51 protein-coding genes and 1 pseudogene (1 of these 52 running past the window's edge) are annotated in these 57,671 nt (G+C 73.8%); 34 read left to right on the top strand and 18 right to left on the bottom strand.

What is annotated here, in order from left to right:
• From GD970_RS11890 to nadC, 6 genes are all read left to right on the top strand, one after another.
• Positions 1–622, top strand: partial view of an MFS transporter gene (locus GD970_RS11890; RefSeq protein WP_170297184.1) — the final stretch only. 800 nt of this gene lie to the left of the window's left edge; 622 of the gene's 1,422 nt are visible here — the last part of the coding sequence; its start codon lies off the left edge, out of view; the stop codon is at positions 620–622.
• Positions 623–960: 338 nt separating this feature from the next.
• Complete coding sequence (locus GD970_RS11885; RefSeq protein WP_226925305.1) at positions 961–1,929, top strand: nucleoside hydrolase; 969 nt, start codon at positions 961–963, stop codon at positions 1,927–1,929.
• Positions 1,930–3,002: 1,073 nt separating this feature from the next.
• A complete protein-coding gene (locus tag GD970_RS11880) occupies positions 3,003–3,899 on the top strand; it encodes an NUDIX hydrolase (RefSeq protein WP_152203108.1) in 897 nt (298 codons plus the stop codon).
• A gap of 129 nt (positions 3,900–4,028) precedes the next feature.
• Positions 4,029–5,003, top strand: a complete 975-nt coding sequence (gene nadA, locus GD970_RS11875) for a quinolinate synthase NadA (RefSeq protein ID WP_152203107.1) — start codon at positions 4,029–4,031, stop codon at positions 5,001–5,003.
• Positions 5,003–6,538, top strand: coding sequence for an L-aspartate oxidase (locus GD970_RS11870; RefSeq protein ID WP_152203106.1), 1,536 nt, complete (start codon positions 5,003–5,005; stop codon positions 6,536–6,538). The genes nadA and GD970_RS11870 overlap by 1 nt, the downstream gene beginning before the upstream one ends.
• Complete coding sequence (gene nadC, locus GD970_RS11865; RefSeq protein WP_152203105.1) at positions 6,535–7,380, top strand: carboxylating nicotinate-nucleotide diphosphorylase; 846 nt, start codon at positions 6,535–6,537, stop codon at positions 7,378–7,380. Before GD970_RS11870 ends, nadC begins: the two co-directional genes overlap by 4 nt.
• A gap of 59 nt (positions 7,381–7,439) precedes the next feature.
• Here nadC and GD970_RS22225 read toward each other — a convergent pair.
• Positions 7,440–7,607 (bottom strand): annotated as a pseudogene (locus tag GD970_RS22225) (aminotransferase class IV); the annotation flags it as partial.
• A 560-nt stretch (positions 7,608–8,167) separates the two neighbouring features.
• On the opposite strand from GD970_RS22225, the gene pcaH reads away from it, so the two are divergent.
• From pcaH to GD970_RS11820, 8 genes are all read left to right on the top strand, one after another.
• The gene (pcaH, locus tag GD970_RS11855; RefSeq protein ID WP_152203104.1) at positions 8,168–8,914 is read left to right on the top strand and encodes a protocatechuate 3,4-dioxygenase subunit beta; all 747 of its coding nucleotides are present in this window, start codon (positions 8,168–8,170) and stop codon (positions 8,912–8,914) included.
• Positions 8,914–9,609: a protocatechuate 3,4-dioxygenase subunit alpha gene (gene pcaG / locus GD970_RS11850; RefSeq protein WP_152203103.1), complete on the top strand. Its 696-nt coding sequence runs from the start codon at positions 8,914–8,916 to the stop codon at positions 9,607–9,609. The genes pcaH and pcaG overlap by 1 nt, the downstream gene beginning before the upstream one ends.
• Positions 9,610–9,677: 68 nt before the next feature.
• Positions 9,678–10,658 (top strand): ABC transporter substrate-binding protein, encoded by a 981-nt coding sequence (locus GD970_RS11845; protein WP_170297185.1) that lies wholly within the window; start codon positions 9,678–9,680, stop codon positions 10,656–10,658.
• Complete coding sequence (locus GD970_RS11840) at positions 10,655–11,479, top strand: ABC transporter permease (protein WP_226925304.1); 825 nt, start codon at positions 10,655–10,657, stop codon at positions 11,477–11,479. Before GD970_RS11845 ends, GD970_RS11840 begins: the two co-directional genes overlap by 4 nt.
• Positions 11,479–12,357 carry an ABC transporter permease gene (locus tag GD970_RS11835; RefSeq protein ID WP_152203101.1) on the top strand — a complete coding sequence of 293 codons (879 nt, stop codon included), beginning with the start codon at positions 11,479–11,481 and terminating at the stop codon, positions 12,355–12,357. The genes GD970_RS11840 and GD970_RS11835 overlap by 1 nt, the downstream gene beginning before the upstream one ends.
• A 5-nt stretch (positions 12,358–12,362) precedes the next feature.
• Entirely contained in the window at positions 12,363–13,205 is an 843-nt protein-coding gene (locus tag GD970_RS11830) for an ABC transporter ATP-binding protein (protein WP_152203100.1), read from the top strand.
• Between the two features lie 34 nt (positions 13,206–13,239).
• On the top strand, positions 13,240–14,598 hold the full coding sequence (locus GD970_RS11825; RefSeq protein WP_152203099.1) for a class-II fumarase/aspartase family protein: 1,359 nt from the start codon (positions 13,240–13,242) through the stop codon (positions 14,596–14,598).
• Positions 14,592–15,440 carry a cyclase family protein gene (locus GD970_RS11820; RefSeq protein ID WP_152203098.1) on the top strand — a complete coding sequence of 283 codons (849 nt, stop codon included), beginning with the start codon at positions 14,592–14,594 and terminating at the stop codon, positions 15,438–15,440. The genes GD970_RS11825 and GD970_RS11820 overlap by 7 nt, the downstream gene beginning before the upstream one ends.
• On the opposite strand, the gene GD970_RS11815 is transcribed toward GD970_RS11820, so the two are convergent.
• Positions 15,437–16,345 carry a LysR family transcriptional regulator gene (locus GD970_RS11815; RefSeq protein WP_152203097.1) on the bottom strand — a complete coding sequence of 303 codons (909 nt, stop codon included), beginning with the start codon at positions 16,343–16,345 and terminating at the stop codon, positions 15,437–15,439. The genes GD970_RS11820 and GD970_RS11815 overlap by 4 nt on opposite strands.
• Before the next feature lie 87 nt (positions 16,346–16,432).
• On the opposite strand from GD970_RS11815, the gene GD970_RS11810 reads away from it, so the two are divergent.
• Both GD970_RS11810 and GD970_RS11805 read left to right on the top strand, forming a co-directional pair.
• Complete coding sequence (locus tag GD970_RS11810) at positions 16,433–17,518, top strand: maleylacetate reductase (RefSeq protein ID WP_152203096.1); 1,086 nt, start codon at positions 16,433–16,435, stop codon at positions 17,516–17,518.
• A gap of 136 nt (positions 17,519–17,654) precedes the next feature.
• Positions 17,655–18,539, top strand: coding sequence for a sulfite exporter TauE/SafE family protein (locus tag GD970_RS11805; RefSeq protein WP_152203095.1), 885 nt, complete (start codon positions 17,655–17,657; stop codon positions 18,537–18,539).
• Between the two features lie 137 nt (positions 18,540–18,676).
• Here GD970_RS11805 and GD970_RS21660 read toward each other — a convergent pair whose 3' ends face one another.
• From GD970_RS21660 to GD970_RS11785, 6 genes are all read right to left on the bottom strand, one after another.
• On the bottom strand, positions 18,677–19,018 hold the full coding sequence (locus tag GD970_RS21660) for a DsrE family protein (RefSeq protein ID WP_170297186.1): 342 nt from the start codon (positions 19,016–19,018) through the stop codon (positions 18,677–18,679).
• A 203-nt stretch (positions 19,019–19,221) separates the two neighbouring features.
• A complete protein-coding gene (locus GD970_RS21655) occupies positions 19,222–19,557 on the bottom strand; it encodes a hypothetical protein (protein WP_170297187.1) in 336 nt (111 codons plus the stop codon).
• A gap of 128 nt (positions 19,558–19,685) precedes the next feature.
• The gene (locus GD970_RS11795; RefSeq protein WP_152203093.1) at positions 19,686–20,015 is read right to left on the bottom strand and encodes a metal-sensitive transcriptional regulator; all 330 of its coding nucleotides are present in this window, start codon (positions 20,013–20,015) and stop codon (positions 19,686–19,688) included.
• A gap of 141 nt (positions 20,016–20,156) precedes the next feature.
• Entirely contained in the window at positions 20,157–22,481 is a 2,325-nt protein-coding gene (locus tag GD970_RS11790) for a heavy metal translocating P-type ATPase (RefSeq protein ID WP_152203092.1), read from the bottom strand.
• Positions 22,482–22,545: 64 nt separating this feature from the next.
• Positions 22,546–22,698 carry a hypothetical protein gene (locus GD970_RS21650; protein WP_155524108.1) on the bottom strand — a complete coding sequence of 51 codons (153 nt, stop codon included), beginning with the start codon at positions 22,696–22,698 and terminating at the stop codon, positions 22,546–22,548.
• Positions 22,698–22,913 (bottom strand): heavy-metal-associated domain-containing protein, encoded by a 216-nt coding sequence (locus GD970_RS11785; RefSeq protein ID WP_152203091.1) that lies wholly within the window; start codon positions 22,911–22,913, stop codon positions 22,698–22,700. Before GD970_RS11785 ends, GD970_RS21650 begins: the two co-directional genes overlap by 1 nt.
• Positions 22,914–23,253: 340 nt before the next feature.
• Here GD970_RS11785 and GD970_RS11780 point away from each other — a divergent pair, with 340 nt between their 5' ends.
• The gene (locus GD970_RS11780) at positions 23,254–25,521 is read left to right on the top strand and encodes a heavy metal translocating P-type ATPase (protein ID WP_211489687.1); all 2,268 of its coding nucleotides are present in this window, start codon (positions 23,254–23,256) and stop codon (positions 25,519–25,521) included.
• Positions 25,522–25,576: 55 nt separating this feature from the next.
• On the opposite strand, the gene GD970_RS11775 is transcribed toward GD970_RS11780, so the two are convergent.
• The 3 genes from GD970_RS11775 to GD970_RS11765 all read right to left on the bottom strand — a co-directional run bounded on the left by GD970_RS11775 (position 25,577) and on the right by GD970_RS11765 (position 28,191).
• Positions 25,577–26,308 (bottom strand): sulfite exporter TauE/SafE family protein, encoded by a 732-nt coding sequence (locus tag GD970_RS11775; protein ID WP_152203090.1) that lies wholly within the window; start codon positions 26,306–26,308, stop codon positions 25,577–25,579.
• 120 nt (positions 26,309–26,428) lie between these two features.
• Positions 26,429–27,118 carry an ABC transporter ATP-binding protein gene (locus tag GD970_RS11770; protein ID WP_152203089.1) on the bottom strand — a complete coding sequence of 230 codons (690 nt, stop codon included), beginning with the start codon at positions 27,116–27,118 and terminating at the stop codon, positions 26,429–26,431.
• Complete coding sequence (locus GD970_RS11765) at positions 27,115–28,191, bottom strand: ABC transporter permease (RefSeq protein ID WP_152203088.1); 1,077 nt, start codon at positions 28,189–28,191, stop codon at positions 27,115–27,117. The genes GD970_RS11770 and GD970_RS11765 overlap by 4 nt, the downstream gene beginning before the upstream one ends.
• A gap of 191 nt (positions 28,192–28,382) precedes the next feature.
• On the opposite strand from GD970_RS11765, the gene GD970_RS11760 reads away from it, so the two are divergent.
• The 6 genes from GD970_RS11760 to GD970_RS11735 all read left to right on the top strand — a co-directional run bounded on the left by GD970_RS11760 (position 28,383) and on the right by GD970_RS11735 (position 34,016).
• Positions 28,383–29,576 (top strand): sensor histidine kinase, encoded by a 1,194-nt coding sequence (locus GD970_RS11760; RefSeq protein WP_226925302.1) that lies wholly within the window; start codon positions 28,383–28,385, stop codon positions 29,574–29,576.
• Positions 29,573–30,205, top strand: coding sequence for a response regulator (locus tag GD970_RS11755; protein ID WP_152203086.1), 633 nt, complete (start codon positions 29,573–29,575; stop codon positions 30,203–30,205). The genes GD970_RS11760 and GD970_RS11755 overlap by 4 nt, the downstream gene beginning before the upstream one ends.
• Positions 30,206–30,411: 206 nt before the next feature.
• Entirely contained in the window at positions 30,412–31,053 is a 642-nt protein-coding gene (locus tag GD970_RS11750; protein WP_152203085.1) for an ABC transporter permease, read from the top strand.
• Positions 31,046–32,209 (top strand): ABC transporter ATP-binding protein, encoded by a 1,164-nt coding sequence (locus GD970_RS11745; protein WP_152203084.1) that lies wholly within the window; start codon positions 31,046–31,048, stop codon positions 32,207–32,209. Before GD970_RS11750 ends, GD970_RS11745 begins: the two co-directional genes overlap by 8 nt.
• Positions 32,206–33,030, top strand: a complete 825-nt coding sequence (locus tag GD970_RS11740) for an ABC transporter permease (RefSeq protein ID WP_152203083.1) — start codon at positions 32,206–32,208, stop codon at positions 33,028–33,030. Before GD970_RS11745 ends, GD970_RS11740 begins: the two co-directional genes overlap by 4 nt.
• Positions 33,030–34,016, top strand: coding sequence for a glycine betaine ABC transporter substrate-binding protein (locus GD970_RS11735; protein WP_152203082.1), 987 nt, complete (start codon positions 33,030–33,032; stop codon positions 34,014–34,016). The genes GD970_RS11740 and GD970_RS11735 overlap by 1 nt, the downstream gene beginning before the upstream one ends.
• A 77-nt stretch (positions 34,017–34,093) precedes the next feature.
• Here the strand turns inward: GD970_RS11735 and GD970_RS11730 are convergent, their stop codons facing one another.
• Positions 34,094–35,284, bottom strand: coding sequence for an MFS transporter (locus GD970_RS11730; RefSeq protein ID WP_152203081.1), 1,191 nt, complete (start codon positions 35,282–35,284; stop codon positions 34,094–34,096).
• 179 nt (positions 35,285–35,463) lie between these two features.
• On the opposite strand from GD970_RS11730, the gene GD970_RS11725 reads away from it, so the two are divergent.
• A complete protein-coding gene (locus tag GD970_RS11725) occupies positions 35,464–36,954 on the top strand; it encodes an NAD-dependent succinate-semialdehyde dehydrogenase (RefSeq protein ID WP_152203080.1) in 1,491 nt (496 codons plus the stop codon).
• 10 nt (positions 36,955–36,964) lie between these two features.
• On the opposite strand, the gene GD970_RS11720 is transcribed toward GD970_RS11725, so the two are convergent.
• A complete protein-coding gene (locus tag GD970_RS11720) occupies positions 36,965–38,200 on the bottom strand; it encodes an Nramp family divalent metal transporter (protein WP_152203079.1) in 1,236 nt (411 codons plus the stop codon).
• 123 nt (positions 38,201–38,323) lie between these two features.
• Between GD970_RS11720 and GD970_RS11715 the strand changes: the two genes are divergently transcribed.
• Positions 38,324–38,992, top strand: coding sequence for a metal-dependent transcriptional regulator (locus GD970_RS11715; RefSeq protein WP_282958492.1), 669 nt, complete (start codon positions 38,324–38,326; stop codon positions 38,990–38,992).
• A gap of 62 nt (positions 38,993–39,054) precedes the next feature.
• Here GD970_RS11715 and GD970_RS11710 read toward each other — a convergent pair whose 3' ends face one another.
• Positions 39,055–39,876: an SDR family NAD(P)-dependent oxidoreductase gene (locus GD970_RS11710; protein WP_152203077.1), complete on the bottom strand. Its 822-nt coding sequence runs from the start codon at positions 39,874–39,876 to the stop codon at positions 39,055–39,057.
• Positions 39,877–39,946: 70 nt separating this feature from the next.
• On the bottom strand, positions 39,947–42,046 hold the full coding sequence (locus tag GD970_RS11705) for a dolichyl-phosphate-mannose--protein mannosyltransferase (protein WP_152203076.1): 2,100 nt from the start codon (positions 42,044–42,046) through the stop codon (positions 39,947–39,949).
• A 267-nt stretch (positions 42,047–42,313) separates the two neighbouring features.
• On the opposite strand from GD970_RS11705, the gene GD970_RS11700 reads away from it, so the two are divergent.
• Both GD970_RS11700 and rsmI read left to right on the top strand, forming a co-directional pair.
• A complete protein-coding gene (locus tag GD970_RS11700; protein WP_226925301.1) occupies positions 42,314–43,636 on the top strand; it encodes a S8 family serine peptidase in 1,323 nt (440 codons plus the stop codon).
• 221 nt (positions 43,637–43,857) lie between these two features.
• Positions 43,858–44,691: a 16S rRNA (cytidine(1402)-2'-O)-methyltransferase gene (gene rsmI, locus GD970_RS11695; protein WP_152203123.1), complete on the top strand. Its 834-nt coding sequence runs from the start codon at positions 43,858–43,860 to the stop codon at positions 44,689–44,691.
• Positions 44,692–44,724: 33 nt separating this feature from the next.
• Here the strand turns inward: rsmI and GD970_RS11690 are convergent, their stop codons facing one another.
• Positions 44,725–45,318, bottom strand: coding sequence for an isochorismatase family protein (locus tag GD970_RS11690; protein ID WP_152203122.1), 594 nt, complete (start codon positions 45,316–45,318; stop codon positions 44,725–44,727).
• A 288-nt stretch (positions 45,319–45,606) separates the two neighbouring features.
• Here GD970_RS11690 and GD970_RS11685 point away from each other — a divergent pair, with 288 nt between their 5' ends.
• A complete protein-coding gene (locus GD970_RS11685; RefSeq protein WP_152203074.1) occupies positions 45,607–47,064 on the top strand; it encodes an MDR family MFS transporter in 1,458 nt (485 codons plus the stop codon).
• On the opposite strand, the gene GD970_RS11680 is transcribed toward GD970_RS11685, so the two are convergent.
• Both GD970_RS11680 and GD970_RS11675 read right to left on the bottom strand, forming a co-directional pair.
• Complete coding sequence (locus tag GD970_RS11680) at positions 47,027–48,004, bottom strand: glycosyltransferase family 9 protein (protein WP_152203073.1); 978 nt, start codon at positions 48,002–48,004, stop codon at positions 47,027–47,029. The two genes, GD970_RS11685 and GD970_RS11680, sit on opposite strands and share 38 nt — an antisense overlap.
• Positions 48,001–49,158, bottom strand: a complete 1,158-nt coding sequence (locus GD970_RS11675) for a glycosyltransferase family 9 protein (RefSeq protein WP_152203072.1) — start codon at positions 49,156–49,158, stop codon at positions 48,001–48,003. The genes GD970_RS11680 and GD970_RS11675 overlap by 4 nt, the downstream gene beginning before the upstream one ends.
• A gap of 169 nt (positions 49,159–49,327) precedes the next feature.
• On the opposite strand from GD970_RS11675, the gene rfaE2 reads away from it, so the two are divergent.
• The 6 genes from rfaE2 to GD970_RS11645 all read left to right on the top strand — a co-directional run.
• Positions 49,328–50,809, top strand: coding sequence for a D-glycero-beta-D-manno-heptose 1-phosphate adenylyltransferase (rfaE2, locus tag GD970_RS11670; protein WP_152203071.1), 1,482 nt, complete (start codon positions 49,328–49,330; stop codon positions 50,807–50,809).
• Positions 50,810–50,852: 43 nt separating this feature from the next.
• On the top strand, positions 50,853–51,866 hold the full coding sequence (locus tag GD970_RS11665; RefSeq protein WP_211489688.1) for a glycosyltransferase family 2 protein: 1,014 nt from the start codon (positions 50,853–50,855) through the stop codon (positions 51,864–51,866).
• A 228-nt stretch (positions 51,867–52,094) separates the two neighbouring features.
• A complete protein-coding gene (metG, locus tag GD970_RS11660) occupies positions 52,095–53,900 on the top strand; it encodes a methionine--tRNA ligase (protein ID WP_152203070.1) in 1,806 nt (601 codons plus the stop codon).
• A complete protein-coding gene (locus tag GD970_RS11655; protein WP_152203069.1) occupies positions 53,900–54,841 on the top strand; it encodes a TatD family hydrolase in 942 nt (313 codons plus the stop codon). Before metG ends, GD970_RS11655 begins: the two co-directional genes overlap by 1 nt.
• A gap of 277 nt (positions 54,842–55,118) precedes the next feature.
• Positions 55,119–56,144: an aggregation-promoting factor C-terminal-like domain-containing protein gene (locus GD970_RS11650; RefSeq protein WP_152203068.1), complete on the top strand. Its 1,026-nt coding sequence runs from the start codon at positions 55,119–55,121 to the stop codon at positions 56,142–56,144.
• A gap of 561 nt (positions 56,145–56,705) precedes the next feature.
• Positions 56,706–57,671 (top strand): G5 domain-containing protein (locus tag GD970_RS11645; RefSeq protein ID WP_152203067.1); only part of this gene is annotated, 966 nt, incomplete at its 3' end.

Below are 57,671 nucleotides of genomic sequence, written 5' to 3'. Positions count from 1 at the left end.
GACGACCCCGCTGATCGCGGTGCACCACCTGAAGTCCCGCCAGGTCTGGCCGGTCGTGCTCACCACCACCCTCACCCTGGCCAGCGTGTTCGCGGTCATCAACTTCACCGTCGTGCTACTGAGTCAGAACACCGACTTCGGCTACGGGCTCGACGCGGCCACCGCCGCCTTGCGATACCTGTTGCCCCCCGCGATCATCGGCGTTCTCGCGGCTCCGTTCGCCGGATGGTTCGCGGCGAAGTTCGGGTGGCTCAAGGCCGTCCGCATCGGCATGGTGCTCAGCATCGCGGCCGTGGCGACGATCGCTCTCCTTCCCACCGAGCAAGGGATCGTCCTCGCCTGCATCGCCCTGCTCGGCATCAGCTACAACGGCTTCCTCCTGACCACCGCCAACGGGCTGGGCGTGATTCTCTCCCCGCCGGAAGCCCCCTCGGCCCTGCCAGGCATCAACGGCGCAGGCTTCGGGATCGGCGTCGGTCTTGGCATCGGCATCGTGGCACCGTTCGCCGGCAACGGGACGATCGAAGGAATCCAGACCGCCCTCTTCATCTCGCTGGGAATCACGATCCTCGCCTTCATCGCGAGCATGTTCATCAAGGGCCGCCCCGGCGTGAAGCTCTGAGCGCCACGGACCCCACACCCGGCGGGGCCTGATGGCCCCACACGGGAACCCCGAGCAGGGTTGCCGAGGGCGCTCCAGCGTTGTGCTGGACGCCCTCGGCACTCTCGCTGTTCGGCACTCGACGCTCGACACCGCCCGGGAATCCGAACGCCGTGACCAAGGCCGGGACGCTCGCGGCGGCCCGGAATCACTCTGGCGGCCTGGGTGAGCCGTTCCCGACACTCCGACGGCGCTCATGTGGACTTGCATGCCACCGCCTCGGTTCCAGGGGAGGCGGGCCGGCTCGTCGAGCGGCCCCATGCACAGATCTGACCACAACGACTCGTAAGGAATAGCGCGTGAAGACCACAGCGGCGGTCCGCCCCGTCTACTTCGACTGCGACACAGGCATCGACGACTCCATGGCCCTCGGCTACCTCGTGAGCTCTCCGGAGATCACCCTGGTAGGGATCGGCACCGTCAGTGGGAACACTTCAGCCGAGCAGGCCGCCGAGAACACCCTGCGCCTGTTGTCCCTGACAGATCAGCCCGATATCCCCGTCGCCATAGGAGGCCACGACTTCCGCGCGACGCCATTCACTGGAGGCCCCACGCACATTCACGGCTCAAACGGCATCGGAAATGTCATCTTGCCCGAATGCCCCGCACGGCCGGCCGATCCCACCGCGGCCGAACTGCTCGTCCAGCTTTCCCATGAGCACGCCGGGCAGCTCGAAATCGTCACGGTGGGCCCAACCACCAACATCGCGGCTGCCCTCGACCTAGATCCCACCCTTCCCAGCCGCGTCCGTCGGGTGACGTCCATGGGCGGCGCAGCGCTCGTGCCCGGCAACGCATCCCCGGTCGGGGAAGCCAACATCTGGAACGATCCAGAAGCCGCGGCGCTGGTTCTGAGCGCCGACTGGCCCGTCACTCTGGTCCCCCTGGACGTTACGCTGGCCAACAACTTCGAGGAGTCACACCGCAAGGCGCTACTCGACTCGCAACGGCCACTCGCCCGGACCATCGGGCAGATGCTGGACCTCTACTTTGATTTCTATGTGCCTGAGTTCGGCCGCCGATGCAGCGCCCTGCACGATCCACTGGCCGCAGCCATCGCCGTCGGGGGAATCCGCCCCACCATCGCCCCGGCGGTGGACGTCACGGTCGATGACACCTTAGGTCCTGGGCGCGGCCAGACGATCTGCGACCTGCGCGGCCAGCGTCTGGGACCTGTGGACCAGCCGAAACGGCATGTACGTGTCGTGCTCGACACCGATCGCCCACTGGCAGAGCACCTCCTGGAACGGCTCGTCGGCGTGCACTGAGAGGGAATTGAGCACGCCCTCTCCTTAGCTCGGTGGATACCGGTGCTTGTGGGCCGCCCCGATCCGGCATCGGTGGGGAAGGCGCCGGCGGGGAAGGTGTCGCAGCCCTCGAGCGGGAGTCGAGAGCGGTGCCGGCCGCTGCTCCTGGGGCCCTTCGGAGAAGAACACGGACCTCGGGTGTCCGGGGAGTCCGAGACCTCCCGTTGCTGCGGATGGCCCGGACCTCGGTGAAATTTCCGGATGGTCGGTCCTTGCCCACCCGAGATCAACACCTGACCGCGATGGTCTTTCTCCGGGCGGGGGAGCGCGCACGCAATCTTATTCTCTCATGGTTCCGCCATCGGCTCACGGCAAATCTCCAGGTCAGGGGCAACTTCGAAAAGTTCAACGTCTGACTCGCTTGGGGGAGGGCTTCGCGCGGGGTGGATTCCACGGAAGTTCCACGCGTGAGCCCGGATTCCACGCGAGTTCCACGCATCTGTGGCTGTCGGATGACCACCGTTGACGACGCCGAGAAGCGGTGCGACCCTGGTGTCCGCTCGCTCGGAACCGCTGATTTGCCGCCGTTCCTCCAGGTTGCGACGTCTCTGCGAGCGTTCGTGACAACGGACTCCGGGGAGTGCCGGGGGTTGTGAACCGGCCGGAGAAGGTCGGGGTTTGAATCCCCTAGCTCCACCCGGTGAAGGCCGCTGAACCGCACGAAAGTGCAGGTCAGCGGCTTTTACTTTCCAGCCAGGGCGCCGACATCGAGGGCGGTGACCTGCCAATGCCACGCTTTGTGTCACGGAATGGTCTGCGCCTGGGGCACGAGAGAACGGGCTTGTTCCGCCGGATATCCACGCACGCCTGACGGCTATGAACGAGTAGAGCCGGACCTAACTGGGCCGCGCGCCGACGTGCACCTCAATGGCGTGCGCGCGGGGGTCCACAGAGCGCCGGCACCGCTTACACGGGCCGCCAGGGGGCGCCGCTCCCGAGCCGTACCGTGGCAGCGGTCACACGACCAGGTGCGAGCCGACGCGCCGATCGCGGCATGATGGGTCCGAAGAACAGGACCGGCACGGGAGGGATACGTGGGGGAGCCCGCGCAGGACGACCGTGTCTCGGCCGAGCTCGTCGCCGTGATCTCCGCCGTCCATGACGGCGTCCCGCTCGTGCTGACGACCGGTGACGGGCGTCGTCTGCCCTCCGGCCCCTTGCAGTCGGGGCACCGGTCGATGCAGGCGGGACTGCGTTCCTGGGTGGTCCAGCAGACCGGGTACGACCTGGGCTACGTCGAGCAGCTCTATACCTTCGCCGATCGTGACCGCGGCATGAGTCCGGTGCTGGAGGTTTCCTACCTCGGCCTGACCACCGTGCCGACCGTCGGCGCGGGGTGGCGCAACTGGTTCGAGTACTTCCCCTGGGAGGACCGGCGCGACGGCGACGCGCTCGTGACCGAGACCCTCGCGCCGGCCCTGGAGCGATGGGCCAGCTCCGGCCGGCCGGAAGTCCGGGACCGTCGCTGGCGGCGCTGCGCCGTCACCTTCGGCCTGGACGGGCACCCGTGGCTGCCCGGGATGGCCCTCCAGCGCTATGAGCTGCTCTACGAGGCCGCCCTGGTGCCGGAGGCGCACGGGGGGTCGGGCGAGGCAGGGGGGTGCCCGATGGACCGGCACCACCGGCGCATCCTTGCCACCGCGATCGGACGTCTGCGCGCCAAGATCCAGTACCGACCCGTGGTCTTCGAGCTCCTCCCGCCCGAGTTCACCCTCGGTCGGCTCCAGCAGACGGTCGAGGCTATCGCCGGCCAGCACGTGCACAAGCAGAACTTCCGCCGCCTGGTGGAGCAGCAGGAGCTCGTCGAGGAGACCGGCGAGGTCGACCACTCCACCGGCGGGCGGCCTGCCAGGCTCTTCCGGTTCCGCCGGGAGGTCCTGGACGAGCGGGACGTCGCGGGCACGAAGCTGCCGGTCCCGCGACCCAACTGACCGCGGCGCGTCAGCCGTGGCCCTTCCGTGCCGACACCTCCATCGGTTATGCTCATCACCAGCATATGAAATGCTCAGCGTCAGCATAAGTCTGATGTCCGACCACCCGGCGCCCCCGAGAGGCCCACCATGACCGCACCGACCATCAGCACCGACGCCCTCTACGAGCGGATCCGTACCGTCGTCCCCCGCGTGGAGTGGGCGACCATGGAGGACGATGTCGCGGCGATCTGGCGCCTCAAGCGCGAGCGCAACGCCGTGATCCTGGCGCACAACTACCAGACGCCGGAGATCTTCCACGGGGTGGCGGACATCGTCGGGGACTCCCTGGCGCTGGCCCGCGAGGCCCAGCACGTCGAGGCGGACGTCATCGTCCTGGCCGGCGTGCACTTCATGGCCGAGACCGCCAAGCTCCTCAACCCGGCCAAGACGGTCCTGATCCCCGACCTTCGTTCGGGCTGCTCGCTGGCGGAGTCCATCACCGCGGCGGACGTGCGGGCGCTGCGCGCGGCGCATCCCGGCGTCCCGGTCGTCACCTACGTCAACACCTCCGCCGCGGTGAAGGCGGAGTCGGACGTGTGCTGCACCTCCGGGAACGCCGTGAAGGTCATCGAGTCCCTCGGCGTGGACCGGGTCATCATGATCCCGGACGAGTACCTCGCCCAGAACATCGCCCGCCAGACCGGCGTGGAGGTCATCACCTGGGCCGGGCACTGCGAGGTCCACGAGCGCTTCACCCCCCGCGACATCGCCCAGATCCGGGTGGACTACCCCGGCGTGACGGTGCTGGCCCACCCCGAGTGTCCGCCCGAGGTGCTCGACGTCGCCGACATGGCCGGCTCCACCGCCCAGATGCAGGACTTCGTCCGCCTCGAGCAGCCGGCCCGCGTCGCCCTCATCACGGAGTGCTCGATGAGTGACAACGTCTCGGCCGCCAACCCTGCCGTGGAGTTCGTCCGGCCCTGCAACCTGTGCCCGCACATGAAGCGCAACACCCTCGGCGCCATCCGCGCCGCACTGGAGCTGGGCCGGCACGAGGTGACGATCGATCCGCAGGTCGCCGTCCGGGCCCGGGCCGCCGTCGAGCGCATGCTGGCCGTCTGATGGGCGCCGCGCCGCCCCAGGACCGGCCGGTCATCGTCGGCGCCGGCCTGGCCGGCCTCCTGACCGCCGTGCACCTGGCGCCGCTGCCGTGCGTGGTGCTGACCACCGGGCGCCTGGCCGAGCACACCTCCACCGACCTCGCGCAGGGCGGGATCGCCGCCGCCCTCCACCCGGGCGACTCGCCGCTGCTGCACGCCCTCGACACCCTCCACGCCGGGGCGGGACTGTCCGACCCTGGCACCGCCGAGCGGATCACCGCCGCCGCCCCCGCCGCGGTCGAGCACCTCGCCGCCCTCGGTGCCCGCTTCGACCGCACGCCCGACGGCGCCTTCACCCTGGGCCTGGAGGCCGCGCACAGCCGCCACCGCGTCGCCCACGCGGGCGGGGACGCCACCGGTCACGAGGTCCTGCGGGCCGCGATCGCCGCGGTGCGGGCCACGCCGTCGATCACCGTCCTGCAGCACGCCCGTGCGGTGCGGGTGGTCACCGGCGACGACGGCCGCGTCGCCGGCGTCGTCGTCGCTGCCGGCGGCGCCCCCGAGCTGATCCGCACCGACCGGGTCGTCCTGGCCACCGGCGGCGCTGGCGGGCTCTTCCGCCACACCACCAACCCCACCGGCTCCCGCGGGCAGGGGCTGGCCCTGGCCGCCCGCGCCGGGGCGGAGCTGCGGGACCTGGAGATGGTCCAGTTCCACCCCACCGCGCTCGATGTCGGCCTGGACCCCATGCCGCTGGTCACCGAGGCACTCCGCGGTGCGGGGGCCCGCCTGGTCGACGCCGCCGGCGACCGCCTGCTCGAGGACGACCTCGCCCCGCGCGACGTCGTCGCCCGGGCCGTCTTCGCCGAGCTCGAGCGCGGCGGTCGGGTCTTCCTCGACGCCCGAGAGGCGCTGGGTGCCGCCGCCCGCTTCCCGACCGTGGCCGCCGCCTGCCGGGCGGCGGGCATCGACCCGCGCCGCGCCCCCATGCCGGTCCGGCCGGCCGCGCACTACCTCATGGGCGGGGTGAGCGTCGACGGGCGCGGACGCACCACCGTCGCGGGCCTGTGGGCGGTGGGGGAGGTGGCCAGCACCGGCCTGCACGGCGCGAACCGCCTGGCCTCCAACTCCCTCCTCGAGGCGGCCGTGTGCGCCCGGTGGGTCGCGCAGGACGTGGCCGGCCAGGAGGGGCGCCGAGGTCCCCGCCTCGGCAGCCCGGCGCCCCAGCCGGGGCCGGCCGCGGAGCCTGCGGGGGGTGCGGCGGAGCTGCGCACGCTGATGTCCGAGTGCGTCGGCGTGCTGCGCGACGGCGCCACCTTGACCCACGCCGTCGACCGGCTCGGCGCCACCGTCGACCGGGCCGGCCTCGACGCCACCGACGACGCCACGCTCGCGGCGCTGCTGCTCGCCACCTCGGCGCTGCGCCGCGAAGAGAGCCGCGGCGCGCACACGCGCACCGACTTCCCCGGCGCCGCCGAGCCGCGGCACCTCACCCTGACCCTCGAGGACGGCCTCGGCGGCCTCCTCACCCCCGCACACCGCCGGAGTGCCACGTGAAACCCTTGTCGCCGCTGCTCGTCGAGCCCCTGGTCCGTGCCGCGCTCCTGGAGGACCTCGGCCGCGCCGGGGACATCACGACGGACACGGTCGTGCCCGCCGACCGGCGCGCCTCGGTCCGGCTGGTCGCCCGCGATCCGGGCGTGGTGGCAGGGACGGACCTGGCCGCGGCGGCTTTCCGGCTGGTCGACCCGGCGATCGGCGTCGACGTCGCCCTGCCGGACGGGTCCCGGGTGCGTCCGGGCGACGTCGTCGCCACCGTGTCCGGTCCCGCCCGCGCCGTCCTCACCGCGGAGCGGGTCGCCCTGAACTTCCTCGGCCACCTCTCCGGCGTCGCGACGGCGACGGCGCAGATCGCCGACGCCATCGCCCACACCACCACCCGGGTGACCTGCACCCGCAAGACCACCCCCGGCCTGCGAGCCCTGGAGAAGCACGCCGTGGTCGCCGGCGGCGGGGTCAACCACCGCTTCGGGCTCGACGACGCCGTCCTCATCAAGGACAACCACATCGCCCTGGCCGGCGGCGTCCGCGAGGCCATCGCCCGGGCCCGGGCCGGCGTGGGCCACCTGGTGAAGATCGAGGTCGAGGTCGACACCCTCGACCAGCTGCGGGAGGTGCTCACCGACCCGGTCGACGCCGTCCTGCTGGACAACATGACACCGGAGACGCTGCGCGAGGCGGTGGAGCTGGTGGCCGGCCGGATGGTCACCGAGGCGTCGGGACGGCTCACGGCCGAGACCGCGCCGGTCATCGCCGCGACGGGGGTCGACCTGATGTCGGCCGGGTGGATCACCCACTCGGCGCCGGTCCTGGACCTCGGGCTGGACGTCGCGGACTGACGAGGCGCGCCACCGGCCCCGGTGCCCACGCGCCCACCCCCGTGAACGGCGACGACGGGACGGGCGGCGACGAGTGCGTTCGTCACGAACACCTCGCTCGCCCGGGCCAGGTCCTCGAGCCGGAGCGGAACCTTGATCACCGCGACCCCCGCGGCGGCCAGCGCGGCGATGGCCCGGGCGCGGGCGAGCCCGGGCAGGATCCGGCCGTCGAGCGCTGGGGTGTGCACCCGTCGGGCAGCACGACGGAGTTGTTCGCCCGTCCGGCCTCCAGTACCGCGCGGCCGGTGTCGACCAGGAGGGGGACACACGTGGGGGACCGGGGCCCGGGTTCGGCGGCGAGGAGGCGGCGGTCGACCCACTTGTGACAGGGAGCCCGCCCTGGACCGTCACGGGCACGAGCCGCCACGGCAGCTCTGACGCGCTGGGCAGGGCGGTGGCGGTGGCGGTGACCGAGCCCCTCGGCGCGGGGCACGACCTCTGTACGGAGCCGGTGTGCGCCGGTCAGCGTTGGCGCCCGCTGGGGTGCACACGTTCGTGAATGGAAGGCCTCTGGTTTACCTCTCCGGGCCTCGGAAGTGATAACGAGACCATCTCGGCGCCGCACCCTTCGGGCGCCGCGCTTGCGCGAATCACCCCGTTGACCTGCGTGTATATGTTTGCGCTATAGCCCTGGCGGGCAATTGGAATTTGCCCACGGGGGGACAGCCCACCCACACTGGCGGAACCAGACGACGACGTACGGGCGAGCCGGTTACGACGACGCAGCCGCAGCTCAGGAGGAGCAGGAATGAACAGGCCCACGGTGCAGCTGGCGGCTGCTCGCGGTCAGGGGGGCGTGACCGTCGGGTCGCCCTTACCCACGCCGGTACCGGACCCGCAATACCTCTTCCCGGACAACCACGCGACTATCCTGCGCGCCCCGGCCCAAGCACTGGTGCTGCCCCCGAAAAGTCAGCTGGAGCTGAGCGGACCGGTCTTCGGCGAGAACGAGATCCGGCCCGGTGACGCCGACCTGACGCGGCAGGGTGCGGGGGAGGCCATCGGTCAGCGCATCGTCGTGCACGGCACGGTCACCGACAGCTGGGGGCGTCCGGTCCCGGGCACGCTCGTGGAGGTGTGGCAGGCGAACGCGGCGGGCCGCTACACGCACCACACCGATCGTCACCCCGCCCCCCTTGACCCGAACTTCCACGGTGCCGGGCGCTGCCTGACCGATGGCCAGGGCCGCTACCGCTTCGTCACCATCAAGCCCGGCCCTTATCCGTGGCGCAACCATGCCAATGCGTGGCGTCCGGCGCACATCCACTTCTCCATCTTCGGGCGCTCGATCGAGCAGCGCCTCGTGACGCAGATGTACTTCCCCGGCGACGACCTGCACTTCCAGGACCCGATCTTCAACTCGATCCGTGACGAGCGTGCGCGGCTGCGCCTGGTGGCTCGGTACGACCACCAGCTCACGATCCCGGAGTTCGCCAACGCCTACCGCTTCGACATCGTTCTCGGTGGGGCCGACGGCACCCTGTGGGAGGACTGATGGGCATCATCGAGTCGCGGCGCGGTGCCGTCTTCGAGAACTGGCCACCGGACAACAGCTCGAACGAGGACTACCGGACCTGGCCGCCGACACCCGGCTTGGCGCCGTCGCCGGGCATAACGCCTAGCCAGGCCGTCGGTCCCTACTCCGGGATCGCCCTGCCGTACGAGGCCGGGCCCGACGTCGCAGGCCCGCGACGCCCGGGCGTGCTGAGCCTGGCGGTGACCGTCTACGACGGCGCGGGGCAGCCCCTCCCTGACGCCCTCGTGGAGATCTGGCAGCCGGACGAGACCGGGCACTTCACAGTCGGCGGTGGCATCTACACCCCCGTTGCTCCCGACGGCTTCCGCGGCTTTGGCCGGGCAGCGTCGGGGCCCGATGGCACCTGCGAGTTCCGCACCGTCAAGCCCGGTGCCGTCATCACGGTCGACGGCGCCCCCCAGGCGCCATGCATCGCCCTCACCCTGTTCGCCGGCGGTGTCCTGAAGATGCTCGTCACCCGCGTCTACTTCGCCGACGAAGAAGTAGCCAACTCCACCGATACCCTCCTGATGGCCCTACCTGAGGAGCGACGCCGGACGCTTCTGGCGCATCCCGTCGAGGGTGGATACCGGTTTGACGTCCACCTGCAGGGCCCGGACGAAACCGTGTTCTTCGACGTCTTCGGGCGCGAACACGCGCCCGCCCACCACTGACCGACCCTCCTTCCGGGACACCGATGTCCCCGGCTCCCTCCACCCACCCACCCCCCCTTGGAGACCTCATGCGCGCCATCAGAACTGTCACCGTCGTCGCTGCCGCACTCGCCCTCGCAGCGTGCAGCGCCGGCGCTGACGCCGGCGAGGCCGGCTCGCCCACGGGCGGATCCGGTGCCGACTCGACCACGATCAAGGTCGGCACTCTCCCGATCATCGAGTACGCGCCCCTCTACATCGCCGAGGACCAGGGGTACTTCGAGGAGGCGGGACTCACGGTCGAGACGCAGGTGATGCAGAACGCCGCGGGCATCGTGCCGGCCGTGATGAACGGTCAGCTGCAGGTGGGCGAGGCCGCCACCATCGGCTACCTCAACGCCCGGGCCCAGAACCTCCCGGTCACCGGCATCGCCAGTGCCGCCATCACCAGCAAGGACGCCGACAGCGACTTCTCCGGCCTGTTCGTCGCCGACGAGTCGATCACCTCGCTGTCGGACCTGGAGGGGAAGAAGGTGGCCGTGAACGCCCTCAAGGCCGCCATGCACGCCGCGGCCGCACAGTCCATCGCCCTCGACGGCGGCGACCCGGCGAACGTCGAGTTCATCTCGATGCCGTTCCCCGACATGGCGGCCGCTCTCGAGCGTGGCGACGTCGATGGCGTGGTCGTCGTCGAGCCCTTCTACACCACCCTGGAGAAGGCCGGCGCCCGCAACATCGGCAACCTCTACACCACCGCGCTGCCCGCGCAGGCCACCATCGGCATGTTCTTCGCCTCCGACGCCTGGCTCAAGGAGAGCCCGGAGGACGCGAAGAAGTTCGTCGAGGCCATCGAGAAGGCCGGCGAGTACGCCGCGGAGAACCCCGACGCCGTGCGCCAGGTCGCGGTCGAGGACCTCGGCATGGCCGAGGACGTGGCCGCGGGTATGCGGCTGCCGGGTTACGGCGGCCAGCTCACAGACGACCACCTGGTCGCCACCGCACAGGTCATGGTCGACCTCGGATTCATCCCCGAGGCTCCGGCCGCGGAGGGCCTGACGTGGCGTCCGTGACGACCGACGTCGCGATCGCGCCGGGGCGGTCTCGCCGGCCCCGTCGCACGGGTCGACTGCCGTACCTCGCGGTCGGGTGGGCGACCGTCGCGGCACTGCTCGCGCTGTGGGAGCTGGGCGCTCGCACCGCGCTGCTGCCCGGCTCGTCGATCCCCGCGATGACGGATGTCGCCCGGGAGTTCGTGGCGCTCTTCGGCAACGCCACGTTCTGGGACAAGTTCGGTGCCACCACGTTCTCCTGGTCCGTCGGGCTGGCGATCACCGCCGCGGTCGCCGTGCCGTTGGGGCTGCTGATCGGGAGCAGCCGCGTCCTGTTGGAGTCGACGAGCGCCGTCATCGAGTTCCTCAAGCCCATCCCGCCGATCGCCCTGATCCCGCTGGGGCTGCTCATGTGGGGGCCGGCGCTGGAGATGAAGCTCACGCTCATCGTGTTCGGTGCGATGTGGCCTGTGCTGACCCAGGTCGTCTACGGCATCCGCGAGGTCGACGACGTCGCGCTGTCGATGGCCCGGACCTACCAGCTCGGCCGGTGGCAGACGATCACCCGGATCGTGGTGCCGTCGGTGCTGCCCTTCGTGGCCCCCGGGCTGCGCGTGTCGGCCTCGATCGCCCTGATCATCGCGTTCGTCACCGAGATGGTCGGCGGCACCGAGGGGCTGGGGCAGATGCTGGTGGCCGCGCAGAGCTCGAACGCGATCGCCCAGATGTACGCGTTGGTGGTGCTCACCGGCCTCATGGGCCTGGCGGTCAACGCCGCGTTCCGGGCAACCGAGGCCCTGATGCTGCGCTGGCACCCGTCGAACCGCAAGGAGCTCCGCTGATGAGTGTCGACACCACGTCCTCGGTCCACCAGACCGTCACGGAGGCCGCGGCCCCCGCGCCGGCGCGCCGCCAACGCCGAGAGTCGGACGGCGGCCCCCTTCGCGGGCGGCGGGGACGGGTCATCCTCTTGCGCGCCTGGCTGCCCGTCACGGTCGCCGTCGTGTGGTGGGCGGCGTCCGCGGGCAGCACGTCCCTGTACTTCCCGTCGCTGCAGTCGATCACCGAGACCTTCAGCCGGGACTGGTTCTCCATGCGTGGGCTCGATGACCTCGTGCCGAGTCTGCGCAACCTGGTGGCCGGCTTCGCCATCGCCTCGCTGATCGGTGTGGCCGGCGGGCTCCTGCTGGGGTCCTCGAGGTGGGCGGCCGCCGCCGCGGAGCCCGTCGTGCACTTCCTGCGGTCCCTGCCGCCCCCGGTGCTCCTCCCGCTCGGCCTCATCCTGCTGGGCACCGACGCCGGCATGAAGGTCGCCATCATCACCGTGGGCGCCGTGTGGCCGACGCTGCTGAACACGATGGACGGCGTCCGCGGCGTCGACCCTCAGCTGCGGGACATGAGCAAGGCCTACGGGCTCTCGCTCGGCCAACGCGTGCGGTATGTCGTCCTGCCCGCCGCCGCCCCGCAGATCGTCGCCGGCCTGCGCACCACCCTGCAGATCTCCATCATCCTCATCGTCGTCAGCGAGATGTATGCGTCGGCGTCCGGTATCGGCCACTACGTGCTCACGGCACAGCAGACCTTCCTCGTGACAGAGACGTGGGCAGGAACCCTTCTCCTCGGCCTCATCGGCTTCCTCGCGAACCTCATCTTCGGCGTCGGCGAGCGCCGGGTCCTGCGATGGCAGGACGCCCTCCGAACGAACGCACGGAACGGATGACTCACATGACCCTCACGAGCGAACCCCGGCCCGTCTCCGGCCGGCCCGCGCGGACCGGAGACGCCTCTGGCACGACGACGCCGGTGCTCGAGGTGCACCACCTCGCGAAGAGCTACGGCGAGGGGCCGACCGCCAGCTCTGTCCTCGCCGACATCGACTTCACGGTCCGACCCGGGGAGTTCGTCTCCATCGTCGGTCCCTCGGGATGTGGCAAGACCACTTTGCTGAAGTGCCTGTCCGGGCTCCTCGACCCCTCGAGCGGCAGCGTCGTGTTCGAGGGCGAGGAGATCGACGGCCCGCCGGCGAAGATGACCGTCGTCTTCCAGGACTACAGCCGCAGCCTGCTGCCCTGGATGACGGTGGAGCAGAACATCGATCTACCCCTGCGGAGGAAGTTCTCCAAGGAGGAGCGGGCCCGCTTCGTGGCGGAGGCCCTCGAGAACGTCGGGCTCGCCGGCACCGGCGCGAAGTACCCGTGGCAGATGTCGGGAGGCATGCAGCAGCGCGCCGCGATCGCGCGCGCCCTGGCCTACCAGCCGGACGTGCTGCTCATGGACGAGCCGTTCGCCGCGGTCGACGCGCAGACGCGGATCGACCTCGAGGACCTCATGCTCACGGTGCAGGAGAAGTACGACACCACGGTCGTCTTCGTCACGCACGACATCGATGAGGCCATCTACGTGGCCAGCCGGGTGATCGTCCTGTCCGGAACCCCGACCACCGTGCGTGAGGTGCTCGACGTGGACCTCCCGCGGCCCCGGGACCAGATCGAGACCAAGGCGCTCCCGCGGTTCAACGAGCTGCGCGCGCACCTGTTCCGGCTCATCAAGGAAGCCAAGCGGGCCTGACCGGTCCGCCCCACGTCTGCAGGAGCCGAACCACATGTCCCTCACCCACGAGGTGCTGGCCCCCACGCCCATGCGCGCGATCTTCTCTGCCCGCAGCCAGGTGCAGCACATGCTCGACTTCGAGGCGGCCCTCGCCAGGTCCGAGGCCGCCCTGGGCATCATCCCGGCCGAGGCGGCGACCGCCATCGTCGCGTGCTGCTCGTCCGACCGGTACGACGTCGCGGACCTCGCCGAGCGGGCCCGCCAGGCGGGCACCACCGCGCTCCCGGTCGTCCAGGCGCTGACCAGTGCCGTGCCCGAGGCGCACCGTCGCTGGGTGCACTGGGGCTCGACCACCCAGGACGTCGTCGACTCCGGACTGATGCTCCAGGCCGCCGAGGGGATCGACCTCCTTCTCGCCTGGCTCGCCGAGGTCGGCACGCTGACCGCGCGCCTCGCCGACGAGCACCGTCGCAGTGTCATGGCCGGCCGCGGCTTCCTTCGGCACGCCCTGCCGGTGACCTTCGGTCTCAAGGCCGCGCAGTGGACGGTCGGCGTCGCCGATCTCGTCCACCGTCTGCGCCGGACACGGAACGAGGACCTGGCGGTCCAGCTCGGCGGAGCCAACGGGACCCTTGCCTCTCTCGGTGGCCGGGGGCACGAGCTCGTCCCCCTGCTGGCCGCCGATCTTGGCCTGGTCGCGCCGGTGATGCCCTGGCACAGCGTCCGCGACCGCATCGGCCACCTCGCCGGCACCGTCGGGATCGTCGCCCCGATCATGGCGAAGATCGCCCGGGACATCGGCCTGATGATGCAGACCGAGGTGGAGGAGGTGTTCGAGTCGACCCACGACCGCCCCGCCTCGACCGCCATGCCGCACAAGCGCAACCCGGTCGAGGCGATGACCGTCGTGGCGTGTGCCCAGGCGGCGTCCGGGCTGGTCGGCGCCCTGCAGTCCGGCCTGGTCCAGGAGCACGAGCGGTCGTTGGGCAGCTGGCAGGCTGAGCCGTTGCTGGTCGCCGACCTCTTCCTCGCCACCGGCGGCGCCGTCGAGGCTCTCCGCAACAGCCTGGCGCACCTGGAGGTCCGGCCCGAGGCCATGCGCAGGAACCTGCAGCTGACCGGTGGACTCGTGATGTCGGAGTCGGTGGTCTACGCCCTCGCCGGCAAGGTCGGCAGGACCGAGGCGTTCCGCCTCGTCGACGACGCCGTGCGGGCCGCCCGCGCCAGCGGCACCGACTTCGCCACCCACCTCGCCGCGGAACCCGCCATCACGGCGCTGCTCGACCTCGATGAGCTTTCCCAGGCCCTGGACCCCTACGGATACCTGGGTTCTACCGACCACTTCATCGACGAGGCGATCGGCCATCTCGACGCCGTCCTCCACGAGGAGATCAGGACCCCGCCATGCTGACCATCGCCCACGACGCCGAGATGGCCTCGCGGCTCCTCGACGTCGACCACCGCTTCCAGGCCTACGACCTCGCGCACGAGTTCACCACAGGCATGCCGCACCCCAGCAGGCACCCGGGGTACCAGCACAGCCTCCAACGCCGCCACGGCGACGTGATCCGGGCCGACAACACCTCTTCGGCCAGCGACCTGATCTCGACCGGAACCCACATCGGCACCCACGTCGACGCGCTCTCGCACTACTCCTGCGGCGGGCGGATGTTCGGCGGCGTCGACGCCACGGTTGCGCAGGAGGGGGGCCGCTTCTCCGAGCACGGCGCCGAGGCGATCCCGGTGTTCCTCACCCGGGGCCTCCTGCTCGACGTGCCCGGATGGCTCGGCGTGGACGTGTGCCCGGAGACCTTCGTCATCACGGCGGACCACCTCGAGCAGCTGGTCGGGGGTGAGGGGGCGATCCGGCCCGGTGACGTGGTGCTGATCCGCACGGGCTGGGAACAGCACTTCACCGCCCAGCCGCAGAGATATCTCAGCAACCCCGCGGGCATCCCAGGTGTCGACGGCTCGGCAGCGGAATGGCTGGCGGCCCAGGGCGTGTCCGCCGTCGGTTCGGACACGGCGGCGTTCGACGCCATCCCACCGGCCAACGGGCGGCTGTTCGATCTCCCGGCGCACAAGGTGCTGCTCGTCGACCACGGCATCCACATCATCGAGAACCTGCGGCTCGCCGAGCTCGCCGACGCCCGCGCGCGCGAGTTCTTGTTCGTCATGACGCCTCTGAAGTACGCGGGTGCGACGGCGTCCCCGGTGCGCCCGATCGCCTGCGTGCCGTCGTCGGGCGCCTAGGTGGTCGACGCACCGATCCCGGCGACGTCGAGCAGAATCTTCGTGGCCGGGGTCGCCTCCACGGTCGCGCTCCAGAGCATGACCGCCTCCAGTCCCGGAATGGGCTGCAGGATGCGGCGCGTGACCACGGACGTGGGCGCCACGGCGCCGAAGGTCCCGGGTATGAGACCGACGCCGAGGCCGGCGGCGACGAGCGGCGCCGCGGACTGCATGGTGGAGACGACCCGGACGTCCCTCGGTGGTCCGAGCTCCTCCCAGACGGCTTCGAGGATGCGGGTGGCTCCGGGCAGCCCGGGGGTTGTCTGCGGGACGATCCACACCTCGTTCAGCAGCGTTGCGAGGTCGATCGGGTCGGGAGCGTCCTGGTACCGCGGGGGGAGGACCGCGACGAGGGGCAGCGGCTCGACGGCGGCGACGTGCAGGCGCGTCTCGTACGAGTCCCGGAGGCGCGCCGCGTCAGAGGTGGCCACCACTCCGACATCGATCTGCTGCTGGAGCACCTGTTCGATGATCTGGCGTGAGGGCATCTCGATGAGGGTGATGTCGACGTCGGGCGCCCGGGAGGTGAACTCGGTCAGCAGTCCCGCCATGTGTGCCCACGAGTACGCCGGCACCGCGGCGATCGACACCTGGCCCTGGGTGCCGCGGCCCATCCCCTTGAGCCGGCGCTCCATGCCGGCGACCCGCTGCAACAGATCCGTGCCGGTCCGGACCAGGTACTCACCGGCCGGGGTCGGCACCACGCCCCGCGGGGTGCGGTCGAGCAGACGGACGCCGAGGGACTTCTCCAGCTGGTTGATGCTGGTGCTCAGTGGTGGCTGCGTCATGTGCAGGTCGACCGCGGCCGCCGAGAACGTGCCGGCCTCGACGACCGCAAGGAAGTACCTGATCTGGCGAAGATCCACCCCGCCATCCTGCCGTAGTGCGGAGGCCGGCTACGCCGGTCCTGCCCCGACCGCACAGCATGCCCGCGTCACGACCACAGGAGCGCCATGAGTTCGATCGACTTCACCCATGTCTCGTACGCCCAGCGGGTGGTGTTCGGCACCGGGCAGGCAGCACGCCACCTGTGCGCCGAGGTCGGGCGGATCGGCGCCCAGCGGGTGATGGTCATCACCGGCAGCACCGGGGGAGCGGCGGCGGAACGTCTCACGTCCGGGCTCGACGTCGTCCACTGGTGGCGCGGGGTGCAGCCGCACGTGCCCGCCGAGCAGGCCGAGACGGCGCGCCGTGCCGCCGCCGCGAGCGGCGCCGACGTCCTGGTCAGCGTCGGCGGCGGATCCGCCGTCGGGCTGGCAAAAGCCGTCGCCCTCACCACCGGCCTGCCCGTGGTGGCGGTGCCGACCACCTACGCCGGCTCCGAGGCGACGCCCGTCTGGGGGATCACCGAGACGGCCCGCAAGACCACCGGAACCGACCCTCGGGTGCTGCCCGCCGCCGTCATCTATGACGCCGAGCTCACGCTCGGACTGCCGGTGGAGCTGACCGTGGCCTCGGGCCTGAACTCGCTCGCCCACTGCGTCGACTCGCTCTGGGCGCCGCGCGCCAACCCCCTCAACGCCCTGCACGCGACCGAGGGCATGCGTGCACTCGCACGCGGGCTGCGGGCGGTCGCTGCGGACCCGCTCGGGCTGCCCGGTCGCGAGCAGTGCCTGTACGGGACCTACCTGGCCGCGGCCGCCTTCGCCGCAGCGGGTTCCGGCCTCCACCACAAGATCTGTCACGTGCTGGGCGGACGATACGACCTCCCGCACGCCCAGACACACGCCGTCGTCCTGCCGCACGTGCTGGCGCACCAGATGTCCGCGTTCCCCAGCGCCGGTGAGGCAGTCGCCCAGGCACTGAACGGGGGCGAGAGCGAGCGAGGAGCCGTCGACGGATTGACCGCGCTCGTCCGGCTCCGGGCTGAGCTCGGAGGACCCGTAGCGCTGCGCGACCACGGCCTGCGGTTCACGGACCTCGCTGAGGCGACGGAGCTCGTGATGGACGCCGTCACCGCCCTGGGCGCCCCACGGCCCGGGCGTGATGACGTCAGACGCATCCTGGAAGGGGCTTGGTCCGGCGTCATACCTGCCTGATCTCGAGACGGGGACCACCGCAAACGGTCCCCTCGCCCCACTCATGACCGGTATGGGCCACGCTGCCATGGCGGCGGAGCGCACCGGTGGCCCGTCTGACGTACCGTCGCCGCCATAACGGAAGAGGAGTCCCCACATGACCGACGCCCTGTTGGCCGCTGGCATTGGCGTTGCCGTGGGCGCGGTGGTCGGGGTGCTCGGCGGCGGTGGCGGCATCCTGACCGTCCCCATCTTCGTCTACCTCCTCGGCACGCCCCCCTACGAGGCGGCCACCGCATCGCTCGTGATCGTCGGTGCGACGTCGGCCACCGCCCTGATCTCCCATGCCCGCGCCGGCAACATCAGCTGGGGCCACGGAGCGGCTTTTGGTGTGCTGGGTGCCGCGTGGTCCTTCCTCGGCTCGCGCCTGTCGGCCGGCGTCGAGCCGGCGGCTCTGATGGCCACCTTCTCGGGGCTGCTCGCCGTCGTCTCTGTGCTCATGCTCCGCAGGGCGCGACGTCGCCCGTCGGGCGCGTCGGCAGGTTCCGACGCCGCCGTCGACGCGCCCAGCATGGGATCGGATCCCGATCCGGCCGACCGACCGGGCCCGGCTCGCCGGTTGGGACCGGCCTCGCCGCGCTCGTGGCACGGTGTGCGCCGAGCGCTCACCGTCATCGCCGCGGCATCAGTGACCGGCCTGCTCACCGGCTTCCTCGGCGTGGGCGGCGGCTTCGCGGTGGTGCCCGCTCTGGTGCTCGCCCTTCACCTGCGGATGCGCGTCGCCGTCGGCACCTCGCTGCTGGTGATCGCGCTCAACTCGGTCACCGGGCTTGTCGGCCGTGCGGAGAGCCTGGCCGGCCTGGACTGGGCGACGGTGACGACGTTCGCCGTGGCCTCGATGCTCGGCGGGGTCGCGGGGGCCCGGATCTCCAGGCGGTTGCAGCCGGGGCGGCTCACCGTGGCGTTCGCCGTCCTGCTTGCGCTCGTGGCCGTGGCGACCGCAGCGCAGGCGGTGCCGGATCTCATCAGCGGCCGCGCATGATCTGCCGTCAATAACAGGACCGGCGAGGCCTCTGTGTCGACCTGCGTCGGTGTTGAGAGGGGCGCGTTGAACGGGACCATGCCGGTGACGATCTCGCGCTGCGGGAGATGGCGAGCGAGTAGGAACCCCTGCCGGGATCAGGGACGTAAGTAGGCCCATCCCGCTCGCTGGCGTGCGACGAGGTGACCGACACCTGACGTCACGGGGACGGCACCGTCGACGAGGTCCGTGTCGGTCAGACCCTGCGAGCGCATGGAGTTGCGGCAGACCCGGAGCGTGACGCCCGCGGCCAGGGCCTGGGCGAGCGCATGAGAGGTTGGCATGCCCGGGCGAGCGAGGTCGATGGCCGGCCCGTGCACGACGACCTCCACGGTCGTGCCGGGCGGCACTTCCGGAAGCAGGTTCAGAGCATTGCGCAGCACTGCCCGGTGCTTGTCCTCCCCGGGCTCGTCGAGGTGGATCACCACGCCGTCGGTCATGCGGTCCTCCGGGTTCTTGCAGCTGTGGCCTGTCGCCGCAATGACCGTGGCGCCGCGGACGGCGACCGGTCGAAGGGGCAGGTCAACACTACGGTTGTGAGCGGCCCGGACGGCCGCACCAGTAAGGCGAGGTAGGCAGCAGTGACGGCGATCCCGGTGGGGGAGGGCCGTGGTGGGGCGGCGACAGGGAGCCTGGCGCGTCCTCAGGACTGGTGGTAGGCGGCAACCCCCGCGGCAGCCAGTACTACGACTGCGGCGGTGATGAGAGCCGCACCGGCCTGCGGGTGGCGCTGCAGCCACGTGGCCGCGCCCGGGTAGGCGGCGCCGAGCTCCTTGAGGGTGACGGGCCGCTCGAGCACCTCGGGGCGCAGTCCCAGCGACCCGGCGAGAGCGGTCAGGTCGGCCGGCTGCCACAGGTCCGAGCCCAGGCGCAGCAGCCGGCGCCCCGCCTTGTCGAGCAGGAGCAACGTGAGGAAGGTGCGGGTGTCCGGCCCGGTGCCCCGCACCGGCGCCAGGACGATCCGGCCGATGTCTCCCACATGGATTGAAGTCGCTCGTTTCAGCAGTTAACCGCCGCATTCCGATGGCGGCCTGCAATCGCAAGCCGGCGGAGCGGTGAGAGGTCATCGAGCAGGTTGGGTGCATGCGTGTCGGGCCGCGGTGCCGCCTACGAGCGGACCAGGCGGGCGATGGCGTCGGAGGCTTCCTTGATCTTGACGTCGGCGGCCTCGCCGCCCAGCTTGGCGGCGTCGACGACGCAGTGCTTGAGGTGGTCGTCGAGCAGGCCGAGGGCCACCCCCTCGAGGGCGCTGGTCAGGGCGCTGATCTGGGTGAGGATGTCGATGCAGTACTGCTCTTCCTCGACCATGCGGTGGATGCCGCGGGCCTGGCCCTCGATGCGCTTGAGCCGGGCGAGGTAGCGCTTCTTGTCGCTGATGTAGCCGTGCGAGTGGTGCTCGGCGCCGTGGTCCGGGGTTGGCTCGAGGGTGTCGGTCATGGTGATGCTCCTTGCAGGGCGGGGCCGGGCGGGAGGGGGAGCCGGTGTGCGGTACCGGTGCTGCCCGCTGTGCACATCGTGCCTCAAGGCGGGCAGCACCGGTCCGGGTGGGTTCAGGACGTGGCGGCGTCCCGGGCGGGCTCAGGCGCCGACCGGCTGGGCCACGCGGGCGCGGGTCCTGGCCGGGGACGGCTGGGGGGCGACCGCCCGGCTGGTGAAGGAGCGCAGGCGGAGGCTGTTGCCGACGACGAAGACGCTGGAGAAGGCCATCGCGGCGCCGGCGAGCATGGGGTTGAGCAGCCCGAGCGCGGCGAGCGGGATCGCGGCGGTGTTGTAGGCGAAGGCCCAGAACAGGTTGGTCCTGATGGTGCCGAGGGTCTTGCGGGCGAGCCGGATGGCGTCGGCCGCGCTGCGCAGGTCACCGCGGACGAGGGTGATGTCGGCAGCCTCGATCGCGACGTCGGTGCCGGTGCCCATGGCCAGGCCGAGGTCGGCCTGGGCGAGCGCGGCGGCGTCGTTCACGCCGTCGCCGACCATCGCGACGACCTTGCCCTCGCCCTGCAGGCGGGTGATGACGTCGACCTTGTCCTGGGGCAGGACCTCGGCGATGACCTGGTCGATGCCGACCTCGGCGGCGATCTGCTCCGCGACGGCGCGGTTGTCGCCGGTGAGCAGGACCGGGGTCAGTCCGAGGGCCTTGAGCTGGCGGACCGCCTGGACGCTGGTGGGCTTCACGGTGTCCGCCACGACGAGCACGCCGCGGGCCTGACCGTCCCAACCGACCACCACGGCGGTTCGACCCCGCGCCTCGGCGTCGGCCTTGGCGGCGGCCAGATCGGGGGTGAGGTGCTGCCCCCAGTCGGCGAGCAGGGACTCCCGTCCGACGAGGCCCGCGTGACCCTCGACCATGCCCTGGACGCCCTTGCCCGCGACGTTGGCGAAGTCCTCCGGCGTCGGCAGGGGTCCGACCTCCTGAGTGGCGGCCTTGGCGATGGCCTGGGCGATGGGGTGCTCGGAGGCGTGCTCGAGCGCTCCGCCCAGCCGCAGCAGCTGGGCACGGCCGATGCCGTCGGCGGCGATGACGTCGGTCAGGGTCATCCTGCCGGTGGTCACGGTGCCGGTCTTGTCCAGCACCACGGTGTCGACCTTGCGGGTGGACTCCAGGACCTCGGGGCCCTTGATGAGGATGCCCAGCTGGGCGCCGCGGCCGGTGCCGACGAGCAGCGCCGTGGGGGTGGCCAGCCCGAGGGCGCACGGGCAGGCGATGATCAGCACCGCCACGGCCGCGGTGAAGGCCGCGTCGAGGGGGAACCCGGCGCCGATCCAGGCGCCGAGGGCGGCGACGGCGATCGCGATGGCCACCGGGACGAAGATGCCGGAGACCTTGTCGGCAAGGCGCTGGACCTCGGCCTTGCCGGACTGGGCGTCCTCGACCATCTGGGCCATCTGGGCCAGCTGGGTGTCCGAGCCGACGCGGGTGGCGCGCACGACGAGGCGGCCGCCGGCGTTGACGGTGGCGCCGGTGACGGCGTCGCCCTCGCCGACCTCGACCGGCACGGACTCGCCGGTGAGCATCGAGGCGTCGACGGCGGAGGTGCCGGCGACGATGACGCCGTCGGTCGCGATCTTCTCGCCCGGGCGCACGACGAACTCGTCGCCCACGGCGAGCTCGCCGATCGGGATGCGGGTCTCCGCCCCGCCGCGGATCACGGCGACGTCCTTCGCGCCGAGCTCGAGCAGGGCCCGCAGCGCCGCCCCGGCCTGCCGCTTGGAGCGCTTCTCGAAGTAGCGGCCGGCGAGGATGAACATGGTCACCCCGGCGGCGACCTCCAGGTAGATGTTGGCGGCGCCGTCGGAGGGCGCGACGGTCAGCTCGAACGCGTGGGTCATGCCCGGGGTGCCCGCCGTGCCGAGGAACAGCGCGTACAAGGACCACAGGAATGCCGCCGTCGTGCCGACGGAGATCAGGGTGTCCATCGTCGCGGCGCCGTGCCGCAGGTTCGTCCACGCCGCCTTGTGGAAGGGCCAGGCGGCCCAGACGATCACCGGGGCGGCCAGGGCCAGGGAGGCCCACTGCCAGGAGGTGAACTGCAGCGCCGGGACCATCGCCATCGCGATGACCGGGACCGCGAGGACCACCGTGCCGATGAGCCGGTGGCGCAGCGCGGTCAGCTCGGCGTCCGGCTCCTCCTCGTCGGCGTCGTCGCCCGCGTCGGGGCTCTCCGTGCGGGGCAGGGCGGCGGTGTAGCCGGTCTTCTCCACCTCGGCGATCAGCACCGCCGGGTCGATGCCCTCGGGGGCGCTGATCTGGGCCTTCTCGGTGGCGTAGTTGACGGTGGCGGTGACGCCGTCGAGCTTGTTGAGCTTCTTCTCGACGCGCATCGCGCAGGAGGCGCAGGTCATCCCGCCGACCTCGAGCTCGATGAGGGTGCCCAGCGCCTGCGGCTGGCCTGGAGATGCAGACATTCGTGACTTCTCTCGTGGTGGTCGGTGCGGGTGGGTGTCCGCGCGCGTCCGTTGGGAAGCGGAATCAGTGGTCATCGCTGGAGCCGGCATGCTGAGCCGACTGGGTCCACGCCTGCACCGCTTCCTCCGGGACGACGGCGCCGGCGGTCGCGGCGGAGGCCACGAAGACCACAGCCAGGCCGGCGGCGTACAGGCCGATCCGTGCGGGCGCGTTCATCAGGCGCGCACCGCGGTGTAGCCGGCCTCGTCCACCGCGGCGAGCACGGCGGCGTCGTCGACCGGCCGGCTGGCGGTCACCACGAGCGTGCCGGTCTGCGCGCTGACGTCGATCTGCTCCACGCCCGCGATCTGACCGACCTCCTCGCGGACGGACATCTCGCAGTGTCCGCACGTCATGCCGGACACCTGGTACTGGAGATTGATGAGGCTCATGGCCGTGTTCCCTTCGTTCTAGATATACCCCCATGGGGTACTACTATCAGTGGCGTCAACGTATACGGGTGGGGGGTATTCTCGCAAGCGATCTCCTGCCCGGCGCTGGGCGGGCGTGCTGGGCGCCGCCTGCCGCGCCGCTCGCCGCGGCGCACGTCTGGGTGTGGGGTGGGGCGCAGGTGGGGCTGGTCGCCGCCGTGGCCGGCGGTGTGGTCGATGGGGGCTGAGTAATGCCTCTGGGGTGGGCTCTGGCCATGTTCGGGAATGTCCGCAGGGTCGTAGCGGTTGCGGCACCGTGATACCCCTAGAGGGTATGAATCGACGACGGAGAGGGACGACGATGAGGACGCCGGATCGGCACCCGCAGGAACGCCACACGGACGACGCTCACGGCACCGGCCGCCACGACGGCCACCCGGGGCACAGCGGCCACGGCGGGCCCGCGTCCGCGGTCGAGAGCGACACCCACGCCGGACACGACGCCCACGCGGGTCACGACGCCCACGCGGGTCAGGACGCCCACGCGGGTCAGGACGCCCACGCGGGGCACGGCGGGCACGCGGGGCACGGCGGGCACGGCGACCACGTGGCGATGTTCCGCCGCCTGTTCTGGATCAACCTCCTCCTCGCCGTGCCGACGGTGCTGCTCAGCGGGATGTTCGCCGACCTGCTCGGCTACTCGCTGCCGGACGTCCCGGGCCTCGCGCTGGTCTCGCCGGTGCTCGGCACGGTCATCTACTTCTGGGGCGGGCGGCCGTTCCTCACCGGCGCCGTCGCCGAGCTCCGGGCCCGCAAGCCCGGCATGATGCTGCTGATCGGCATGGCGATCACCGTCGCCTTCGTCGCGTCGTGGGGCGCCACGCTCGGCGTGCTCGCGGGCGACCTCTACTTCTGGTGGGAGCTCGCCCTCCTGGTCGTGATCATGCTGCTCGGTCACTGGCTCGAGATGCGCTCGCTCGCCAAGACCTCCTCCGCCCTGGACGCCCTCGCCGCGCTGCTGCCCGACGAGGCGGAGAAGGTCGACGGCGACCAGGTCGTCACCGTCGCCCCGGCGGACCTGCGGCTCGGCGACGTCGTGATCGTCCGCCCGGGCGGACGGATCCCGGCCGACGGCACGGTGGTCGACGGCGCAGCGGACGTGGACGAGTCGATGATCACCGGCGAGTCCCGGCCGGTGCGCCGCACCACCGGCGACCACGTCGTCGCCGGCACCGTGGCCACGGACAACGCCCTGCGGGTCCGGGTGGACGCCGTCGGGGACGACACCGCCCTGGCCGGCATCCAGCGGCTGGTCGCCCAGGCGCAGTCCTCCACCACCCGTGCCCAGCTCCTCGCCGACCGCGCCGCCGGCTGGCTGTTCTGGTTCGCCCTGGCCGCGGCGGTGATCACCATCGCCGTGTGGTCCGTCGTCGGCAGCCCCGACTTCGCCGTCATCCGGGCCATCACCGTCCTGGTCATCGCCTGCCCCCACGCCCTCGGCCTGGCGATCCCGCTCGTGGTGTCCATCTCCACCGAGCGCGCCGCCCGCGCCGGGGTCCTGGTGAAGGACCGCGGGGCGCTGGAGCGTATGCGCACGGTCGATGCCGTCCTCTTCGACAAGACCGGCACCCTGACCAAGGGCGAGCCCGCCCTGCACGACGCCGAGACCACCGGCCTGGACCGCGACGAGCTGCTCGCCCTGGCCGCGGCCGCGGAGTCCGACAGCGAGCACCCCCTCGCCCGGGCGATCACCACCGCCGCTCAGGCGCGCGGCCTGACCGTGCCCCGCGCGAGCGACTTCTCCGCCTCGACCGCCGTCGGGGTCACCGCCACCGTGGGCGGGCGCCGGGTCGCCGTCGGCGGCCCGAACCTGCTCGCGGAGCACGGCCTGGCGCCGCTGCCGCAGACGGCGGCATGGTCCGAGCGGGGCGCGATCGTCCTGCACGTCCTGCTCGACGGGCAGGTGGCCGGCGCGCTGGCCCTGGAGGACGAGGTGCGCCAGGAGTCGCGCGAGGCGGTCGACGCCCTGCACGCTCTCGGCGTCCACGTCGTGATGATCACCGGCGACGCCGAGCCCGTGGCCCGGGCGGTGGCCGACGAGCTGGGCATCGACCAGGTCTTCGCCCAGGTGCGCCCGGAGCACAAGAGCGAGAAGGTGCTCGAGCTCCAGCGGCAGGGCCGTACCGTGGCCATGGTCGGCGACGGCGTCAACGACGCCCCCGCCCTCGCCCAGGCCGACGTCGGCATCGCCATCGGGGCCGGCACGGACGTGGCCATCGCCTCGGCCGGCGTCATCCTCGCCTCGGACGACCCCCGCTCGGTGCTCTCCGTCATCCAGCTCTCCCGCGCCGGGTACCGGAAGATGAAGCAGAACCTGTGGTGGGCCGCCGGGTACAACATCGCCGCCGTCCCGCTCGCCGCCGGCATCCTCGCCCCGGTCGGGTTCGTCCTGCCCATGGAGATCGGCGCGCTGCTGATGTCCGCCTCGACCATCGTCGTGGCCGCGAACGCCCAGCTGCTGCGCCGGCTGGACCTGCGGCCGGAGACCGCGACCGCCGCCGCCCACGGCGCGGCGCCGGTCCGGAGCGTCGGTGCTCCGCGCCAGGAGGCCGAGCTGGCCCGGCGCTGATCCGGCGGCCGGGACCGCTCCCGGACAGGTCCTACCTGTCCGGGAGCCCGGTCGCTCAGAGGGCGGTGAGGCCGTCGAGCACCGACCACACGGCGCCCAATGCCGCCACGGCAGTGATGCCGGCGCCGATCACCCGAGCGGGCAGGCGCCGGGCCACCACGTCGCCGAACGCCACTCCCAGCACCATCGCCAAGGCGATCGCGAGCCATCCCCATCCCAGGTCCGGCCACGCCCCTGGGTCAACCGTCACACGAGCGAACACCGCGACGCTGGATGTCCCGATGAAGAACGGCTGCAAGGTGGCGGCAAAGCTGGCGTGGTCCCAACGTGTCAGCGTGCGTAGCACGGCCATGGCAGGGCCGCCGATCCCGGCGAGTGCCGCCATCGCCCCGGACGCCGCTCCGGCGCCCGCCGTGAGGACCGGTCCGCGCTCGAGGTGCCGGGCCCGGGCGACCAGGGCCGAGACCAGCAGCGCCACGAGCACCAGCGCGCCGATGATGATCTGGGCCCACGCCGTCGGCAGCTGCTCCGCCAGCAGGGTGCCGGCTCCCACGCCCACGATGCCCGGGGGGAGCATGGCCCACAGCGCCCGCCACTCGACCGCGCGGTGGGTGCGGGCGAGGACCAGCACGTTGGCGAGGACTCCGAGCAGATTGCCGATCAGCACGCCTGCCGCCGGCCCGAGGGCGACGACGATGAACGGTGCCGAGACCAGCACCAGCCCCATGCCGGTGGCCCGTTGTGCCAGCCCGCCCAGGAGCACGGAGATGAGGACCGTCGCCGTCACAGCGGGGGGTCCGGGAAGGAGGCGACATGCATGCGTCCACCGTATCCGCGGGACCACCGACCACCGGACGGCCACCCTCCGGTCCGACACCGTGCGTCGAGGGTGCGCACCCCGACGATCTCAGGCGGGTGCGGGAACCGTGTCCGCCCGCAGGCGCCCGTCGACCATCGTCACCACGCGGTCGGCGACCCCCAGGTGGGACTCGTCGTGGGTGACGAGGACGGTGGCGGTGCGCCGCTCGCGGGTGAGCGTCGCGACCAGGTCCAGGATCGCGGCGCCGCGCTCGTGGTCCAGCGCGCTGGTGGGCTCGTCGACGAGGAGGACGTCGGGATCGTTCATGAGCGCCCGGGCGATGTTGATCCGCTGGCGCTGCCCGCCGGAGAGCTGGTGGGGGCGGCGCCCGGCCTGGTCGGCGAGCCCGACGGCGTCGAGCAGCTCGAGGGCACGGGCGCGCACGGTGCGCGGGGCACGCCGATCGAGGTGGGCCATGACCTGCAGCTGCTCGGCCGCGGTGAGGGAGGCCAGCAGGTTCGGCTGCTGGAAGACGATCCCGATCCGGGTGCGCCGCAGGGCGGCGAGCTCGGGGCGGCCCAGTCCGGTCGTGTCGGTCCCGGCGACGACCACCTGCCCGCGGTCGGGGGTGATGAGCGTGGCGGCGACGGCGAGGAGGCTCGACTTGCCCGAGCCGGAGGGGCCGACGACGGCCGTGAGGCTGCCGGCCGGGACGTCGAGGCGGACGTCGTCGAGGGCGGTGACGCGCGCGGCGCCATCGGGGTACGTGAGGGTGACGTGGGACAGGTACAGGCTCAACGGGCGCTCCCAAGGGCGGTGAGGGGGTCGACGGAGGTGATGCGGCGGATCGCCAGGGCCGCGCCGAGCGACCCCAGGACGACCAGCACGAGAGCGGGCACGAGCACCGTGCCGGCGTCGAGGACGACGGGGACGGCGTCCCCGACCAGCGCGCCGACACCGAGGGTGATGCCCACGCCGGCGGCGGTGCCCAGCGCGAGCAGGACGACCGCCTGCCCGAGGGCGTCGCGCAGCAGGTAGCCGGTGGAGGCCCCGAGCGCCTTGAGGACGGCGACGTCGGCGCTGCGCTGGATGGTCCAGACGGTGAAGAACGCCCCGATCACGAGGGCCGAGATGGCGAACAGGAAGCCCCGCATCAGCTGCAGGGAGCCGTTCTCGGAGGTGAACGAGGCGATGGCGGTGACCGCGTCGGCGGTGGGCACGGTGCGGGTGCCGAGCCGCGCGTCGGCGGCGGCGAGGTCGACGTCCCCGGTGGTGCGGAGGGCGATGACGGTCGCCGCGAGGTCGGCGCCCGCGGGCGTCCCGGTCAGCCGCGCGGCGTCGGCGAGGGTCGCCCACACCACCGGCGTGTGGCTGTAGGACGCCTCGCCGCCGACCGCGCCGACCCGCAGCGCGTGCCCGCCGATCGTCACGGTGTCACCCGCGCTCACGTCGAGGTCCTTGGCGGCGCCCGTGGAGAGGACGACGGCGCCGTCGCGCGGGCTCGTGCCCGGGGCCAGGGGCGACCCGGGGGCGACGCCGAAGACGGACACGCTCGCCGTCCGCCCGGCCTCGGCGCGGGTGGTGGCGATGGCCAGCGGGTCGGCGCGGACCACCCCGGGCACCGCGGCCCAGGACCGCCAGGACGGCTCGTCGAGCCGGGAGCCGGTGAAGGACACGTCCTCGCCCGGCTGGGGGGCCGAGAAGGCCAGGTGGTCGGCGGGCAGGTCGGTGATGGCGGAGGTGCTCTCCCGGGCCAGCCCGGCGGTGAGGGCCGAGACCAGGCCGACGAGCACGGTGATGAGCACGACGACCGTGCCCATCAGGGTGAACCGTCCTCGGGCGAACCGGAGATCTCTCCAGGCGACGTACACGTGCAGTCCCTTCGTCGTTCGCGCCGGCGGTCTGCCGGCGTGCTCCCACCCTCGCGGGCGGGCAGGGAGGTGGGCATCGGCCCTCGAGCGGCCCCGGTGCGGCCGTTGGGTGCACGCGCGCCTCCACCCTTTGGCCGATGCCGGGCGGAGCGCGGGCGACCTAGCCTGGGAGGACTGTGAACCCCGATGCGTTGAGCCCCGTGCTGCGCCTGCTGCGCGCCTGCCTCCACCTGCTGGTGGCCGCGCTGCTGACGCTCGCGGTGGTGCGGGCGGTCCGCGCGGGTGGCCCGGAGGCGGGCGCCGTCGTCGCCGCGGCGGTGGTCCTCGCGGGGATCTACGCCTCGGGCTCGGTCCTGCCGGCGGTGCGCCGCTCGCGGGCCGCGGCGTCGGGGTGGCTGGCGGCGGTCGGGGTCGCCTGGCTGGTGCTGCTCGTCCTCTCCCCGGACGGGATCTGGCTGGCCTTCCCGCTCTTTTTCCTCCAGATGCACCTGCTGCCCCGCCGGTGGGGCCTGGCCGCGGTGGCGACGACGACGGCGCTCGCCGTCGCCGGCTTCGGCTGGCACCAGCACGCGATCACCGCGGCGATGGTCATCGGGCCGGTCCTCGGCGCCGCCGTCGCGGTCGCGACCGTGCTCGGGTACGAGGCGCTGTACCGCGAGAGCGACGAGCGCCGCCGCCTCATCGAGGACCTCACCGCCACCCGCGCCCACCTGGCGGCCGCCGAGCACGCCGCCGGGGCGCTCTCCGAGCGGGAGCGCCTGGCCCGGGAGATCCACGACACCCTCGCCCAGGGTCTCTCCAGCATCCAGCTGCTGCTCCGGGCGGCCGAGCGCGCCCTGCCCGACCGGCCCGAGGCCGCGCTCGGCCACGTGCGGCAGGCCCGGCAGGCGGCGGCGGACAACCTCGCCGAGGCGCGCCGCTTCGTCCGCGACTGGTCCCCGCCCGACCTCGAGTCCGGGTCGTTGCCCACCGCGCTCGAGCGGCTGACGGCGACCGCGTCGGCCTCGTCCGGCGTCGCGGTCGGCTGCCGGGTCTCGGGCGACCCGACGCCGCTGCCCACCGCGCACGAGGTGGCGCTGCTGCGGATCGCCCAGTCCGCCGTCGCCAACGCCGTCGAGCACGCGCACGCCACCCGGATCACGGTCACCCTGAGCTACATGGACGACGAGGTGGCTCTCGACGTCGTCGACGACGGCGCCGGGTTCGACGCCGCGGCACGCCCCGCGACGGCCGGGGAGCGGGGCTTCGGCCTGGCGGCGATGCGGGCGCGCGCCCAGGCCCTGAGCGGGGTCCTCGTGGTCGAGTCCGCGCCGGGCGCCGGCACGGCGGTGTCGGTGACGCTGCCGGTCGGCGCGGTCGCCGAGGCCCGCGGGGCGCGGGCATGAGCGCCACCGTCCGGCTGCTGCTCGCCGACGACCACCCGATCGTGCGTGCCGGCCTGCGCGCGGTGCTGGAGACCGAGCCGGACTTCGCGGTGGTCGCCGAGGCGGCCACGGCGGAGGCGGCGGTCGAGCTGGCGCGCCGGCTCGACGTCGACGTCGTGCTCATGGACCTGCAGTTCGGCGGCGGGATGCACGGGTCGGAGGCCATCGCCGCCATCACCGGCCGCCCCGGCGGGCCCCAGGTGCTGGTGCTCACCACCTACGACACCGACGCCGACGTGCTGGCCGCCATCGAGGCCGGCGCCACCGGCTACCTCCTCAAGGACGCCCCGCCGGAGGAGCTCGCGGCGGCCGTGCGGGCGGCGGCGACCGGCCGGTCCGTGCTGGCGCCCGCCGTCGCGATGCGGCTCATGGACCGGGTGCGGGCGCCGGGGGAGGCGCTGACCCGCCGCGAGACGGAGGTGCTCCAGCTCGTGGCCCAGGGGCACTCGAACCAGCAGATCAGCCGGCTGCTGTTCCTCAGCCAGGCCACCGTGAAGTCCCACCTCGCGCACATCTACACCAAGCTCGGCGTCGACTCCCGGACCGCGGCGGTGGCCGCCGCCACCGGACGCGGCCTCATCCGCCGCTGAGCCCCGGACGCGGGCTCCTTCGCCGCTGAGCCCCGGACGCGGGCTCCTCCGCCGCTGATCGCGCCGCGACCGCGCGGCCTCACGGCGCAGATGATCCGCCGCTCCCCGGGCCTCGGCTTTGCCCGACTTTGACCGTTAAGTGGTTTTTGACCGATGTTTCCCCTAATGTGGCTGGGCGTTCCGTCCATCCGAAGGGGAAGACGCCCGTGTGGGAGTACGTGGTCGAGCGAAGTGACCAGATCCTCTTCCTGTCGTACCAGCACGCGAGCCTGGTGATCCAGTGCGTCGCGCTGGCGACCGTGATCGCGATGCTGGTCGCCGTCGTGGTGTACCGCAACGAGCGGTTCGCCTCGGTGGCGAACTCCGTCTCCGCCGTCGGCCTGACGATCCCGTCGTTCGCGCTGCTCGGCATGCTGGTCGCGCCGTTCGGCTTCGGGGTCCTCTCCGCGGTGATCGCGGTGACCTTCTACGCCGCCCTGCCGATCCTGCGCAACGCCGTCGTGGGCCTGGCGGGGGTCGACGCCCGGCACGTGGAGGCCGCGCGCGCCATCGGCATGAGCCGGCTGGGTGCGCTGGTGCGCGTGGAGCTGCCCCTCGCCTGGCCCGTCATCCTCGCCGGCATCCGGGTGTCTACCCAGATGGTCATGGGCATCGCCGCCATCGCCGCCTACGTGCTGGGCCCGGGGCTGGGCGGCTTCATCTTCTCCGGCCTGGCCCGCCTGGGCGGCGCGAACGCCGTGTACTCCGCGCTGACCGGCACCATCGCCGTCGTCGTCATCGCACTCGTGGTCGACCTGCTCCTCGTGCTCGTCGGCCGCCTGACCATCCCCAGGGGGATCCGTGCTTGAGACCACCACCGCACCCACGGCGACGGCCACCACCGGCGCCGCCATCCAGCTGCAGGGCGTGACCAAGCAGTACCCCGGCCAGCCACGCCCCGCGGTGGACACCATCGACCTGGACATCCGCGCCGGGGAGATCCTCGTGCTCGTCGGCCCGTCCGGGTGCGGCAAGACGACCACGCTGAAGATGATCAACCGGCTCATCGAGCCGTCCTCGGGCCGGGTCGTGCTCGACGGCGAGGACGTCACCAGCATCGACGCCGACCGGCTGCGCCGGCGGATCGGGTACGTCATCCAGGCCGGCGGACTGTTCCCGCACATGACCGTCGGCGACAACGTCGCCCTGGTGCCGGGCCTGCTCAAGTGGGACAAGGACCGCACCCGGGCCCGCGTCGACGAGCTGCTGGACCTGGTGGGCCTGGACCCCGACGCCTACCGCGACCGCTACCCGCGCGAGCTCTCCGGCGGTCAGCAGCAGCGCGTCGGCGTGGCCCGCGCCCTGGCCGCGGACCCGCCCGTCCTGCTCATGGACGAGCCCTTCGGCGCCGTCGACCCCATCACCCGCCAGCGCCTCCAGGACGAGCTGCTCAGCATCCAGGAGGAGCTCGGCAAGACGATCGTCATCGTCACGCACGACTTCGACGAGGCCGTGAAGCTCGGCGACCGCATCGCGATCCTCGACGTCGGCGCCCGCGTGGTCCAGCTCGACACCCCGGCGGAGATCCTGGCCAACCCCGCCGAGGAGTTCGTCGCCGACTTCATCGGCTCCGGCGCCTCCCTCAAGACCCTGTCCCTGACCCGGCTGGGCGACGTCGAGCTGCGCCCCGGCGTCACCGCCCGGGTGGGCACGCCCGCCGACGAGGCGGTGGCCCGGGCCCGCGCGGCCGGCTACCGCTCGGTGGTCGTCGTCGACGAGCGCAACCGCCCGCTGCGCTGGCACCCGCTCGCCCAGCTCGAGGGCACGGGCACCCTCACCGGCGAGCTGGACGAGAACCTGCCCGCGCTGGGCCGGCACGCCAGCCTCAGCGAGGCGCTCGACGCGATGCTCACCGCCTCCCAGAACGGCGTGATCGTCACCGGCCGGCGCGACACCTACCTCGGCCTGGTCACCGTCAAGACCGTCATGTCGTTCATGACCCCCGACGAGGAGGGGCAGCCGTGACCGCCACCTCCACGGCCCGGGTCGAGGACGAGGCCACGGCGGCGGCCGCGGCCGGGCAGGCCGGCGAGGCGCAGGCCGAGCTCGACGCGGCCGAGGGCGCCCGCCCCTGGCGCACCCTGCTGCGCCAGCCCGTGCTGATCGCCGTCGCCCTGGCCGCCTACGTCCTGTGGCTCTCGACGGCGGAGCTCACCGCGATCGAGCGGCGCCCGCTGTCGTGGGGCGCCCTGGGCCCGGCCGTCGCCGAGCACCTGCGCCTGACCTTCGTCTCCGCCGCCCTCGTGGTCGCCATCGCGGTCCCGCTGGGCGTCCTGCTCACCCGCCGGCCGTTCCGCCGGCTGGCCGGCCCGGTCATCGCCGTCGCCAACGTCGGCCAGGCGGCCCCGGCGATCGGCCTCGTCGTCCTGCTGGCCATGTGGCTGGGCTTCGGCCCGGGCACCGCCGTCGTCGCCCTGGTGGCCTACGCGGTGCTGCCGGTGCTGCGCAACACGATGGTCGGCCTCGGCGGCGTGGACGACCGGCTCGTCGAGGCCGGCCGCGGCATGGGCATGACCGCCCTGGCCGTCCTGCTGCGCGTGGAGCTGCCGCTGGCCGTCCCGGTGATCCTGGCCGGGGTGCGCACCGCCCTGGTGCTGCTCGTCGGCACCGCCACGCTCGCCGTGTTCATCAACGGCGGCGGCCTGGGGATCCTCATCACCACGGGGATCAACCTGTACCTGCCCAACCTGCTCGTCTCCGGCGCCCTCCTGGTAGCGCTGCTGGCCCTGCTCATCGACTGGCTGGGGCGCGTGGTGGAGCACGTGGCCCGCCCCCGAGGACTGTGATGTCTCGACGCACCCGCCTGCTGGCCGCCGCCGCGGCGGCCTCCGCCGCCCTGCTCGCCGCCTGCGGGCTCCAGCCGGCCACCGGATACGTCCCGGCCGTGGACCCGGGCAGCATCACCCCGGTCGACGGCGCCGAGGACGTCGCGGTGACCGTGGGGTCGAAGAACTTCAGCGAGCAGCTCATCCTCGGCAAGATCGCCGTCCTCGCGCTGCGCGCCGCCGGCTTCCAGGTCACCGACTCCACCAACATCCCCGGCTCGGTGGCCTCCCGCGAGGGCCAGCTCGCCGGCGACGTCGACATGGGGTGGGAGTACACCGGCACCGCCTGGGTGGCCTACATGGGCCAGACGGGCATCCCCGACCGTGAGCAGCAGTGGCGCGCCGTCCACGAGGCGGATCTCGAGAACGGGCTCACCTGGCTGCCGCCCGCCCCCATGAACAACACCTACGGCTTCGCCATGGGCCCCGACGCCGCCGCCGGGCTCGGCATCGCCGCGCTCTCGCAGGTCGCCGACCTGCCGGTGGAGGAGCGCACGTTCTGCGTGGAGAGCGAGTTCCGCAGCCGGGACGACGGCCTCGAGCCCATGCTCGAGCACTACGGCATCCCGCTCGGTGACCCCGCCGGGGTGCCCGCCGAGAACATCAAGGTGATGGACACCGGCGCCATCTACGCGGCCACCGCGGCGGGGGCGTGCAACTTCGGCGAGATCTTCACGACCGACGGGCGCATCCTCGCGCTCGACCTCACCGTCCTCGACGACGACGAGCAGTACTTCCCGTCCTACAACGTCGCCGCCGTGGTGCGCACGGACACGCTCGAGGAGGCCCCGCAGATCGCCGAGGTCTTCGAGTCGATCACCCCGCTGCTGACCGACGAGCTGCTGATCGACCTCAACGCCCGCGTCGACGTCGACGGCGAGGAGCCGGCCGACGTGGCGCTGGACTGGATGGTCGCCGAGGGGCTGGTCACCGCGCCCGGCGCCTGACCGCGCCGCGGGCCGGTGGTGTGCCCATCGGGCCCGCTTCGCCAACGCCCGCCCGGGCGGCCCGGCGCCGGAGGGGCTCAGGCCGCCAGCACCCGGTTGCGCCCCACGCCGAGCCCCAGCACGAACTGCGCGACCGTGACCCCGGCGAGGCAGAGCAGCAGCAGGGGCCCGGGCCCCGTGAGGTCGCGCAGCACGCCAGCGAGGAGCACCCCCGCGGCGGCGGAGCCGTAGCCCACCCCCTGCGCCATGGACGACAGCCGGCTCGCGGTGGGGTGGTCCGGCGAGCGCAGCCCCACCAGGGACATGGCGATGACGATCGAGCCGCCCGAGCCCAGACCCACGAGCGTCACCCAGAGCACGACCAGCCCGGGCACGAGGACCAGGCCCACCATCCCGGTGATCATCAGGACGGGCATGAGCGTGGACGCGAAGCGCTGGTCGCCGCCGACGCGCATGAGCGCCGGGGCCGCGAGGTTCGAGGCGATCGCGGCGAACATGTAGAGGAAGAGGTGCCACCCCGCCGCCACGGGGCTCACGCCGGTGTCGTGCTCCAGCGTCGGCAGCCAGTTCACGAGCGTGTAGTACACGGTCGACTGCAGCCCCATGTACACCGCGACCTGCCAGGCGAGCCCCGAGCGCCACACCGGGGCGCCGGCCGTCCGCGGCCGGTGGGTGACCACCCGGACGTCCCGCCCGGACCGCAGGCGCGGCAGCCACACCACGATCGCGGCCACGACGAGCACGATCCACAGCCCCAGGGCCACCCGCCAGGACGTCGCCGCGGCGACCGGCATCGCGAACCCCGAGGCCAGGCCGGCGAAGACGGACTGGACGGCGATGTACACGCCCGTCACCACGGTCAGCCGCAGCGGGAAGTCCTTCTTCACCGCCACCGGCAGCAGCACGTTGCCCACGGCGATCGAGGCCCCGATGAGCGCGGTGCCCACCCACAGCGGCGCCGCGGAGCCGGGCAAGGAGCGCACCACCGTGCCCACGCCCAGCACGACCATCGCGGCGAGCACCACCCGCTCCATGCCGAACCGCTCCGCCAGCGGGTGCACCACCGGCGAGACGAGCCCGAAGCCGGCGACCGGCACGGCCGCGAGCAGCCCCAGGGCGGCGGGGGAGAGGCCGGTGTCCGCGCCCATGAGCGGCAGCACGGGCCCGACGGCCGTGATGACCGGGCGCAGGTTGGCCGCCACGAGCACGATGCCGGCCAGCAGCAGGCCCGCGCGCAGGGGACGGCCGTGGGGGGAGGGAAAGCTCATCGTCCTGCTCCTGCCTCGGCGGTACCACGCCCAGGTCAGGCACCCGGGCGGCGACGGCGACGGGGCCCCCCGGGGCAGGGCGATGCTGGCGACCAGTATGCCCCTTTCGGGACCGCCCTCGGCCTGCCGCTCGCCGCAAGTCGCCGTAGCCTCGAAGCGACGCGAGGGAGAGCGAGACGATGACCGACCAGCTGACCACGCACCACCCCCGGCAGGACGAGCTGCTGGAGTCCCTGCACACCGACCTCTACATCGACGGCGCCTGGCGCCCCGCCGCGAGCGGCAAGCGGTTCGACGTGGAGAACCCCGCCACCGGCGAGGTGCTCACCACCGTGGCCGACGCCGGGCCCGAGGACGCCATGGCCGCCCTCGACGCCGCCCACCGCGCCCAGGCGGGCTGGGCGCGCACCGCCCCGCGCGAGCGCGGGGAGATCCTGCGCCGGGCCTTCGAGGCCATCACCGCCCGGGCGGACGACTTCGCGCTGCTCATGACCCTCGAGATGGGCAAGCCGCTGGCCGAGGCCAAGGGCGAGACCACCTACGGCGCCGAGTTCTTCCGGTGGTTCTCCGAGGAGGCGGTGCGCGTCGCCGGCCGGTACAACTCCGCCACCGACGGCAAGTCCCGCGTCCTGGTCACCAAGCGGCCCGTGGGGCCCTGCGTGCTCATCACGCCGTGGAACTTTCCCCTGGCCATGGGCACCCGCAAGATCGGCCCGGCGCTCGCGGCCGGCTGCACCGTGGTGCTCAAGCCCGCCCAGCTCACGCCGCTGACGGCGTTGCTGCTCACCGAGGTGCTCGCGGAGGCCGGGGTGCCCGCCGGCGTCCTCAACATCATCCCCACCACCCACGCCGGCGCGACCACGGGGCCGCTGCTCAAGGACCCGCGCACCCGCAAGCTGTCCTTCACCGGCTCCACCCCGGTGGGCCGCTCGCTGCTGGCCGACGCCTCCGAGCAGGTGCTGCGCACCTCGATGGAGCTCGGCGGCAACGCCCCCTTCCTCGTCTTCGAGGACGCCGACGTCGACGCCGCCGTCGCCGGCGCCATGGCCGCGAAGTTCCGCAACGGCGGGGAGGCGTGCACGGCGGCGAACCGGTTCCTCGTCCACGAGGCGGTCGCCGAGGAGTTCACCGCCAAGCTCGTCCAGAAGGTGCGCGGGGTCCGGATGGGCGCGGGCGTGGAGGACGGCGTCACCCTCGGCCCGCTCGTGGAGGCCAAGCAGCGCGACAAGGTCGCCGAGCTGGTCGACGACGCCGTCGCCCACGGCGCTGACGTGCTGCTCGGCGGGGAGGTGTCCGACGGGCCCGGCTGGTTCTACCCGGCCACCGTGCTGCGGGGGGCCGACGCCGACGCCCGGCTGCACCGGGAGGAGATCTTCGGCCCGGTCGTCTCCCTCACCACCTTCGCCGACGAGGCCGAGGCGGTGCGGCTGGCCAACGACACCGAGTACGGGCTGATCTCCTTCGTCTTCACCCGCAGCCTCGACCGCGGCCTGCGCATGGCCGAGGTGCTCGAGACCGGCATGCTCGGCCTGAACTCCGGGGTGATCTCCAACCCGGCGGCGCCGTTCGGCGGGGTCAAGCAGTCCGGCGTGGGCCGCGAGGGCGCCCACGAGGGCATCGAGGAGTACCTCGAGACGGTCTACGTGGGCATCGCCGACCCGCTCGCCTGAGCCGCGCCGGTCAGCGGCCGGTGAGCGTCAGCGCGATGAGCACGAGGTTGAGCACGGCGACGAGCAGCACGATCGCCGTCAGCGCCCACCGCACGGCCGGGCGGTTGACCGCCGCCCCCATGAGCCGCCGGTCGCTGGTCAGCGCCAGCAGCGGGACGAGCGCGAAGGGGATGCCGAAGCTGAGCACCACCTGGCTGACCACCAGCGCCCAGGTCGGCTCCACGCCCAGGCCGAGCAGCACCAGCGCGGGGATCATGGTGATCGCCCGGCGTGCCAGCAGCGGGATGTTGCGGCGCAGCAGCCCCTGCATGATCGTCGCGCCGGCGTAGCACCCCACCGACGTCGAGGCCAGGCCGGAGGCGAGCAGGCCGATGGCGAAGACCAGCCCGATGCCCGGGCCCAGGGCCTCGACGACGGCGGCGTGGGCGCCCTCGATGGTGTCGGTGCCGGGGTGGCCGCGCAGGCTGGTGGCGGCCAGCAGCAGCATCGCGATGTTGACGACCCCGGCCACGCCGAGCGCGCCGATGACGTCCCAGCGGGTCGCGCGCAGCAGGTGGACCTTGCGCTCGGGGTCCGCGGCGCGCCCGTGCCGGTCCCGGGCGAGGGCGGAGTGGACGTAGATGGCGTGGGGCATCACGGTCGCGCCGAGCATGCTCGTGGCCAGCAGCACGCTGTCCGTGCCGGCGAAGCGGGGGACCAGCCCGGCGGCGACGTCGCCCGGCGCCGGCGGGTCCACCACCAGGCCGGCGAGGAACCCGATGGTGATGACGGCCAGCAGGCCCACGATGACCGACTCGAAGCGGCGCTGGCCGTAGCGGTCCTGCACGGCCAGGATCACCATGGACACGAGGCCGACGATCAGCCCGCCCAGCAGCAGCGGCATGCCGAACAGCAGGTGCAGGGCGATGGCCCCGCCGATGATCTCCGCCAGGTCGGTCGCCGCGGCCACCACTTCCGCCTGCGCCCAGAAGGCCAGCCGGCCGCGCCGGCGCAGCCGCCGGCCGACCAGCGCCGGCAGCGTCTGCCCGGTGACCAGGCCCAGCTTGGCCGACTGGTACTGGACGAGGACGGCCATCGCGCTCGCGGTGACGAGCACCCACACGAGCAGGTACCCGTACCGCGCCCCCGCGGTGATGTTCGCGGCCACGTTGCCCGGATCGACGTAGGCGATCGCGGCGACGAAGGCCGGGCCGAGCAGCGGGAGGACCCGCCGCGTGCGGGGCCGGGCGAGGACGTCCGACGCCATGCTTCCCCTCCCCGAAACTTCGCCGTTCGGTGAACCGAAAACTTTGCCGGGGCCAAGTGAACCACACCACCGCCGGCCCGGCTCGCCGTCGTCCGCCGCGCGTCCTCGCGTACCGTGAGCGCCGTGGAGAAGGATCTGACGGCGGCCAACCAGGACTATCTGAAGGTCATCTGGTCGGCACAGGAGTGGTCCGACGACCCGGTGACCACCACGCTGCTCGCCCGCCGCATGGGCTTCTCCCCGTCCACCGTCTCCGAGGCGGTCAAGAAGCTCACCGCCGCCGGGCTGCTCACCCACGCCCGCTACGGCGCCATCGAGCTCACCGCGGCGGGGCGGACGGCGGCGCTGGCCATGGTGCGCCGGCACCGCATCATCGAGACGTTCCTCGTCGCCGAGCTGGGCTACGAGTGGGACGAGGTGCACGAGGAGGCCGAGGTACTCGAGCACGCCGTCTCCGACCGGCTCATCGACGCCCTCGACGCCCGGCTGGGCCACCCCCGCCGGGACCCGCACGGCGATCCCATCCCCACCCGGGACGGGCAGGTGCCGACGCCGCCGGCCAGCCCGCTGCACCTGGTCGAGGGCGGCGCGGTGCGCGTGGCCCGCATCTCCGACACCGACCCCCAGGTGCTGCGCTACTTCGCCGAGCTCGGCGTCGCCCTCGACACCGAGCTCGTCGTCCTCGAGCGCAAGGACTTCGCCGGCACGCTGTCGGTGCAGGTGGCCGGCCGGGAGGGCCCGCAGGAGGTGGGCCTGGCCGCCGCCGAGGCGGTCTGGGTCACCCGGTCCTGACGGCGGCCCGGCTCCCCGCGGCCCGCGGCGACCGCGGCCCGCGGCGACCGGGGCCCGCAGGCTCAGCGGCCGGTGAAGCCCTCCATCGACCGGTGCACGCCGAAGGCGCGGGCCATGCGATCCCACGCGCGCGGCGGCAGCAGCCCGCGCGCGGCGCGCGCGATGTGCACGGTGGCCGGGGTGATGACGTGCGCGTGGCCGGCGAGCATGGCCCGCCAGGCGCGGTCCACCGCCCGCTCCGGGCTCAGCGTCGGGGTGAGCAGGATCGGCCGGATGCCGGCGAACATCCCGGTGTTCACGTAGGACGGGCTGAACGTCGTCACCGCCACGTGAGCGTGCCCGGCCTGCTCCAGCTCCAGGCGCACCGTGTCCGACCAGGTCAGCAGGGCCGCCTTGCTGGCGGCGTAGACGCTCATGCGCGGGTTGGGCACGAGCCCGGCCGCCGAGGCGACGTTGAGGATCCGCTTGGGCCGGCCGCCGTCGGCGATCATGGCCGGGAGCACGTGGCTGACCAGCCGCATCGGCGCGGCCGTGTTGACCCGCAGGGTGTGCCCGGCCTCGGCGGGGTCCTGCTCCCAGAAGTACCCGCTCGAAGTGATCACCCCGGCGTTGTTGACGAGCACGTCGACGGCGCCGAGGTCGGCGAGGACGGCGCGGGCGGCGGCGTCGAGGACGTCGGGGTCGGCCAGGTCGACGACGTCGGTGCGCACCCGCAGCCCCGGGCGGGCGACGGCGGCGGCCACCGCGTCCAGGGCGGTGGCGTCGCGGCCCCACAGCACGAGGGCGGCGGCCCCCTCCGCGGCGGCCCGCTCGGCGAAGAGCCGGCCCATCCCGCGGGTGGCGCCGGTGACCAGGACGCGCGCGCCGCGCACGGTGGCACTCATCGAAGCTCCTTCTGTGTCGTCGTCCGCTGCCTCGGCAGCGCCCCAGTATCGCCACCCGGTCGGGTGGCGGTCAGATCCAGCTGGGCAGCCACATGCGCAGCCGCCAGGCGTCGTAGGAGACGGTCTGGCCGGTCCAGATCGGCCAGAAGAACACCGCGGCGACGACGGCGAGCCCGACCACCACGCCCCACAGCAGCCAGGCGCGCGGGGTGGGCTGGACGGCGCCGTCGTCGCTGACGAACCGGGCGAGGCGCGAGGGTGCAGGGGCCATGGGGAGGGCGGGCGCGCCGTCGTCGAGTGCCGGGCCGGGCCCCGCGGGACCGCCCGCCACGGCGGCGCGTCGGCGCCAGGGCAGCGGCACCTCGCGCGGCAGGCGCACGATCCCCATCGCCCAGCCCAGGACGAACGTCAGGCACAGCACCACGTAGGGCACGAACGCCACGGCGTAGAAGGTGAAGATCGTGCGGTGGGCGTAGCCCAGCCACGGCAGGTACATGGCGCCGTAGCCGGCGAGGATGAGCCAGGCGCGCCAGTCCCGCCCGCGCACCGCGAGGTAGACCAGCACGAGCAGCGCCGCCGCGGCCAGCCACCAGATGATCGGGTTGCCCACGGCTAGCACCGCCTCCACGCACCGCTTGGCCCCGCACGCCTCCGGCGGCGGCGCCGGGTCGGGCCAGTACATCGACGTCGGGCGCAGCTGCAGCAGCCAGCCCGCCGGCTGGGACTGATAGGCGTGCTTGGACTCGAGGTTGTTGTGGAACTGCCACATCGCCAGGTGGTACTCCCACCAGGAGTTCAGCGCGTCGGGCAGCCAGCCGCGGGGGACCGGCGCCCCGCTCGCGCGCAGGTCGGCGGCCCACTGGCGCCGGTAGGAGTCGGGGTGGGTGAACCAGGAGAACCAGGTGGCGAGGTAGGTCAGCGCCGCGACGGGCACGAGCGCGACGAAGGCGGGCACGCCGCCGCGCAGCACGCCGGCGCCCAGCCAGGGCCGCACGCCCACCGCCCGGCGCGCGGCGGTGTCCCACACGAAGACCATGACGCCGAAGACCGCCACGGCGTAGATGCCCGACCACTTCACCCCGCACGCCAGGCCGAGGGCGACGCCGGCTGCGACCAGCCACCACCGCACCCCCAGGCGCGGGCCCAGGTCGTCCCCGACCGGCCCGGCGGCCCGCTGCGCGGCCAGGCGCCGGGCGAGCCGGGCCCGGCTCCAGTCCCGGTCCCGCAGGACGCACCACAGCCCGACGAGGACCCAGAACATCAGGAAGATGTCGAGCAGGGAGGTGCGCGACTCGGTCAGGTGCAGGCCGTCGACGGCGAGCAGCAGCCCCGCCGTCGTGCCCAGCAGGGCCGAGCCGAAGAGCCGGGTGGCCATCCGCGCGAGGATGAGCACCGACAGCGTGCCCACCACCGCGGCGGCGAGCCGCCAGCCGGCGCCGTTGTCGGCGCCGAAGAGCTTGATGCCGGCGGCGATCATCCACTTGCCCACCGAGGGGTGGACCACGTAGTCGGCCCGGGTGGACAGGCCGGAGTAGTCCCCGCGGGCGAAGCCGGGGTTGGCGTTCTCCGCCCACTCGCCCTCGTAGCCGAGGACGAGCATCGAGTAGGCCTGCTTGACGTAGTACGTCTCGTCGAAGATGAGCCGGCTGGGGTGGTTGAGGTTCACCAGGCGCATGACGCCGGCCAGCACGGTGACGAGCACCGGCCCGAGCCAGCCCCACAGCGCCGCCGTCGGGTCGAGCCTGGCGCCGAGGGTGCGCAGGCCGAGCCGGCCGCGCAGGTCGTTCTCGAGGTCGACGGCGGAGGGCGGCGTGGCGGGGGCCGTCGCCCCGGGAGGCTCGACCGTCGGGTGGTCCGGCGTGGTGGGGCCCACGGGGCGGTCGGGCGTCGTCGGGTGCTCCGGCGTCACCGGGTGCTCCGGCGTGGTGGGGCCCGCCGCGTGGTCCGGCGCGGCCCGGTGCGCCGGCGCCGTCGTGCCCTCGCGCTCACGCAGGCTGCGGCGCAGCACGGTCCGCGCACCGCCCGGGATCTGGGCCGTCTCCGGCGCGCGTCCCGCGCCGGCCGTCGGGCTACCCGCGTCCGGCAGGGGCACGCGGCCCGGGTCGCGCGCTGCGCCGGGGTCGCGCACGGTGTCCGGTTCGGGCGCGGTGCCGGGCTCGGGCGGGGTCACGCGGGAAGTCTAGGCGGCGCGCCTGGGGCGGCGGCGCCGTCCCGCCGGCCCGGAACGTCGCCCCACCGGGTCACCCCGGCGCGGGCACCGGTAGGGGTGGCGCCCCCTACCGAGCCCGCGGCGCCGCCGCCCGGGCCCGCAACCTCCACCGGACGGCTTGCCCCTGGCGCGTCGGCCCGGTGACGCTGGGGTGTCGCAGCGTCGCGTGGAGGGGGCCGACCCATGGCAGCAGCGAGGGGGCGCCGCCGCGCGCCCCGGACCCGGGCCGTGACCGCCCTGCTCCTCGCGGTGCCGCTGGTCCTCGCCGGCCTGCTCGCCGGGCCGGCCCGCGCCGCCGGCGGGGAGGGCGAGTACATCGTCGTCCTCTCCCGCGCCGCCGGCAGCGTGCCCGCGCTCGCCGAGACGCAGAGCCGGCAGTACGGGGTCCGGCCGGCGGAGGAGTTCCGCAGCGCCCTCAAGGGCTACACCGCCACGATGACCGCGGCGGAGGCGGCCCACCTGCGCCAGGACCCGGCGGTCGCGTTCGTCACGCCGAACCGCACGTGGCGCCTGCCCGCCGACGCCCAAGCCGCGCCCGCGGCCCAGACGGTGCCCACCCAGGTGCGGCGCATCGGCGCCGACCGGTCCAGCACCCGCGCCGGCAACGGCTCCGGCGCCGTCGGGATCAACATCGCCACCATCGACTCCGGGGTGGATGCCGGGCACCCGGACCTCAACGTGCGCGGCGGCGTCGACTGCTCCAGCGGCTCCCTCCAGGTGCCCGGCAACGCGCTCAGCGACAGCATCGGCCACGGCACGATGGTCGCCGGGGTGGCCGCGGCCCGGGACAACGCCGTCGGCGTCGTCGGTACCGCCCCCGGGGCGCGGGTGTGGTCCGCGCGGGTCGTGGACTCGGCCGGGATGATCAGCAACGCGGCGCTGGTGTGCGCCATCGACTGGGTGACCTCCACCCGCACCGACGCCGACCCGAGCAACGACATCGCCGTCGCCAACATGTCCATCGCCGGCCCGGGCGCCGACGACGGCCAGTGCGGCGACGCCAACGGCGACGCCGTGCACGCGGCCGTGTGCGGGTCGGTGGACGCGGGGGTGGCCTACGTCGTCGCCGCCGGCAACTCGACGAGCGACGTCGCGAAGACCATCCCGGCGGCCTACGACGAGGTGCTCACCGTGACCGCCATGGCCGACCTGGACGGCCGCCCGGGTGGTCTGTCGAAGGCCACGACCTGCGGGTCCACCCCGCTGCGGGCGGGCACCACGGACGACGCCGCGGCGCCCTTCTCCAACTTCGCCACCTCGGCGGACAGCGACCACACGATCGCCGCGCCCGGGGTGTGCATCACCTCCACCGCCCCCGGCGGGGCCTACCGCGCCGGCTCCGGCACGAGCTTCGCGAGCCCGGCCGTCACCGGCGTCGTCGCGCTGTGCCTGAGCACCGGCAAGTGCCCGGCGGGCGACCCGCGGGCGACGGTCGAGGAGCTGAGCGCGGCGTACAACCGCACCGAACCGGGCTTCGGCTTCGCGGGGGACCCGCTGCGCCCGACCAACGGCCGCCACTACGGCTACCTGGTGGCGGGCTCGGTGTTCTGACGCGGTTGGGTGGCGCCGGCGGGAGGCCGAGCGCGGCGTCCGAGGGCCGCCGAGGGGGCGCCGGGCCCCGCACCTACGCCCTGGGGGAGACTGGTGGGGTGAGCCACGACGACGCCCCCCGGCCCCCGCTGCCCGACGAGCCGGACGAGGTCGCCGTCGGGGCGACCGCGGACACCCCGGACGCCGCGCCCGCCCCGGAGGTCCCCGCCGAGGTCCCGGCCATGACGCCGGGCGTCATCCTCCTGGCGGCTACCCCCATCGGCGACCCCGCCGACGCCCCGCCGCGGCTGCGGCGCGCCCTGGCCGAGGCCGACGTCGTCGCCGCCGAGGACACCCGCCGCCTGCGGGCGCTGGCCGGGCGGCTCGGCGTGCACGTGAGCGGCCGGCTGCTGAGCTTCCACGAGCACAACGAGCACGACAGGGCCCCCGAGCTCGTGCGCGCCGCCCAGGACGGCGCCCGCGTCCTCGTCGTCTCCGACGCCGGCATGCCGTCGGTGTCCGACCCCGGCTACCGCCTCGTGCGGGCCGCGACCGACGCCGGGGTGCGGGTGAGCGTGGCGCCGGGCCCGTCCGCGGTGCTCACCGCGCTGGCGCTCTCGGGCCTGGCGACCGACCGGTTCTGCTTCGAGGGCTTCGTGCCGCGCCGCGCCGGGGACCGCGCCCGCACGCTCGCCGCCCTCGCCCAGGAGCCGCGCACGATGATCTTCTTCGAGTCCCCGCACCGGCTGGCCGGGACGCTGGCCGACATGGCGCAGGCCTTCGGCGCCGACCGGCCGGGGGCGGTGTGCCGGGAGCTGACCAAGACCTACGAGGAGGTCCGCCGCGGCCCGCTCGCGGAGCTGGCCGCCTGGGCGCACGACGGCGTGCGCGGCGAGATCACCGTCGTCGTCGCCGGCGCCCCGCCGGTGGCCGCCCGCGCCGAGGACCACGTCGAGGAGGTGCTCGCGCTCGCGGACGGCGGCGCCCGGCTCAAGGACGCCGCCGCCACCGTCGCCGCCCAGACCGGCCTGGGCAAGCGCGAGCTCTACCAGGCCGCGCTGGCCCGCAAGGGCTGAGCCGCCGTCAGGCCCACAAGGGCTGAGCCGCTGTCAGGACAGGCCGGACTCGGCCAGCTCCACGCCCGCGGCCGCCAGCTGCTCCCGCGCCTTCGCGCCCAGCTCCGGACTCACGGGCACGGTGAGGTCGGTGAGCACCCGGGTGACCAGACCGAGCTTGTTGGCGTCCAGCGCCGTCTCCTTGACGCAGTGGGACTCCACGAGCCCGACGACGTCCACCTCGGCGATGTCGCCCTCGCGCAGGATCTGCGCCAGGGTCCGCCCGTCGGCGTCGACCCCCTCGAACCCCGAGTAGGCGGCGGCGTACATGCCCTTCTTCACCGAGGCGTCGAAGGTCTGCCCGGCCAGCGCCGGGTGCAGCTCGGCCTCGGGGGTGCCGGCCACCCCGTGCGGGGGCCAGGTGTCCACGAAGTCCGGGGTCTCCGAGAAGTGCTCGCCCGGGTCGATGTGCCAGTCCTGGGTGGTGACCACCATGGCGTAGTCCCCGCGCCGCTCCACCGCGTAGCGCGCCACCCGCTCGGAGACGGCGTTGGCGCCGGGGGAGGGCAGGGCCCCGCCCTCGCAGAAGGTCGGCTGCACGTCGACGAGGATGAGCGCCCGCCGGCGCTCTCCCGCTTGCTGGGTCACGTCGTTCTCCTCCTCGGTGGGGTCGCCGGCGGCGACTGACAACTGCCGCCATTGTCGCAGGCGCCTGTCGGCCCCCGGCCGGTGCCTGGAAAATCGCTTTCCCCCGGGCGCCCGGAGGGCCCACAATCACCAGGCCGGTCCGCATGCCGGCCCCCATCGGTCCCCACCCACACCGGCCCGCGCCCGGGCCGCCACGGGTCCCACCCGGATCGGTCCGCGCGCCGTGTCGAGATCGCCCCGCGCCGCTCGACGCACGGACGGACCCATCCCCGACGCCGGAGGCCCCGCATGACCGAGACCACCGAGACCACCCCGTCCGCCCCGATCCTCGCCCCGCCCGAGCGGCTCGCGCCGGAGAGCCGCCTGGTCATCAGCCTGCTGCTGGTCTCCGCGTTCGTCGTCATCCTCAACGAGACGATCATGGGCGTGGCCCTGCCGCGGATCATGGCGGACCTGGGCATCGGCCCCAGCGCCGGGCAGTGGCTGACGACGGCGTTCATGCTCACCATGGCGGTGGTCATCCCCGTCACCGGATACCTCCTCCAGCGGCTGGCCACCCGGCCGGTCTTCGCCGCCGCCATGTCGCTGTTCTCCCTCGGCACCCTGCTGTGCGCGCTGGCCCCGGGGTTCCCCGCGCTCGTCGTCGGCCGGGTGGTGCAGGCCAGCGGCACCGCGATCATGATGCCGCTGCTCATGACCACGGTGATGACCCTGGTCCCGCCCGCCCTGCGCGGGCGCACCATGGGCAACATCTCCATCGTCATCTCCGTCGCGCCCGCCCTGGGCCCGACCATCTCCGGGCTCATCCTCAGCGCCCTGAGCTGGCGGGCGATGTTCTGGATCGTCCTGCCCATCGCCCTGGCCGCCCTGACCCTGGGCCTGGCCCGCGTCCGCAACGTCTCCACCCCGCGCCCGGGCAGCATCGACGTCGCCTCCGTGGTCCTCTCGGCGCTGGCGTTCGGCGGGCTGGTCTACGGCCTCAGCACGTTCGGGACCGGCGGAGCGGGCACGGCGACGTGGGCCCCGCTCGCCGGCGGCGCGGTGGCGCTGGTGGCGTTCGTGCTGCGCCAGCTGGCCCTGCAGCGCCGCGACGCCGCCCTGCTCGACCTGCGCACCTTCGCCTCCCCGCAGTTCGCCGTGTCGGTCGGGCTCATGGCCCTGCTGACCGCGGCGCTGTTTGGCACGATCATCCTGGTCCCCATCTACACCCAGAACGTCCTCGGCCTCGAGCCGCTGGCCACCGGCCTGCTCCTGCTGCCCGGCGGGCTGCTCATGGGCCTGCTCGGACCCGTGGTCGGCCGGGTCTACGACCGGCGCGGCCCCAGGCTGCTGGTCGTGCCCGGGGCGCTGGTCGTCAGCGCGGTGCTGTGGTCGCTGACCCGGCTGAGCACGGACACGCCCGTCCCCGCCGTCCTCGCCGCGCACATGGCCCTGTGTCTCGGCCTGGCCCTGCTGTTCACCCCGCTTTTCACCACGGCGCTGGGCTCGGTGCGCCCGGCGCTGTACTCCCACGGCAGCGCGGTCCTCGGCACCGCCCAGCAGCTCGCCGGGGCCGCCGGCACCGCCCTGTTCGTCGTCGTCATGTCCACCCGCGCGGCGGCGCTGGCCGGGACGACGGCGAGCGACGCCGCCGCGCTGGCCGGGGGCGTGCGGGCCGCGTTCCTCTGCGGGGCGGTGCTCTCGCTGCTGGTCGTCGTGGCCGCGTTCTTCATCCGCCGGCCGGCGGACGCGACGGCGCCGGCCTGAGCAGCGCCCGGGCCGCGGCGAGCACGTCGGCGGCCGTCACGGCGAGCAGCGCCGGGTCCGGGGTGGCGGCGAAGGTGTCGCCCCGGCGCGCCCCGGCGTCGGTGAGGACCACGTGGGGGCCGCCGGCGGGCGGTCCCCACTCCTCGGGCGGGGCGGGCCCGAAGAGGACGACCGAGGGCACCGCGTAGGCCGAGGCCAGGTGGGCGGCGCCGGTGTCGGCGGAGACGACGAGCGCGGCGGCGTGGATCAGCGCGGCGAGCTCGCCCAGGCCCTGCCGCCCGGCCAGCACCGCGTCCTCGCCCAGCCTGGCCCGGCGGGCGACCGCCAGGGCCCGGTCGCGCTCGCGGGCGCTGCCGGTGAGCACGACCGTCGCCCCCTCCGCCCGCAGCCCGGCGGCCACCGCCGCGAATCGCTCCACCGGCCACTCCCGGGCCCCGTGGAACGCCCCGACGTGCACCACCGCGGCCCCGGCCACCACGGGCGGGTGCGGCGGGGGCAGCAGGCCGACGTCGTCGGGGTCGGCCGAGGCGCCGAAGGCGGAGACGAGCCGGGCCCACCGGACCCGCTCGTGCACGCCGTCCTGCCACTCCGGCCCCTCGGCGACCCCGTGCCCGCGGTGGGCGATGCGGCGGCGCGGGGCCAGCGCGGTGAGCAGCGCGGCGCTCGCCGGGCCGCCGTGCAGGTCCGCGGCCACGTCCACCCGGCCCGGCGCCAGCGGCAGCGGGTGGTCCAGGCCGGGGGTGGGCAGCAGGGCGTCCACCCCGCCCACGAGCGCGACGACCTCGGCGAGCCACCCCGGCACGGCGAGCACCAGCCGGTGCTCGGGGTAGGCCCGGCGCAGGGCGTGCACCGCCGGGACGGCCACGAGCAGGTCGCCGAGCTTGAGGGCCCGCAGGGCGAGCAGCTCCGGGCGCCCGTCGGGCGCGCCGAGGAGCCTCACCAAGGCCCCACGCCGCCGGACGGCGCCGCGAGCAGGTCGAGGACGTCCGCGCGCACCGGCTCGACGCCGATGTCGGCGACGAAGGAGTCCTCGTGCTCGCAGCGCGGCGCCGTCTCGGAGGTGACGTCGCGCCCGCACACCGGGCAGGTGGTCATCCAGCCCAGGTGCACCCGGTGGCGGGCCCGGCCCAACGGGCCGGCGTTGATGACGTTGCCGAACCAGTAGACCCCCACGGTGGCGGCGCCCACGGCCTGGGCGAGGTGGCGGGGGCCGGAGTCGTTGCCGAGCAGGACGTCCGCCTCGGCGAGCAGCCCGGTGAGGCCGGGGAGGGTGAGCCGGCCGGCGCGGGAGGTGACCCGGGAGCGCGCCGCCGGGGGCAGCGCCGCCCGGGCCCGGTCGACGATCTCCTCCGCCGCGGGGACGTCCTCGCCCGCCCCGACCACGACCACCTGCGCCCCCGCCGCGGCCGCGGCGGCGGCGACGTCGGCGAAGCGGGCGGGCGGCCAGCGCCGGCGGGCGTCGGTGGCGCCGGGATGGACGACGAGCAGCGCCGGCGCGCCGGGCGCGCGCAGCTCCCGGGCGCCCGCCCGCTCCGCCTCCGTCACCGTCACCCGCGGCTCGAGCATGACCGGCGGCGCCCCCGCCAGCCCCACCACCTCCAGGGCCCGCAGCACCTCGTGCTGGTAGTACCGGTAGGGGATGGTCCGCTCCAGGGCGGCGGCGTCCGGGGTGCGGGTGCCCACCGTGTGCCGGGCCCCCAGCCGGAGCAGGAAGGGGTTGGAGAAGCGCCCGCCGCCGTGCACCTGCACCGCGAGGTCGAACTGGCGCGCGGCGAGCCGGTCGAGAAAGCGGTCCGTGCCCGCCGGGTCCTCCTCCCGCCCGGGGGACTCGCGCACGCCCCGGGCCAGGGGCAGCACCTCGACCCCGGCCACCGGCCCGGGCCGGCCGGCGAGCAGGTCGGCGTGCAGCGGGGTGCCGAGCAGGGTGATCCGGGCGGCGGGGTACGCCGCGGCCAGCGCCTCGACGGCCGGCAGGGCGAAGAGCAGGTCGCCCAGCCCGCCGCCGCGCAGGACGGCGATCCGCTCGACGTCCTCGAAGCGGGGGGCGAGCGGGCCGACGGCGAGGGCCGGGGCCGCGGTCGTGGGGGTCACCATCGCTGCTCCTCCCCGGCCGCGCCTCGGTCGCCGCCGGCGCCGCCGCACGGACCGGTGGGCCCTTCCTAGTTCGGTCCGGTGGGCCGGGCAACCGCTGGCCGGCTCGGCGCGCACGCCCCACCGGATCGTGCTTCCCTGCTGGGGTCGTGCCCCTGTCCCAGGAGGACCGATGAGCAGCTTCCGCAGCCCCGAGGACCCCGCCGGCCTGGCCGAGCGGCTGCGCCGGGCCGCACCTCGGGTCGCCGTCGTCGGCGACCTCATCCTCGACGGGTGGTGGACCGGCCACGCCGGGCGCATCACCCGGGAGGCGCCGGCGCCCGTCGTGCAGGTCGCGGGACGGCGCTACGCCCCCGGCGGGGCGGCCAACACGGCGATGAACCTCGCCGCCCTGGGGGCCCGGGTGCGGCTCGCCGGCGTCGTCGGCGACGACGAGGCCGGCCGCCGGCTGCTGGACCTGCTGGACGCCGCCGGCGTCGACGTCGCCGCGGTGGTCGTCGCCGGGGGCGTCACCACGACGGCGAAGACCCGGATCGTCGCCGACGACCAGGTGCTCCTGCGCGCCGACGACGCCCCCGGCCCCGGCTACCCGGAGGCCGTCCTCGCCGCGCTGGCCCGGGCGGTGCTCGCGGCCACCGGCGACGTCGCCGCCGAGGTGGTGTGCGACTACGGCGCCGGCGCGCTCGCCGACCCGGTCCGTGCTGCCCTGACCGCCCGCACCCGCCGCCCGCCGCTGTCCGTCGTCGACGCCCACGACCCGCGCCCGTGGGCCGCCCTGCACCCGGCCGTCGCCACGCCCAACGCCGAGGAGCTCGCCGTGCTGCTGGGTGGCCCGCTAGGCCCCGACCGGGTCGCCGAGGTGGCCGCCCGCGCCCCGGAGATCCTCGCCGCCAGCGGGGCCGAGGCGGTCGTGGTCACCCTCGACCGCGACGGCACCGTGGTGCTCACGCCCGACGCCGCCCCGCGCCGCACCCACACCCGTCCGGTGCCCGAGGCCCAGGCGTCCGGCGCCGGGGACACCTTCGTCGCCGGGCTCACCCTGGCCCTCGCCGCCGGGCTGCCCCTGGCCCCGGCCGCGGACGTCGCCCAGGCGGCGGCCGACGTCGTCGTCCGGGCGCCGGGCACCACGGTGTGCACCACCGACGAGCTGGCCGCCCGGCTCGGCGCCCGCCGCGCCAAGACCCTCGCCGCGGACGCGCTGGCCGCCCGCCTCGCCGCCGACCGGGCGGCGGGGCGCCGCATCGTGCTCACCAACGGCTGCTTCGACGTCCTCCACCGCGGGCACACCCGCTGCCTCGAGCAGGCCAAGGACCTCGGCGACGTCCTCGTCGTCGCCATCAACGGCGACGACTCCGTGCGCCGGCTCAAGGGCCCCGGGCGGCCCATCAACCCCGCGGCCGACCGCGCCGCCGTCCTCGCCGCGCTCGCCTGCGTGGACTACGTCACCGTCTTCGACACCGACACCCCGATCCCGCTCATCGAGCGGATCCGCCCCGACGTCTACGCCAAGGGCGGGGACTACACCCCGGAGATGCTCGCCGAGACCGGGCCGGTGCGCGCCTACGGCGGCCAGGTGCGCATGCTCGACTACGTGGCCGAGCACTCCACCACCGCCGTCGTCGAGCGGATCCGCCAGCCGGCGCGGGAGGGCTGAGGTGGCGGCGGGTGGGGACGGCCTGAGCTCGCGGCGGCCTGGCGTGACGGCGCGGCCTGGCGCGACGGCGCGCGCCGACCGCGCGACCTCGCGGCGCGGGTCCGGCGCCTGGGCGCGCAGCGGGCAGGCCCCGGACCCGGCGGTGGACGTCCTCATCCCCACCGCGGGGCGCGCCGGCGAGCTGGCCGTCACCCTCGCCGGGCTGGCCGCGCAGGACGACCCGCCCTTCCGGGTCGTGGTCAGCGACCAGTCCGACGACGGCGCCGCGCTGACCGCCCCCGCGGTGACGGCGATGGCCCGGGTGCTGCGCGCCCAGGGCCGCCCGGTGGAGGTGCTGCGCCACGTGCCGCGCCGCGGGATGGCCGAGCAGCGCCAGTTCCTCCTCGACCGCGCCACCGCCGCGGAGGTGCTCTTCCTCGACGACGACGTCTGGCTCGAGCCGGGCATGCTCGCCCGGCTGCACGACGCCCTCGGCCGGCTCGGGTGCGGCTTCGTCGGCGCCGCCGTGCAGGGCCTGTCCTACCTCGACGACGACCGGCCCCACGAGCGGACCGTCTTCGAGCCATGGGTGGGCCCGGTGCGGCCCGAGCGGATCCGCCGCGGCACCGAGGGCTACGCGCGGTGGCCGCTGCACAACGCCGCTAACCTCACCCACCTGGCCGGCGAGCTCGACCTCGCCGAGGGGGAGTGGGTGGCCTACAAGGTCGCCTGGGTGGGCGGGTGCGTGCTGCTCCGCCGCGAGGCGCTGCTGGAGTGCGGCGGGTTCGGCTTCTGGCCGCGGTTGCCCGAGGAGCACGCGGGGGAGGACGTCGCCGCGCAGTGGCGGGTGATGGAACGCTTCGGCGGGGCCGGGATCCTGCCCAGCGGGGCGGTGCACCTCGAGGCCCCGACCACCGTGCCGCGGCGGGAGGTCGACGCCGTCGAGGTCGTGCTCGCCGATGGGTCGGCCGGTGTCGAGGAACCGGACGGTGGAAGTAGTGAGCCGGACGGCGTCGTCCTTGCCGATGAAGCAGGTGACCGGCCCGACAGCCGCCTCGCGGCGGACGGCCGCTCGTAGCGGCGATGGGTGAGGCCCGGGGGCGTGGACCGGGCCGGTCGCTGAGCACAACGGACCCGCGCCGCCGCACATTCCGGCGCCCGCCCGTGACGGCCCCCACGCCGTCGGCGCCCGCGTGCCCGCCACGCCCCAGGCCGCCGGCGCCCGGGTGCCCGCGCCGCCCGCCGTCGGCACCCGCGCACCCGGCCCCCACGCGGCGGGCCCTCCCGCGCCAACTACGCTGGCCCCATGACCCGCATCCTTTCCGCCGTGGCGTGGCCGTATGCCAACGGGCCCCGCCACATCGGCCACGTGGCCGGCTTCGGTGTGCCCTCCGACGTCTTCAGCCGCTACATGCGCATGGCCGGCCACGACGTCCTCATGGTCTCGGGCACCGACGAGCACGGCACGCCGATCCTCGTGGCGGCGGACGCGCTGGGCTACACCGCCAAGGAGTTCGCGGACCAGAACAACCGCCTCATCGTCGAGGACCTCGTGGCGCTGGGGCTGAGCTACGACCTGTTCACCCGCACCACCACCCGCAACCACTACGCCGTCGTGCAGGAGATGTTTCGCACGGTGCGCGACAACGGCTACATGGTCGAGCAGACGATGCTCTCCGCCATCAGCCCCTCCACCGGCCGGACTCTGCCGGACCGCTACATCGAGGGCACCTGCCCGATCTGCGGCTACCACGACGCCCGCGGCGACCAGTGCGACAACTGCGGCAACCAGCTCGACCCGGTCGACCTCATCGACCCGCGCAGCAAGATCAACGGCGAGGTGCCGCAGTTCGTCGAGACCACCCACTACTTCCTCGACCTGCCCGCGCTGGCGGAGTCCCTGGGCAAGTGGCTGGACGGGCGGGCCGCGTCGGGCACCTGGCGGCCCAACGTCATCAAGTTCAGCCAGCACCTGCTCGAGGACATCAAGCCGCGGGCCATGACCCGCGACATCGACTGGGGCATCCCGGTGCCGGGCTGGGAGGACCAGCCCACCAAGCGGCTGTACGTGTGGTTCGACGCCGTCGTCGGCTACCTCTCCGCCTCCATCGAGTGGGCCCGCCGCAGCGGCGACCCCGACGCCTGGCGGCAGTGGTGGAACGACCCCGAGGCCCTGTCCTACTACTTCATGGGCAAGGACAACATCGTCTTCCACTCCCAGATCTGGCCCGCGGAGCTGCTCGGCTACGACGGCGAGGGCGCGAAGGGCGGGGCGCCGGGGGTGTACGGCACCCTCAACCTCCCCACCGAGGTCGTCTCCTCGGAGTTCCTCACCATGGAGGGCAAGCAGTTCTCCTCCTCCCGCGGGGTGGTCATCTACGTGCGCGACGTGCTCTCGCGCTACCAGCCCGACGCGTTGCGCTACTTCATCTCCGCCGCCGGCCCGGAGACCCAGGACTCCGACTTCACCTGGGCGGAGTTCGTCCGGCGCACCAACGGCGAGCTCGTGGCCGGCTGGGGCAACCTGGTCAACCGCACGGCGGCGATGATCGCCAAGAACTTCGGCGAGATCCCCGCCCCCGGCGCGCTCGAGCCGATCGACGTCGAGCTGCAGGACGCCATCCGCGCCGGCTTCGCCACCGTGGGCGGGCTCATCGAGGGCCACCATCAGCGCGCCGCCCTGGCCGAGGCCATGCGCCTGGTGGGGGAGGCGAACACGTACGTCACCCGCACCGAGCCTTTCAAGCTCAAGGCCCCCGAGCAGCGCGAGCGCCTGGCCACGGTGCTGCACACCCTCGCCCAGGCCGTCTCCGACCTCAACGTCATGCTGAGCCCGTTCCTGCCGCACTCGGCCAACGCCGTCGACGCCGTCCTCGGCGGGGGCGGCGACGTCGCCCCGATGCCGCGCATCGAGGAGGTCGAGGACCTCGACGGCGGCGACCCCTACCCGGTCATCACCGGCGACTACGGCCGCGGCGGCGAGGGGATGCCCGCCTGGGGCCCGCGCCCGGTGACGGTCGGGGCGCCGGTGGCCAAGCCGACGCCGATCTTCACCAAGCTCGACGAGGACGTCGTCGACAGCGAGCTCGCCCGGCTGCGGGCCGAGGGCTGATGGGCAAGAAGTCCAAGCGCCGCGGCTGGCCCGAGGCGCCCGCGCCGCTGCCCGCGCCCGTGGTGGACAACCACGCCCACTTCCCGCTGCTCGGCGAGGACGGCGCCCCGCTGCTGGACGACGACGTCGCCCTGCCGCCGGGCGAGGCGCCGCTGAGCACCGCCGAGCAGCTGGCGCGGGCCGCGGCGGTCGGCGTGGAGCGGATGATCACCATCGGCTGCGACGTGCCGTCCCTGGCCGGCACGCTCGCGCTCGCCGCCGCCCACCGCGAGCTGGCCGCCGGGCTGGCGATCCACCCCAACGAGGCGCCGCTGCACGCCGGCGTGCGCGAGGTCGGCCCCGACGGTCTCGAGCCGCACGTGCGCGCCCACCACCGCATCGGCCTGGACGAGGCGATCGCGCACGTCGCCGACCTGGCCCGCGACCCGCGGGTGGTCGTCGTCGGCGAGACCGGCCTGGACTTCTTCCGCACCGGCGAGGAGGGCAAGGCCTTCCAGGTGCGCGCCTTCCGCGACCACATCGCCCTGGCCAAGGAGCTGGGCAAGCCGCTGCAGATCCACGACCGCGACGCCCACGCCGCGGTCGTGGACGTCCTGCTGGCCGACGGCGCGCCCGAGCGCACCGTCTTCCACTGCTTCTCCGGCGACGTCGAGCTCGCCCGCACCTGCGCCGAGCACGGCTGGTACGCCTCCTTCGCCGGGCCGGTGACCTTCAAGGCCAACGACGACCTGCGGGCGGCACTGCGCGAGCTGCCGCCCGAGCTCGTCCTCGTCGAGACCGACGCGCCCTACCTCACCCCGGCGCCCCACCGCGGCCGCCCCAACGCCTCCTACGTGCTGCCGCTGACCGTCCAGGCGGTCGCCGAGCAGCTGGGCCTCGGCCTGGCCGAGACGTGCGCCACCCTGACGGCGAACACCGACGCCGTCTACGGCACCTGGTAGGCGCCCCCACCCCGGGGCGGATTCCTGCCCGGTCACGGCCAGAACACCGGTTCGACCGTTCGGGTCGTTCCGGCGGAAACACCGGACAGGCGCTGCTGCCAGCCGCGCCGCCCACGAGGACGTGATCCACAACACCTGTTGCGGCAGTTTTGCTAGAGGTTACGAATCGGTTACGGTCACTTCCGGAATCGAACCCTCCCGATCGGCAGGACTGCTTCTCGTGGCACGACACACTGCTGGGCGACACGGCGCGCCCCACACCGCTCCGGCGCCCGTGGTGGGCCCGCCCACCCCCGGGTCCCGGCGTGCGCTGCGCGAGGCCGCTCAGGCCGCCGAGCGCGGCTCGGCCACGTTCGGGCTCCCGACCCCGGCGGTGCACACCCTGCGCGCCGGCGTGCTCGGGGCGGTGGTCGTGGGCACGGGCGCCTTCACCCTCACCCAGGGCGCGGACCTGCCCGCCGCGGACATCAGCGCCGACGCCGGCACCCTCGCCATGCGCTCGGGCGACGTCGCCTCCCGCTCCCAGGTGGACGGGCGTGCCGCGCTCGACGCCCAGGCCGTCCGCACCTTCACCGCGACCGTCGACGGCGAGGACCACGAGGTCACCACCGCGGCCACCACGCTCGGCCAGGCCTTCGCCGAGGCCGGGATCGTCGTCGACGCCGACGACGTCGTCTCCGCCCCGCTCTCGGGCGAGGTGCCCGACGGTGGCGCGGTCACCGTGACCCGGGTGGTCGCCGAGCACGTGACCGAGGAGACGGTCGACAAGTTCACCACGGTGGAGAAGAAGGACCCCTCCCTGCCCGAGGGGGAGCGGAAGGTCCAGACCGCCGGCGTCGACGGCGTGGCCACCAACACCTACGTCGTGAAGAAGGCCGGCGACGAGGAGGTCTCCCGCGAGCTCGTCGCCTCGGTGGTCGCCACGGTCAAGGTCGACGAGGTCGTCCTCGTCGGCACCAAGAAGCCCGCCCCGGCCGCCCCGGCCGCCGGGGTCGCCGTCTCCGGCGACGCGCGCGCCATCGGCCGCCAGCTCGCCGCGGCCCGCGGCTGGGGCGCGGACCAGTTCTCCTGCCTCGACTCCCTGTGGACCAAGGAGTCGAACTGGAACGTCTACGCGGACAACCCCTCCTCCAGCGCCTACGGCATCCCGCAGGCCCTGCCCGGCTCGAAGATGGCCTCGGCGGGCGCCGACTGGGCGACCAACCCGGCGACGCAGATCACCTGGGGCCTCAACTACATCGCGGGCCGGTACGGGACGCCGTGCAACGCGTGGGCCCACTCCAAGGCCGTCAACTGGTACTGACGGGTCGCGACGCCGCACGTCCGGTGACGTCACGACGTTGCCGGGACGTGACGCGTCCCACGCCGTGACGCCCGGACGTGACGCGTCCCACGTGCGCCGTGTCCGGGAGGCCGGACCGTTGCTGGCGCGGACGCGACGCGTCCCACGCCCGGGGGCGGGAGCGGCGACCTCGCGGGCGGGGGTGACGGCGGCGGGTGCGACACGCCGGGCCGCCACGCCGAACTTTGAGAATTGAGGGTCTCGGGGTCCCCGCGGACCCCGGCCGCACGACGACGGAGCGTTTCTGGCGCGCTCGTGCGGCTCGTGGACCGGTCGGCACGACGCAGGGGGCCGTGCCGACCGGTCTGCCTAGCGCGTTGAGTCGATTCATGCCCAGCCGACTCGCCTAGACGGCAGATCACGATTCGATTACGGTTTCGAATCGGTCCACCCCGGACCGGTGGGCGTCGTGCGTCCACAAGTGTCAGCCGGATCAGACCGGCCGTCGTGCCGCTCCGCGGGCGGCGGGTCCTCCCCGCCGCGACGGCGCTCTGTGCCCGGGCACCGCGTCAAAGGAACCTCGTGACCGCGAACCACAGCACCACCCCCCTCCCCGCCGTGGGCGCCGCTCCGACGTCCGACCACACTCCCAACAAGAAGAAGTCCCGCCGCCGCTGGCTCGCTCTGGGCGTCGTCCCGGTGCTCCTCGTCGCCGGCGCGGCCACCGCCCAGGCGCACAAGAGCGTCGACCTGGAGATCAACGGCCAGCGCCACACCTTGTCCACCTTCGCCGGCTCGGTCGACGGCCTGCTCGAAGAGCAGGGCATCGCCGTGGGCCAGCACGACCTGCTCGCCCCCGGAGGTGACACCGCCCTGAAGGACGGGACCGACGTCGTCGTGCGCACCGCGCGCGAGGTCGCCGTCACCGTCGCGGGCGAGGAGCAGAAGGTCTGGACCACCGCCCTGACCAGCGGCGAGGTCGTCAACAGCCTGGCCGAGTCCGGCCGCGACGTGTCCGTCGCCGCCTCCCGCTCGCTCGAGGACGGGCGCCAGCCGCTCGACATGCCCCTCGTCGTCGACGGCCCGGTCGACGTCGTCGCCGACGGCAACACCAACCGCGTGCAGCTCGAGGGCACCGCCTACGTCACCGACGCGCTCAAGGCCGCGGGCGTGACCACCCAGCAGCCCGACCGGGTCGAGATCCGCCCCGGCCAGGACGGCGCCGCGCAGGTCGTGGTCACCCGGGTCGTGCGCGCCGAGCGCCAGGAGACCCAGCCGGTCGACTTCGCCACCGTCCAGCGCGAGGACGCCTCGCTGCTGAAGGGGCAGACCAAGGTCGTCCAGGAGGGCGTCCCAGGCGAGCGCACGCTCACCTTCGCCACCGTGACCGAGGACGGCAAGGAGATCCAGGCCGAGCAGACCGGCGACGAGGTCACCCGCGCGCCCGTCGACCGCATCGTCGCCGTGGGCACCAAGGCCCCGGCGCCCCAGCCGGCTCCCGCCCCGCAGCGCGCGGCCGCCGCCCCGGCGCCCGCGCCGGCCCCCGCC

The sequence above is a fragment of the Georgenia thermotolerans genome, assembly GCF_009193185.1.
Classification (GTDB): Bacteria; Actinomycetota; Actinomycetes; order Actinomycetales; family Actinomycetaceae; genus Georgenia; species Georgenia thermotolerans.
Note: the sequence above shows the minus strand (reverse complement) of the source record. Positions and strands in the feature narration are given on the sequence as shown.

Bases quoted from the DNA above. Each gene is read 5' to 3' on its own strand.
- GD970_RS11795 (WP_152203093.1), bottom strand. From the start codon at position 20,015: ATGACCGACACCCTCGAGCCAACCCCGGACCACGGCGCCGAGCACCAC.
- rsmI (WP_152203123.1), top strand. From the start codon at position 43,858: ATGACGCCGGGCGTCATCCTCCTGGCGGCTACCCCCATCGGCGACCCC.
- GD970_RS11755 (WP_152203086.1), top strand. From the start codon at position 29,573: ATGAGCGCCACCGTCCGGCTGCTGCTCGCCGACGACCACCCGATCGTG.
- GD970_RS11785 (WP_152203091.1), bottom strand. From the start codon at position 22,913: ATGAGCCTCATCAATCTCCAGTACCAGGTGTCCGGCATGACGTGCGGA.
- rfaE2 (WP_152203071.1), top strand. From the start codon at position 49,328: ATGAGCAGCTTCCGCAGCCCCGAGGACCCCGCCGGCCTGGCCGAGCGG.
- GD970_RS11820 (WP_152203098.1), top strand. From the start codon at position 14,592: ATGCTGACCATCGCCCACGACGCCGAGATGGCCTCGCGGCTCCTCGAC.
- metG (WP_152203070.1), top strand. From the start codon at position 52,095: ATGACCCGCATCCTTTCCGCCGTGGCGTGGCCGTATGCCAACGGGCCC.
- GD970_RS11870 (WP_152203106.1), top strand. From the start codon at position 5,003: ATGGGCGCCGCGCCGCCCCAGGACCGGCCGGTCATCGTCGGCGCCGGC.
- GD970_RS11735 (WP_152203082.1), top strand. From the start codon at position 33,030: ATGTCTCGACGCACCCGCCTGCTGGCCGCCGCCGCGGCGGCCTCCGCC.
- nadA (WP_152203107.1), top strand. From the start codon at position 4,029: ATGACCGCACCGACCATCAGCACCGACGCCCTCTACGAGCGGATCCGT.
- GD970_RS11810 (WP_152203096.1), top strand. From the start codon at position 16,433: ATGAGTTCGATCGACTTCACCCATGTCTCGTACGCCCAGCGGGTGGTG.
- GD970_RS11845 (WP_170297185.1), top strand. From the start codon at position 9,678: ATGCGCGCCATCAGAACTGTCACCGTCGTCGCTGCCGCACTCGCCCTC.
- GD970_RS11825 (WP_152203099.1), top strand. From the start codon at position 13,240: ATGTCCCTCACCCACGAGGTGCTGGCCCCCACGCCCATGCGCGCGATC.
- GD970_RS11790 (WP_152203092.1), bottom strand. From the start codon at position 22,481: ATGTCTGCATCTCCAGGCCAGCCGCAGGCGCTGGGCACCCTCATCGAG.
- GD970_RS21660 (WP_170297186.1), bottom strand. From the start codon at position 19,018: ATGACCGACGGCGTGGTGATCCACCTCGACGAGCCCGGGGAGGACAAG.
- GD970_RS11835 (WP_152203101.1), top strand. From the start codon at position 11,479: ATGAGTGTCGACACCACGTCCTCGGTCCACCAGACCGTCACGGAGGCC.
- GD970_RS11675 (WP_152203072.1), bottom strand. From the start codon at position 49,158: ATGGTGACCCCCACGACCGCGGCCCCGGCCCTCGCCGTCGGCCCGCTC.
- GD970_RS11685 (WP_152203074.1), top strand. From the start codon at position 45,607: ATGACCGAGACCACCGAGACCACCCCGTCCGCCCCGATCCTCGCCCCG.
- GD970_RS11805 (WP_152203095.1), top strand. From the start codon at position 17,655: ATGACCGACGCCCTGTTGGCCGCTGGCATTGGCGTTGCCGTGGGCGCG.
- GD970_RS11830 (WP_152203100.1), top strand. From the start codon at position 12,363: ATGACCCTCACGAGCGAACCCCGGCCCGTCTCCGGCCGGCCCGCGCGG.
- GD970_RS21650 (WP_155524108.1), bottom strand. From the start codon at position 22,698: ATGAACGCGCCCGCACGGATCGGCCTGTACGCCGCCGGCCTGGCTGTG.
- GD970_RS11730 (WP_152203081.1), bottom strand. From the start codon at position 35,284: ATGAGCTTTCCCTCCCCCCACGGCCGTCCCCTGCGCGCGGGCCTGCTG.
- pcaG (WP_152203103.1), top strand. From the start codon at position 8,914: ATGGGCATCATCGAGTCGCGGCGCGGTGCCGTCTTCGAGAACTGGCCA.
- pcaH (WP_152203104.1), top strand. From the start codon at position 8,168: ATGAACAGGCCCACGGTGCAGCTGGCGGCTGCTCGCGGTCAGGGGGGC.
- GD970_RS11720 (WP_152203079.1), bottom strand. From the start codon at position 38,200: ATGGCGTCGGACGTCCTCGCCCGGCCCCGCACGCGGCGGGTCCTCCCG.
- GD970_RS11655 (WP_152203069.1), top strand. From the start codon at position 53,900: ATGGGCAAGAAGTCCAAGCGCCGCGGCTGGCCCGAGGCGCCCGCGCCG.
- GD970_RS11725 (WP_152203080.1), top strand. From the start codon at position 35,464: ATGACCGACCAGCTGACCACGCACCACCCCCGGCAGGACGAGCTGCTG.
- GD970_RS11710 (WP_152203077.1), bottom strand. From the start codon at position 39,876: ATGAGTGCCACCGTGCGCGGCGCGCGCGTCCTGGTCACCGGCGCCACC.
- GD970_RS11780 (WP_211489687.1), top strand. From the start codon at position 23,254: ATGAGGACGCCGGATCGGCACCCGCAGGAACGCCACACGGACGACGCT.